Consider the following 56,217-nt stretch of genomic DNA (forward strand, 5'->3'; position numbering starts at 1 on the left):
CCCGCCGGATGGCCGGTGGTGGCGGCCTCCAGGGCGAGAGCCAGGTTGTTCCGGCCGGGGTCGACCTTGTCGCCCTCGGAGTTGGTCGCCTTGTCCCAGTGGCGCTCCTCGAAGAGGTAGTCGAAGTTGGTGAGCGCGACCTTGCCGTTGAAGCCGTTGTCGTCGGTGTCCCGTTCGAAGGGGGAGTTCTCCTTGGACACGAACTGCTGGTTGAAGAAGTCCGTCGCGGCGTCCGGACTGTTGGACAGCGCCTTGAGGTAGCCCGTGAGCGGGTCCTTGCCGTCGTCCGCCTCCAGGTGGTTGAGGGACGACGGCCCGAAGATGTCCGACCAGGCGTTCCTGGAGTCCTTGCCGTTCTGGCTGCGTTCCCGCTCGGTGGCCATCAGCGCCGTGCCGTAGTCCTTGAGGAAGCGGTCGTCGAAGTCGCCGGCCCGCATCAGGTTGCTCATGACCTGGAAGCCGAGGACGCCGTTGACGCGCTGATCGCCCAGGTCGATCATGCGGTTCTTCCACGCGGCCATGCCGGCCGAGTCGCTCTGCGTCGCCTCCGCCAGCGTCATGCTCAGGTTGCGCTGGAGTTCGCCGAGCTTGTCCTTGCGGGCGTCCAGGAGGGCTTCGCCCATGTGGCCGTCGTGGATGCCGGTCCAGAACTCGAGGGTCTTCCGCGGGCCGAGCGTGGTGGCGAACCGCTCGGCGAAGAGCGGGTCGTTCGCGTACTTCCGCAGTCCGGCGTTGAGGCGGTCGAACTCGGCGGGGGAGAGGTCGCCGGGCCGCTGCTCGGCGAGAGCCGCCAGATCCTCCGCCTGCCGGAGGGCCGCGGCAGGCGAGTCCCGGTCCTTGTGGCTCGCCTCGCCGAATCCGTACTTCGACTGGTCCGCCAGAGCCTTGAGGACCTCGCTCGCGGACTCGTCACGCGCGGTGGCGTCGGTGAGGATTCCCTGGATCTCGTCGCGCAGGGCCTTGACCTGGGACTCGTCGGGCACCTCGATCCCGGTGCCGGGGCCACCTGCCGGGACGTTCGCGACGACGACGAAGCCGTGATCACCGGACGGGCGAACCGTCAGGTTGTTGTCCAGTCCTCGGCCGACGGCTTCCCGCAGCTTCGCCCGGAAGCCCTTCAGCTCACCGGCCAGGTCGCTGAGCACTCCGTGGATCGACTTGGCCTGGGCGTGCGCGTCGGCGATCTCGCCGGCGGTCTTTCCGACGAACGCCTTGGTGACCTGCTTGTTCTCGCCCGCCCAGTTGGCCTTGGTCGCGGCTGCGTGCAGGCCCTTCTCGGCATCCCGGGACAGCTTCTCCAGGTTCCGGGCGATCAGTGACCAGTCCTCCACGGCATCGTCGAGCAGCTTGAAGTTGGCGCTCTGCAAGGCGTCGAAGTTCACGACCCGTCCCTCCCTGCCGTATTCACTTGTCCTTCTTCTCTTCACCGTGGAGCGGGTTCGGTTTCCCGGGCGGCCCGCTGCGCTCGTCGAAGTGCTGCTCGAGCGTCTGGATGCTGGTCAGCTCCCGCTGCACGTACGCCTCGTCACCGGCGTGGATCCTGCGGGTCACCTGCATGTGGTTGGCGATGTGTGCGCAGGCGTCCAGCACGCTGTCGAGCTGGGTGCGCCAGCGCTTCGCCACGTGCGCGAGCCCGGAGCCGACGGCGAAGCCCTGCGTGCTCAGGTCGCGGGCCGCCTTCTCGACGCTGGTGTTGTCCAGCCGGGCCTGGTCCCACAGGTGGTCGAAGACCGTCTGGGCGTGGTCGCCGATCCTGGCCAGGTCCTGCTGGTCGACGTTGAGGTCGCCCACGTGTCCCGGCCCGGATTCGGCCGGGTACTGGTTGACGCGCATCCGTCCGTCGCCGCTCGGGCGCCGAGCGGCTTCCGTCTTGAGCTGTTCCCATTCGTCCCATGCCATGCGTGTGCCTCCCCCGGGGGCGAAACGGGTCAGCAACCTATCAAGCAGGCAGGTTCCGCCCGACCGGTGGAGAGGAGGCTGTCTCACCGCACCCGCACAAAAGGGGCGGAGTGTCGCAGGACGACTCCGCCCCGTGGCCGGAAGTGTGCGGGCCGGTCAGCTCGCCAGGGTGTCGGCGGTGGGGGTGGCCACCGTGCGGCGGTAGACGCCGTCGCGGCGGTCGAGGTGGCCGAGGTCGACGAGGTAGCGGCGGAGGGTCACATGGTCGACGGGGGCGTCCTCGACGCACCAGGCGGCGAGGCGGTCGTCGACGGTCCGTTCCGGGTACTCGACGCCGGGCTCGAAGGTGCGCTCCGCGACGTGGCGCAGCACCTGCCGCTTGCGGTCCCAGCGGGCCGGGAGGCGGACCAGGCGGCCGTCGCGGACGAAGTTCTCCAGCAGGGCCTCGGTGGCCGGATTCCCGGTGCCGTGGTCCACGGAGGGCGCCGCGGGGCGGCGGGCGGCCTCACGGAGGCGGGCGTGGGCGACGGCCAGTCCCGCGTCGTCCTGCACCAGCGCTCCTCCGTCCACCAGGCGCTGCACGGCCTGCAGGGCGTCCTTCGGCCGCACCCCCGCCCGCTCGGCGGCGTCGGCCGCGGTGCGCGCGCCGAGGGTCACGGCGGCGAAGATCCGGGCGCGGGTGACGTCGGCGAGGAGACGGGTCAGGTCCGGGGCGTCGGTGGGTTCCGGGAGCATGTGGGGGCCTTCCTGGCGAGGGGCGGACGGGCCGTCGGGCGGTCCGGGCGGTCCGGGCGGCCCGGGCGGTCCAGGCTGCCCAGGGTGTTCGGGCGGTCCGGGGTGTCCGGGCGGTCCGGGTGGTCGACGGGTCCGATGATGGCCCGTCGGTGACTCCGGGCGCTTCCCAATTTCCGTGGGCACCCGCGCCGCGTGCGTCGCTCCGCGGCTCGGTCCCGCCCTCGCGGTTCCGGGCCTCCCGTCCGTGGCGCCAGGCCCGGCCCCCCGGTCCGTGGGCCCGGCCTCCCGCCCGTCGGCAGCCTCCGCGGTCCGCCCCCGCGCCCCCGGGGCCGAGCCACGGCTGCCGCGAGGCACTCCCGGTGACCGGGGCCCCCACCCCTCACCCCTCACCCCCCCACCCCTCACCCCCCCCACCTCCCCACCCGTTCCTCCGCCTCCACACTGGACGGACACACGCCACCCAGCGAGAGACAGAGGAACCGGTCGCGATGACCCCCGCCCGAGGGAAGCTCCGCATCTACCTCGGCGCCGCCCCCGGCGTCGGCAAGACCTGCGCGATGCTGGAGGAGGCCCACCGCCGGGTGGAACGCGGCACGGACTGCGTGGTCGCCGTCGTGGACCACCGCGACCGCCCCCGCACCGAGCGGCGGCTCGACGGGCTGGAGACGGTTCCCCGGCGGCCCGACGGGGAGGCCGACGTGCCCGCCGTGCTGCGGCGGAGGCCCGCGGTCGCCCTGGTGGACGACCTGGCGCACACCAACGCCCCCGGCGGACGCAACGCCAAGCGCTGGCAGGACGTCGTGGAACTCCTCGACGCCGGGATCGAGGTGATCACCACCGTCAACATCCAGCACCTGGAGTCCCTGGGCGACCTGGTGAAGTCGATCACCGGCGTGCGGGAGCCGGAGACCGTGCCGGACGAGATGGTCCGCCGCGCCGACCAGATCGAGCTGGTCGACATGTCGCCGCCCGCGCTGCGCCGCCGCCTCGCCCACGGCAACGTGTATCCCCCGGACCGGATCGACGCGCAGGTCTCCCACTACTTCCGCCTCGGCAACCTCACCGCGCTGCGGGAGCTGGCGCTGCTGTGGGTGGCCGACCGGGTCGACGAGTACCTGACCCGGTACCGCAGCGAGCACCGCGTCTCCGCCGTCTGGGGCTCCCGCGAACGCATCGTGGTGGGGCTGACCGGGGGACCGGAGGGCCGCACGCTGATACGGCGGGCCGCCCGGCTCGCGGAGAAGGGCGCCGGCGGCGAGGTCCTCGCCCTGCACGTCGCCCGCCGCGACGGCGGCCTGCCGCCCGCGCCGCCCCGGGAGCTGGCGCTCCAGCGCACCCTGGTCGAGGAACTCGGCGGCACCTTCCACCACGTCGTCGGCGAGGACGTGCCCACCGCCCTCCTGGAGTTCGCCCGCGGCGTGAACGCCACCCAGATCGTGCTCGGCGTCTCCCGGCGCAAGGCCTGGCACCACGTCCTCGGCCCCGGCGTCAGCGCCACCGTCGCACGGGACTCCGGGCCGGACATCGACGTCCACCTGGTCACCCACGCCGAGGCCGGCAAGGGCCGCGGCCTGCCGATCGCCCGCGGCAGCCGGCTCGGCCGGTCCCGGACGACGGCCGGCTGGGTGGCAGGCGTGGCCGGTCCCGCGCTGCTCACCCTCCTGCTGCTCGGCATGGGCGGCCGCATCGGCCTGGCCAACGAGATGCTGCTCTTCCTCGCGCTGACCGTCGCCGCCGCGCTGCTCGGCGGGCTGCTGCCCTCCCTCGCCTCCGCGGCCGTCGGCACCCTGCTGCTCAACTGGTACTTCACCCCGCCCGAGGGCACGCTCAGCATCTCCGAGCCCCGCAACGTGCTCGCCCTCGCGGTGTTCGTGTCGGTCGCCGTCTCGGTCGCCTCCGCCGTCGACCTGGCCGCCCGCCGCGCCCAGCAGGCGGTCCGGCTGCGGGCCGAGGCGGAGATCCTCTCCTACCTCGCCGGCAGCCTCCTGCGCGGCGGGTCCGGGCTGCAGGCGCTGCTGGAACGGGTCCGGGAGACCTTCTCCCTGGAATCGGCCGCCCTGCTGGAGCGCGAGGACACGGACGCCCGCTGGACCTGCGCCGGCAGCGTCGGCCCGGGGCCCGCCGCGGCCCGGCCCGAGGACGCCGACGTGGAGGTGCCCGTCGGCGACCGCATGGTGCTCGCGCTGTCCGGCCGGGTGCTGCCCGCCGAGGACCGCCGGGTCCTGGCGGCGTTCGGCGCGCAGGCCGCCGTGGCGCTGGAGCACCAGCGGCTGCGCCGCGAGGCGGAACGGGCCAGGGAGCTGGCCGAGGGCAACCGGATCCGCACCGCGCTGCTCGCCGCGGTCAGCCACGACCTGCGCACCCCGCTCGCCGGGATCAAGGCGTCGGTGTCCTCGCTGCGCTCGGAGGACGTGGAGTGGTCGCCGGAGGACCGGGCGGAGCTGCTGGCCGCCATCGAGGACGGCGCCGACCGGCTGGACCAGCTGGTCGGGAACCTGCTGGACATGTCCCGGCTGCACACCGGCACCGTCACCCCGCTGATCCGGGAGGTCGACCTGGACGAGGTGGTGCCCAGGGCGCTGGGCGGGGTGCCGCAGGACCAGGCGGGGCGGGTGGCGCTGGACGTGCCGGAGTCCCTGCCGATGGTGGCCGCGGACCCGGGCCTGCTGGAGCGGGTCCTCGCCAACGTGGTCGAGAACGCGGTGAAGTACAGCCCGGCGCCCGCCCCCGTGCGGGTGTCGGCCAGCGCGCTCGGGGACCGGGTGGAACTGCGGGTGGTGGACCGGGGGCCGGGCGTGCCCGAGGAGACCAAGGAGCGCATGTTCGAGCCCTTCCAGCGGCTCGGGGACGCCCCGCGCGGCGTCGGGGTCGGCCTGGGGCTCGCGGTGGCGCGCGGCTTCGCCGAGGCGATGCGCGGGGCGCTGACCGCCGAGGACACCCCCGGCGGCGGGCTCACCATGGTCCTCACCCTGCCGGCCACCCGCAGAGGGGTGGCCGGGGAAGCGGTCGCGGCACGGCGCGCGTAGTCTCCCGGAGGGCCGGTGGGTGGCACCGGCGACGCAGGAGCGACACGGAGAGAGGCGAACCCTCATGCCGCGCAGCACGGGGGAGGGGACCCACCGGGCGGGGCCCACCCGGGTTCTGGTGGTGGACGACGAACCGCAGATGGCGCGGGCCCTGGTCATCAACCTCAAGGCACGGCACTACGCGGTGGACGTGGCCGCCGACGGCGGGCAGGCGCTGCGGCTGGCCGTCGAGCGGCACCCGGACGTGGTCCTGCTCGACCTGGGCCTGCCCGACATGGACGGCGTCGAGGTGCTGCGCGGGCTGCGCGGCTGGACCCGGGTGCCGGTGATCGTGCTGTCGGCACGGCACAGCAGCGACGAGAAGGTGGCGGCCCTGGACGCCGGCGCCGACGACTACGTGACCAAGCCGTTCGGCATGGACGAGCTGATGGCGCGGGTCCGGGCGGCGGTCCGCCGCGCCGAACCGGTCGGAGCGCCCGACTCCGGCGGCGAGGGCGTCGTCGGGACCGGCGGCTTCACCGTCGACCTGATCGCCAAGAAGGTCAGCCGGGACGGCCACGACGTGCGTCTCACCCCGACGGAGTGGCACCTGCTCGAGATCCTGATCAGCAACCCGGGCCGCCTGGTGAGCCAGAAGCAGCTCCTCCAAGAGGTCTGGGGCCCCACGTACACCAAGGAGACCAACTACCTGCGGGTGTACATGGCGCAGCTCCGCCGGAAACTGGAGGACGACCCGTCCCACCCCCGGCACTTCATCACCGAGCCGGGGATGGGCTACCGGTTCGAGCTCTGAACGGCCGCGGTCGCGGCACGGGGGGTTGCGGGCCCGGCCCGGTATCCGATCTCGTGGGGGCCGGACCGTACGACGGGAGGTTCCATGCGGATCGGACTCTTCGCCACCTGTCTGGGCGACACCCTGTTCCCCGACGCGGTGCGGGCCACCGCCGTGCTGCTCACCCGACTGGGCCACGAGGTGGTCTTCCCGCCGGGGCAGACCTGCTGCGGCCAGATGCACGTCAACACCGGCTACCAGCGCGAGGCCGCGCCCCTGGTGCGGAACTTCGCCGAGCAGTTCGGCGACCCCTCGCTGGACGCCGTGGTCATGCCCTCCGGCTCCTGCGCCGGCTCGGTCCGCCACCAGCACGCGCTCGTCGCCGGACGCCACGGCGACGCGGCCCTGCGCGGCCGGGTCGCCGCCGTCGGGGCGAAGACCTACGAGCTGTCCGAACTGCTGGTCGACGTGCTGGGCGTCACCGACGTCGGCGCCCACTTCCCGCACCGCGTCACCTACCACCCCACCTGCCACTCGCTGCGGATGCTCCGGGTGGGGGACAGGCCGCTGCGGCTGCTGCGGGCGGTGGAGGGCATCGACCTCGTCGAACTGCCCGAGGCGGACGCCTGCTGCGGCTTCGGCGGCACCTTCGCGCTGAAGAACGCCGGGACCTCCGCGGCGATGCTGCGGGACAAGACCGACCACGTCCGCGCCACCGGCGCCGACGTCTGCACGGCGGGCGACTCCTCCTGCCTGATGCACATCGGCGGCGGCCTCTCCCGGGCCGGGGCCGGCACCCGCACCCTGCACCTGGCGCAGATCCTCGCCTCCACCCGCACCTCCCCCTGCCCGCTCCCGCGACCGGAGGCCGCCCGATGAGCAGCGGCCCCACCCGCCCGGACCGGCCCGCCGGCGCCTTCCTCGGCATGCCCGCCGTCCCGCCCCGCGGCACCGGCAACCTCCGCGGCGACCGCCCGTTCCCCGAGGCCGCGCACGACGGGCTCCGCGACGAGCAGTTGCGCCGCAACCTCGCCAGGGCCACCCGCACCATCCGCGGCAAGCGGCTGGCGGTGACCGGTGAACTCCCCGACTGGGAGGCGCTCCGCGACGCCGGGGCGGCGATCAAGGCCGACACCATGAACCGGCTCCCGGAGCTGTTGGAGGAGCTGGAACGCAAGGTCACCGAACGCGGCGGCACCGTGCACTGGGCGCGCGACGGCGTCGAGGCCAACGAGATCGTCACCCGGCTGGTCCGGGCGACCGGCAGCGACGAGGTCATCAAGGTCAAGTCGATGGCCACCCAGGAGATCGGCCTCAACGAGCACCTGGAGAGCCAGGGGGTCGCCGCCCACGAGACGGACCTGGCCGAACTGATCGTCCAGCTCGCCGGCGACCGGCCCTCGCACATCCTGGTACCGGCCATCCACCGCAACCGCGAGGAGATCCGGGACATCTTCCGCGCCCGTCTCCCCGGCGTCGACCCCGCACTGGACGCGGTGCCCGCGCACCTGGCGGCCGCCGCGCGCGCCTACCTGCGGGAGAAGTTCCTGACCGTGCCGGTGGCCGTCTCCGGCGCCAACTTCGGCATCGCCGAGACCGGCACCCTCTCCGTCGTCGAGTCCGAGGGCAACGGCCGGATGTGCCTGACCCTGCCCCGCACGCTGATCACCGTGATGGGCATCGAGAAGGTGCTGCCCCGCTACCGGGACCTGGAGGTCTTCCTCCAGCTGCTGCCCCGGTCGTCCACCGGGGAGCGGATGAACCCGTACACCTCGCTGTGGACGGGCGTGACCCCCGGCGACGGGCCCGAGGAGTTCCACCTGGTCCTCCTCGACAACGGCCGGACCGCCGCGCTGGCCGACCGGATCGGCCGCGAGGCGCTCCACTGCATCCGCTGCTCCGCCTGCCTCAACGTCTGCCCGGTGTACGAGCGCACCGGGGGCCACTCCTACGGCTCCACCTATCCGGGCCCGATCGGGGCGGTGCTCACCCCGCAGCTCGCCGGCATGGACGCCGCCCGGAAGGACCCCAACAGCTCGCTGCCGTACGCGTCGACCCTCTGCGGCGCCTGCTTCGACGCCTGCCCGGTGAAGATCGACATCCCCTCGCTCCTGGTCGAGCTGCGGCACCAGCACACCGAGCGGGCGGGCGCCACGGCGGAGAAGCTGGCGATGAAGGCCGCGGCCGCCGTCATGAGGCACCCGAGGCTCTTCACGGCCGCGCAGAAGGCGACCGCGCCGGCCCGGCTGGCCGCCGGGCGGGACGGGGTGATCTCCCGCCTGCCCCCGCCGTTCGACGGCTGGAGCGACAGCCGCGACCTGCCCGCCCCGCCCCGGCGGACCTTCCGCGACTGGATGGCCTCCGAGGAGGGCGCCGCGACCCTGCGCGCGGCCGCCGAGGAGGGCCGCCGCACCCGCGGCGGCGACCCCCACGAGGCCGCCGCCCCCGAGGGCGGACCCCGGTCCGACGCCCGCCCGGCCGACGCCCGCACGGCCCCCGCCCGCCCGGCCCACGACGACGCGGATCACGCCGATCGCGCCGCCGCCGACGACGAGGAGACACGGTGACAGCGACCGCGCGCGACACGGTGCTCGGCCGGATCCGGGACGCCCGCGCCCTGGCGGGTCCGCGCGAGGTGACGGTGGAGCGCGCCTACCGCACCGGCCGCACCCTCCCCGACGAGGAGCGGCTCGCCCTCCTCACCGACCGCCTCGTCGACTACAAGGCCCGGGTACGGGTCTGCACCGCCGAACACACCGCCCGAACGGTCGCGGAGGCGCTGCGGGAGCGCGGCGCCCGCCGGATCGGCGTGCCCGCCGGGCTCGACCCGTCCTGGCTCACCGCCCACGACGGGGAGGTCCTGCGGGACCGCGCCGACATCCCCGCGCCCCACCTCGGCGACCTCGACGGCGTGGTCACCGCCTCGGCCGTGACCTGTGCGGACACCGGCACCGTCTTCCTCGACGGCTCCCCGGACCAGGGCCGTCGCGCCCTGTCCCTCGTGCCCGACCTGCACGTGTGCGTGGTGGACCTGTCCTCGGTCGTCGTCGGCGTGCCCGAGGCGGTCGCCCGGCTGGTGCCGGAGCGGCCGACGACGCTGATCAGCGGGCCGTCGGCCACCTCCGACATCGAGCTGGAACGGGTCGAGGGCGTGCACGGCCCCCGCATCCTCGAGGTGATCGTCCGCACCGACGTCTGAGCGGACCGCCGCGGAGCATGTCGCCGGGCGACTCGCTAGGCGACCACGCGGAAGGTCTCCAGCTTCCCGTCGGCCGCGTCGGGCAGCAGCATCCCCGCCGCCACGCCGCTGCGGAGGTAGTCCACGACCTCCTGGGTGATCACCTCGCCGGGGACCACGGCCGGCACGCCCGGCGGGTACGGCGTGATCGTCTCCGCGGCCACCCGCCCGGCGGCCCGGTCGGCGGGGACGTGGTCGACGTTGCCGAAGAAGGCGTCACGCGGCCGGACGGCCTGCTCCAGTTCCAGCCCGCCCGCCGGGGGCAGCAGCACCCGCGGCGGCCGCTCGATGCTCTCGGCGTCCTTGACGAGCCGCCCCAGCGACTCCACCAGCAGGGCCTCGGTACGGTCGTCGTCGCCGTGGGTGATCTGCGGGCAGATCCGGAGCGTGTCGGCGGACCCGACGTCGACGTGGCAGGTGGCGCGCAGCCACTCCGCGGCCTGCATGCCGGTGATGCCGAGTCCGCGGACGTCGACGGTCAGCTTCAGCGGGTCGTGCTCGTGGGCCAGGCGCTCGTGGACGATCTCCTGGCCCATCACCGACAGCCCGGGCATGGCGTCGACCGCCTCCCGGATCCGCCGGGCCCGCGCCAGCGCGGTCCCCAGCAGGTCCCGGCCCTGCTCCACCATCTGCCGCCGCCAGCCGTCCAGCGTCGCGTAGACCAGCGAGGAGGAACTGGTGGTGCCCAGCAGGTCCTCGCGCTGCGCGAGCACCTCCGGGGAGATCCGGTCGCCCTTGAGGTGGAAGACCGAACTCTGCTCGATCGCGCCGCCCATCTTGTGCACGCTGGTGACCACCAGGTCGGCCCCGGCGTCCATGCCCCAGGTCGGCAGCTCGGGGTGGAAGGGCAGGTGCGCGCCCCACGCCTCGTCGACGATCAGCGGGACGCCGAACTCGTGGCAGACGTCGGCCACGCCCCGGACGTCCGCGCAGGACCCCCAGTCGGTGGGCGTGATCAGCAGCATGCCCTTGGCGTCCGGGTGCTCCTCCAGCCTGCGGCGCACGTCCTCAGGCTCCGGCGGATGGGCCAGGTGCCGCTCGGCGTCGAACTTGGGGTGCACCCAGATCGGGGTCACCCCGTTGATGATCACGGCGGCGATCACCGACTTGTGGGAGTTGCGGGAGATCAGCAGCTTCTCCCCGGGACCCGCCACCGCGAGCATCCCGGTCTTCACCGAGAGGGAGCTGCCGCAGGTGGAGAAGAACGTCCGGTCCGCGCCGACCGCGTCGGCCATCAGCTCCTGGGCGTCGGCGAGCACGCCCTGGGACAGGCGGCGGTCGTCGAGGCCGTTCATGTTGAGCACGTCGGAGGCGAAGACGCCCTCGCCGAGGATCTTTTTGACCCGGGGGTCGGCGCCGCGGCCCTGACGGTGGCCCGGCGGCCCGTAGACGACGTCCCCCCGCCGACGGAACTCCTCCAGCGCCTCGAGCACGGGTACGCGTGAATGATCCACGGGTCCTCCTCCTTCACGTCCGGCCTGCTACACGTCCGGCCTGCGTCATGTCCGGCCTGCGGGTCGGGCCACCGTGTACGGGTCGCCCCGCGCCCCGGCCGCAAACGCGGGCCGTCCACGTCCCGACGGGTGAGGACTGATCGCCGGAACCTCCGGGAACACGTGGGAAACCGCTCACCCGAGAGCTCACTAGAGAAAGGCCCCCGTGCGCACCGTCGGCGTCGAAGAAGAACTGCTCCTGGTCGATCCGGAGACGGGGGATCCCCGTGCCCTGTCCGCGGCCGTACTCGCCCGGGCGGAGCGCGACCCCGCGGACTCCGACGTGTTCGAGAAGGAGCTCCACGGCCAGATGCTGGAGTTCGCCACGCATCCCCAGTCCTCCCTCGCGGAGCTCGAGAAGGAGATCGTCCGCTGCCGGGCGGACGCCGCCCGGCACGCCGCCTCCACCGGCGCCGCGGTCGCCGCGCTGGCCACCTCCCCGCTCCCCGTGAGCCCTCAGGTCAGCACCAGCGAGCGCTACCAGTGGATGGTCGACCGCTACGGCCTGCCGACCCAGGAGCAGATGGTGTGCGGCTGCCACGTCCACGTCTCGGTGGAGTCCGACGAGGAGGGCGTCGCGGTCCTCGACCGGATCCGGAACTGGCTGCCCGTCCTCACCGCCCTCAGCGCGAACTCCCCGTTCTGGCAGGGCAAGGAGACCGGCTACCGCAGCTACCGCCGGCAGGTGTGGGAGCGCTGGCCCTCGGCCGGTTCGACCGAGCCGTTCGGGACGCCCGAGGAGTACCACCGCCGCACCGACGCGATGGTCGCCACCGGCGCCATCCTCGACCGGCACATGGCGTACTACGACGCCCGCCTCTCCGACCGGTACCCCACCGTGGAGATCCGCGTCTCCGACGTCTGCCTGGACGCCGACACGCCCGTGCTGATAGCCGCCCTGGCCCGCGGCCTGGTGGACACCGCGGCCGCGCAGTGGCGGGCCGGCGTGGAGCCCGCCGCCCCCGCGAGCGTCAGCCTGCTGAAGCTGGCGGCCTGGCAGGCGTCCAGCTCCGGCCTCGAGGGCGACCTGCTGCACCCGCTCACCTTCCGGCCCGCCCCCGCCCGCGAGGTGGTCACCGCCCTCCTCGAGCACATCGACGACTCGCTCCGCGCGAACGGCGACCGCGACCTCGCCCACCGCACGGTGGAGCGCCTCTTCGCCGAGGGCAACGGGGCGCGGGTCCAGCAGGAGGTGTGGGAGAAGACCGGCAGCCTGCGCGACGTCGTCCTGGAGGCCGTCCGCCGCACGGCCGCCGGCGCCCCCTGAACCGGCGGATCCCCCCCGCCGTCCGCGAAGCCCCCGGCCCGCCCCGTCCGGGGGCTTTCGCACGCCCGGGGGGCAGGGGGCAGGGGGCGGGGGAGCGGGGGAGGAAGGGCGCGGGGGAGGATGGGCGGCGCGGCGATAGGTCTTTTGACATAGCTATCCTTCGGTACCTATCCTGTTCGGCATGTCCGAATCCAGCGCGCGCTCCCGGCGCACCGACCACGTGGCCTCCGGCCTCGCGGCGTGCCTGCCCGCGCTGAACCGGACCCTCGAGCGGCGGGTGGCACGCGAGTACCACGTGCCCAAGCCCTCCGAGGCCCAGCTCGCCCTCCTGCGCCACGTCGAGCGCCACGACGGCGCCACGGTCCGCGAGGCCGCCGAGGCGCTGCAGATGAAGCCCAACAACGTCAGCGCGCTGGTGTCGCAGCTCACCGAGCAGGGCGAGCTCGAGCGGCGCCAGGACGGCGTCGACAAGCGCATCGCGCATCTGCACCTCACCGAGACCGCGCGCCGTCGCATCGCGGAGGTGCGGGAACTCGAGACCGGCGTGCTCGGCGAGGCGCTGCACGCGCTCACGGACGGCGAGCTCGACGCCCTCGGGTCCGCGCTGGGCGCCCTGGCCGCCCTGGAGCGCGCCGTCCGCGACGGCGGCTGACGCCCGACCAGTACCGGCCAGTACCGGCCGGCGCCGGCCAGTGCCCGTCAGCGCCGGTGAGGATTCTCACGCTCCCGGCGGCCCTCCCGAGGGCGTCGCCCCTCATGCGGCACCGCCGCACCCCCACCCCCGCACGCCCGACCGGCGGCGCCCGACGCCGCCGGTCCGGGCGGTGTTCGTGGTGCCCTCCCCCGTCCCCCCACCCCATCCCCCTCCCCCTCCCCCTCCCCCTCCCTCTTTCTCCGAAGGCAAAGGCTCGATTTCCATGGCATCCACTCCCGTGGACGCGTCCCCGGCGGCCACCGCGCCCGCCGGACGCCGGGGCAACCCCTGGCTCGCCCTGATCGCGGTGTCGTTCGGTCTGCTGATGGTGCAGCTCGACGGCTCCGTGGTCGCCATCGCCAACCCGGCCATCGGCCGTGACCTCGGCGCCAGCACCGCCGAACTGCAGTGGGTGACCAACTCCTACCTGCTGGCCCTCGCCGCCTCCATGATCCTCGGCGGCAAGCTGGGCGACCGCTTCGGGCGGCGGTTCTACTACCTGGCCGGCATCGGCGGCTTCGTCGTCACCTCGGTCGCCATCGGCCTGTCCGGCAGCATCGAGACGGTCATCCTGTTCCGGGCCCTGCAAGGACTGTGCGGCGGCATCCTGATGCCCAACACCCTCGGCATCCTGCGCGCCGTCTTCGAACCCCGGCGCTTCCCGGTCGCGGTCGGCATCTGGGGCATGGTCTCCGCCGTCTCCACCTCCCTCGGCCCCATCGTGGGCGGCCTGCTGGTCGAGAGCGTCGGCTGGCAGTGGGTGTTCCACCTGAACGCCCCGATCGGCCTCGTCGCCCTGCTGTTCTCGATGTGGGTCCTGGCGGAGTCCAAGAACTCCACGGGCCACCACCGGTTCGACGTCGCCGGCGTCGTCCTGCTGGCCGCGGGCCTGCTCGCGCTGGTCTTCGGCATCGTCAAGGGCGAGACCTGGGGCTGGGCCTCGGCCGGCACCCTGGGCTCCCTCGCCCTCGGCCTGGCGGTCCTGGTGCTGTTCGGCTGGTACGAGACCCGGCAGGAGCATCCGCTGCTGCCCATGCGCCTGTTCCGCAACCGCTCGCTGACCGTCGGCTCGGTGATGACCGTGCTCAACTTCTTCGTCATGCTCGGCGGCATCTTCTTCATCATGCTGTACCTGCAGAACGTCCGCGGGTACACGCCGGTCGAGGCCGGTGTCGCCACCCTGCCGATGTCGCTGGCCTCCCTGGTGGCGTCACCGCTGGGCGCCCAGCTCAGCCAGCGCCTCGGGGCGCGGGTCTCCGTCCCGATCGGCCTGCTGCTGTCGGCGGTGGCCATGTTCTCCATGCTGACCTGGACCGTCGACTCGTCCTACGCCACCATGTGGGTCCCCTACATCGCGTTGGGCCTCGGCGTGGGCATCGTGCTGCCCGCCACCGCGGACACCATCATCGGCAACGCGCCCGTGCGGGACGGCGGCGTGGCCTCCGGGCTGCAGTCCACCATGCTGCAGATCGGCGGCGCGCTGGGCACCTCGGTGCTCGTCTCGGTCATCGCCGGCAAGGTCGGTTCCTCCCTGTTCGGCGAACTCACCGCCGCCGGTGTCCCCGCCGCCATGGCACACGGCCTGGAGAAGGCCGAGGACGCGGTCACCATGGGCATCGCGCCCGTCTCGCCCGGGATGCCCGAGGGGATCAGGGCCGCGGTCGTCGAGGGCGCGGGACAGGCGTTCGTCAACGGCATGCACGCCGCGGTGATCGTCACCGGCGTGCTGTGCGTGCTCGGAGCGGTCGTCGCCGCCGTCGGCATCGAACGGCGCGTCCCGGCGGAGGAGCAGGCGGCCGCCGCCGAGGCCGCCGCCCGCTGACCGTCCGCGGCACGCCCGCCGCACCGCCGCCCACGGCACGCCCGCCGCACGGCCGTCCGCGGCACGCACGCCGCGACGCGCCCCCGAGGGTTCTCCCCGGGGGCGCGTCGCCGTCTCCGGACCCTCCGCGACGGCGCCGGACGGGGTGCCGGCGCGGGGGCCGGCGCGGGTGCCGAACCGGTACCGGCCGGGCCTCGGTCACGGGCCGGGTCGGCGCAGGCCACTCCGTGGAAAAATCGACGTGACGGCACCCCGCGCGTCGGTTCGGCCGAACGGGTGAGCGCGCGCCACAATGGGGCCTGACAGACGATCCGGACACGACGCGGGGGACCGACGGTGATGAGCAGGCGCAGGCACGACGTCACCGACGAACAATGGGAAGGCCTCGCCGAGGTCGTCCCGCTCCGGGGCCGGGACGCCTGGCCCTCCCAGGTCGGCCACCGCGCGCTGCCGGAGGAGGCGGTCGAACCCCGCCGCCGCTTCGTCGTCCTGCGGGTCAACGTCTTCGCCGACGCCCGCGAGGTCGCCGAGACGCTGATGGCCGGCGCCCCCGTGCTGCTCGACCTGTCCGGCGCCGAGGGCGACGTCGCCAAGCGCGTCCTCGACTTCTCCACCGGCGTGGTCTTCGGCCTCGCCGCCTCCATGCACCGCGTCGACCGGAACGTCTTCCTGCTCACCCCGGGCGGTGTCGAGGTGCAGGGCCTGATCGAAGGACTCGGCGGGAACTCCCCGTCCCAGCAGGGACGATGACCTCCGCCCGGGGGTGAAGGCGCCCGGCCCGCGCTGACCGCGTCCCCCGATCGTAGGAAGGCCGACCGGGCGGAACGGTTCACCGGGACCGCACCCGCCTACGGTCCGGTCATGACCCTGTCCGTGCCCTCCGGCGTCCAGCCCCCGTCGCCCTCCCCGTCCCCGTCCCCCTCCCCGTGCCCGAGCGAGGCCGAGGAGGCGCGGGTCCCCGTCCAGCGCGCCGCCGCCGACCGCGCCCGCGTCACCGAGCTGCGGCTGTCCGCGTTCGCCTCCCACCGCGGGCTCCGCGTCCCGCTGGACGCCCCCTTCACCCTGATCGCCGGCCCGAGCGGCAGCGGCAAGTCCGGTGTGCTGCGCGCCTACGAGGCGCTGGCGCGGCTGGCGGGCGGGGCCGAGGCGGGGGAGGCGTTCCCCGACCCCGGCTCCTGCGTCCCGGACCGCGCCCGGCCCGACGAGCAGGGGCGCCGCGGCTTCCGCATCGGCTGCACCGCCGACGGCCCGGAGGGCCCCGTCCGGCTCGACGTCGCCGTGCAGGTCGAGCCCGCGCTGCGCATCGTGGGCGAACGGCTGACCGCGGACGGGACGGTGCTGCTGGAGACCGCCCTGCGCGATCCCGCCCGCCGCTCCGTGCAGGCCGCCTGGCACACCGCGGGCAGCGCGCCGGTCACCCGCGCGCCCCTGCCCGACGACCGGCTCGGCACCGCGCTGCTGCCGCTGCGGGTGGCCGGGAAGACCGAGGGCCAGCGGCGGGTGCTGGCCGCGGCCGAGCAGATGGTGGTCGCCCTGCGGTCGGTGTTCGTCTGCGACCCGCGTCCCGCGCGGATGCGGCCCGCGGTCCCGCTGGGCACCGGGCGGCTGCTGCGCGGCTGCGACAACCTCGCCGACGTGCTGTTCCGCACCCGCTCCGAGTGCGGGCGGCGGCACGGGCTGCTGGTCGACGCCGTCCGCGCGGGCTGCGCCGGACCGGTCCACGACCTGCTCGCCGAGCGCACCACCGACGGCCGGGTGCGCGCCCTGCTCGACCGCGGCGACGGCTCCCGCACCGACCTCGCGCGCCTGGGGGACGGCGAACTGCGCTACACCGCCCTGGCGTTGGTGCTGCTCACCGGGCCGGGCGTGCTGGAGGTCGACACCGCGGAGGTGCCGGAGGCGTACCAGACGCTCACCGTGCTCGCCGACGGCTTCGGCCAGGGACTCGACGCGCGCCAGCGGCGTGAACTGCTGGGCCTGGCGGCCCGGATGTGCGAGCGGGGGCACATCCGTCTCGTCGGCGCGGTCAACGACCTCTCCTGGGTGGAGGGCGCCGAGGGGAGCGACGCGGCGCGGGTGGTAGACCTGGCACCGTGACAGACGACCGTGACCTGGACGCCCTGCGGCGGCGGCTGGTGGAGTTCGCCGCCGCGCGCCGCTGGGAGCCGTACCACACCCCGAAGAACCTGGCGGCCGCGCTCAGCGTGGAGGCGTCCGAACTGCTGGAGATCTTCCAGTGGTTGACGCCCGAGGAGTCGGCGCGGGTGATGGACGACCCCGAGCGGGCGCACCGGGTCGAGGACGAGGTGGCGGACGTGCTCGCCTACCTGCTGCAGTTCTGCGCGGTGCTGGGCGTCGACCCGCTGTCGGCGCTGGATGCGAAGATCGTGCGGAACGAGAAGAGGTTTCCCGCGCCCGGCGCGTGAAGCGGGCCGCCCGGTCGGCCGGATCGGGAGGCGTTCTCACTCTCCGGAGTTGTGGAGCGGGGCGTTCTCGCGAAGTTTTCCACAGATTTCCGGCATGGTCTGGCGTATCCGTGCCCGACCCTTCACTCTGGGTAGTGGAACCGGTACGGCGTGCGCGGGGGCACGCGGAGCGAACGGGGGCGGCGTGGATGGACGCGGCACGGCTCATCGAAGTGGCCAGACGGGCTCTGGCGGTCAGTGAGGAACCGCAGGCCGTTCTGGCCGAGGTGTGGCAGGCGCACGCCCTGGCCCAGGCGGTCGGCAGCCGACTGGCGGTGTCCGGGCCGCCGGAGCTGAGAGGAGAGGCGCTCGGGCTGACGGAACTCGCCGGACGCGGCTGCGGGGCGCTGGGGCCGGCGCCGTTCGGCACCGAGCACCTGCGTGCCGCGCGGCTGACCTCGGTCGGGGAGCCGTTCGCGGTGCTCGAGGCGCTGGGCGAGCTGCTCTCCGAGGCGGGCATCGCCATGATCGGCCTCGCCCCCGCCGCGGCGGACGACGACACCTACTGGCAGTGCATGGAGTCGATCGACGCGTCCGACGAGTCCCGCGACCGGGTGCTCCAGATGATCCGCCGCCTCACGCCATGACCGCCACCCGGTCCGGTCCTGGCGGCACGGCGCGGTGCGGCACGGTGCGGCGCGCCGCGGCGCGGTGCCGTGCGGTGCGGACACGGCTCGGGGCCGCCACGGCGTCCGTGGCGGCCCCGAGGGGAGGGCGCGGGGGCGCGGCCGGGTCAGGGGCGGGTGAGCAGCGGGGGTTCGGCGCCGGTCCGGCTCGCGAGCACGGAGCGGCGGCGGCCGTAGCCGAGGTACACGGCCAGCCCCACGGCCAGGAACGCGGCGAACTGCACCCACGTGCCCCAGCCGGTCTCGAACATGAGGTACAGGCAGAACAGCACGCCCAGCACCGGCAGCACCGGGCCGAACGGCACCCGGAACGGCCGGGCCAGGTCCGGTTCCCGTCGGCGCAGCGCGATCACGGCGACGTTCACGGCGGCCATCGCGGCCAGCGTGCCGATGGTCGACAGGTCGATCAGCCCGTCCAGCGGCACGAACGCCGCGACCAGCCCGAAGACCACGCCGATGACGATCGTCCCGGTGACCGGGGTCGAGGTCCTGGGGGAGACCTTCTCGAAGAACCGCGGCATCAGACCGTCACGCGACATCGACATCAGGATGCGGCTCTGCCCGTAGGTGACCGCCAGCGTCACCGAGGCGATGGCCACCACCGCGCCGAAGGCGACGACCGCCCCGCCGACGTCGGAACCGGTGACCGTGTCGACCACGTGGGACAGCGCGGCCGGCCGGCTGCCCGCCTCCTCGGAACCGATGGCGCCGATCGCCGCGAGCGCCACGGCGCAGTACAGGACGGTCACCGCGCCGATGCAGACCAGGATCGCGATCGGCACGTCGCGCCGGGGGTTGCGGGACTCCTCGCCCGCCGTGGTGATCGCGTCGAAGCCGATGTAGGAGAAGAATGCCGCCGAGGTGGCCGCGCCGATGCCGGCCACGCCCTCGGGGGCGAACGGGTTGAGGTGGCCGTCCTGGAACGCGCTGAACCCGACCGCGCAGAACACCAGCAGGATGCCGATCTTGACCACGGCCATGACCGCGGTGGCGCGGGCGCTCTCGCGGACGCCGCGGACCAGCAGCACCGTGGCCAGGCCGATCAGCACCACGGCCGGGAGGTTCACCACGCCGCCCTCGGTGGGCCCGTGCGAGAGCGCGGCGGGCAGCTCGTGGCCGAGGAGGCTGTCGAGCAGCTCGTTGACGTACTCGCTCCAGCCCACGGCGACGGCGGAGATGGAGATGCCGTACTCGAGGAGCAGGCACCAGCCCACCAGGAAGGCCCAGGTCTCGCCGAGACCGGCGTAGGCGAAGGAGTACGAGGAACCGGCGACCGGGATGGCGCCACCGAGCTCGGCGAAGGAGAAGGCGGTGAAGACGCAGGTGATCGCGGCGAGGACGTAGGAGACGACGACCGCGGGGCCCGCCTCGGCGATCGAGCCGGACAGGCCGACGAAGATGCCGGTGCCGACCACGGCGCCCATGCCGAAGCAGATCAGGTGGAAGAGGCCCATGGTCCGCTTCAGACCGTGACCCTCGAGGTCGTGGCCCGATTCGGAGATCAGGAGCCGGGAGGATTTGACGCGTGGTGCGGGCATGACGGGTGGTGCTCGTTTCTGGGTGGTGCGGGTCGCGACGGGGTGGGTCGCGGTCGGACGGCACGGAAAGGGATGGTTCCACGCCGACCGTCGGTCGCCCCCGCGGCGCGACGGCCGCGGGGGAGTGTCACAGGGGCTCCGGAGCCGCCGAGGTCAGCGGCCGAGCGCGGCGACCATGACGGCCTTGATGGTGTGGAGGCGGTTCTCCGCCTCGTCGAAGACGACGGAGTGCGCCGACTCGAAGACCTCGTCGGTGACCTCCAGCGACTCCAGGCCGTACTCGGCGTGGATCTGCCGGCCGACCTCGGTGCCCAGGTCGTGGAAGGCCGGAAGGCAGTGCAGGAACTTCACGTCCGGGTCGCCCGTCGCGCGCAGGACGTCCATCGTCACCGCGTAGGGGGACAGGGCGGCGATCCGCTCGCCCCAGACCTCCTTGGGCTCGCCCATGGAGACCCAGACGTCGGTGGCGACGAAACCGGCGCCCCGCACGCCCTCGGCGACGTCCTCGGTGAGGGTGACGCGGGCGCCGCTGATCTCCGCCAGCTTGCGCGCCCGGGCGACGACCTCCTCGTCGGGCCAGTACGAGCGCGGCGCGACGATCCGCACGTCCATGCCGAGCAGGGCGCCGGTGACCAGGTAGGAGTTGCCCATGTTGAAGCGGGCGTCGCCCAGGTAGGCGAAGGCGATCTCCTCCAGCGGCGCGGCGCTGTGCTCGGTCATGGTGAGCACGTCGGCGAGCATCTGGGTGGGGTGCCAGTCGTCGGTGAGGCCGTTGAACACGGGCACGCCCGCGTGCGCGGCGAGCTCCTCCACCTTGGCCTGGCTGTCGCCCCGGTACTCGATGCCGTCGTACATCCGGCCCAGCACCCGCGCGGTGTCCTTCACCGACTCCTTGTGCCCGATCTGCGAGGCGGACGGGTCCAGGAAGGTCGTCGAGGCGCCCTGGTCGGCCGCGGCGACCTCGAAGGCGCAGCGTGTGCGCGTCGACGTCTTCTCGAAGATCAGCGCGATGTTGCGGCCCCGCAGGTACTGGGTCTCGGTCCCGGCCTTCTTGGCCGCCTTGAGCTCGGCGGCCAGCTCGACCAGGCCGCGGAACTCCTCACGGCTGAAGTCCAGCTCCTTGAGGAAGCTGCGGCCGGCGAGGGCGGAAGGGAGGTGGGGCATCACGAGCTCCAGTGGCTGCTGCGGGGGACGGTGGAATTCTATACGCAAAAAAGAATGATTATGCACCGTGCTGGACGCGCGAGACCCTACACCGGATCCCGCTCCACCGGACAGCTCATGCAGCGCGGCCCGCCCCGTCCCCGGCCGAGCTCGTTGCCGCGGATCTCGATCACCTCCACGCCCTGCTTGCGCAGGTGCGTGTTGGTGGTGGTGTTCCGCTCGTAGGCGACCACCACCCCCGGCTCCACCGCCAGCACGTTGCACCCGTCGTCCCACTGCTCCCGCTCGGCGGCGTGGACGTCCTGGGTGGCGGTGAGGACCCGGATCTCGCTCAGGTCCAGCGCCGACGCGATGGCGCGGTGCATGTGCTCCGGCGGATGGTCCACGACCTGGATCCGCTGCCCGGCGCCGCCCGGGGTGATCGTGTACGACCGCAGCATGCCCAGTCCCGCGTACTGGGTGAAGGTGTCCCGGTCGACCATGGTCATCACGGTGTCCAGGTGCATCGTCGCCCGCTTCTTCGGCATGTCCAGCGCCACCACGGCACGCGCCGAGCCGGTGGCGAACAGCTTGTGGGCGATCATCTCCACGGCCTGCGGCGTGGTCCGCTCGCTCATGCCGATCAGCACCGCGCCGTTGCCGATCACCAGGACGTCGCCGCCCTCGATGGTCGACGGGTAGTCGGCGTGTCCCTGCGACCAGATGTGGAACTCCTCGCGGCGGAAGAGCGGGTGGTGCCGGTAGATCGCCTCGAAGTGCACCGTCTCGCGGCGGCGGGCCCGCCAGCGCATCGCGTTGATGGACACCCCGTCGTAGATCCAGGCGGAGGTGTCGCGGGTGAAGAGGTGGTTGGGCAGCGGGTCGAGCAGGAAGTCGTCCAGCTCCATCACGTGGAAGCGGACCGAGACCGGCTCCGGGTGCTCGTCCAGGTACTCCCGCTTGGTCATGCCCCCGATCAGGGCCTCGGCCAGCCGGTCGGCGGGCAGCGCCTCGAAGACGGATCTGAGCCGGGAGGTGGCGAGCGGGCCGAACTCACGGGTGTCGAACACCTCGTCCAGGACCAGGGAACGCGCCTCGTCGACCGCGAGGGTCTCGGCCAGCAGGTCCTCGAAGAGGTGCACGGCCACGCCGCGCCCGCGCAGCACCGAGGCGAAGGCGTCGTGCTCCGCCTGGGCGCGACGCACCCAGAGCACGTCGTCGAAGAGCAGGTCGTCCTTGTTGGACGGGGTGAGGCGCTTCAGCTCGAGGCCGGGGCGGTGCAGGACGACGCGGCGCAGCCGGCCGGTCTCGGAGTCGACGTGGAATCCCATGCCACTCATCCTGACCCCCCGGACCCGGTTTCATCCCTGTTCAGGAGGCCCTTCCGCCCGCTCGCAGGAGCCGGCCGCCCGGTGCGGCGCTTTACGCCAGCCATGATCCGTGCGAGGTTGCGGCATTGCGACATGGCAGCGGCGTGCCGGAAACGGCATGTCGACGACGGCATGAACCCGCCGCCCCATGGCGGGACACGGACGAGTGGGGGCCCACGATGATCCAGGACGTGCTGGGACTGACGGAGAACGAGTCGAACGCCTACCGGGAGCTGCTGCGCCGGCCCTCCTGCTCCGCCGCGGAACTGGCCGAAGTGCTGAGCGTGCCCGAGGGCGAGGCGGCCGGCGTCATGGGACGCCTGGAGGTGCTGGGCCTGGCCGCCCGCAACGGACAGGCGCCCGGCCGGCTCAGCGCCTCCCCGCCCCGGCTGGCCCTCGGCTCCATGCTGGTCCACCGGCAGAACGCGCTCCGGCTGGCCGAACTCGAACTCGGCTCCCTGGAGGAGCTCTACCGGGCGACCATGGCGGAACGATCCTCCTCCGACGTCCTGGACGTCGTCCGCGGCGTCGAGGCGACCCGGCAGCGGCTGGAACAGCTCCAGACCGGCGCGCGCAGCGAGATCCTCTGCCTGGTGCAGGCCCCGGCCCGCTTCGTCTCCACCACCGAGAACACCGCCACCGAGGCCGCCGCCGCGGCCCGCGGGGTCGCCTACCGGGTGGTGCTGGAGCGGCGCATGCTGGAGGAGGACGACGGCATCGTCGAGGAGCTGGAGCGCGCGGTGCAGGCAGGCGAGGAGGTCCGGGTCACCGACTCGGTCCCGGTGAAGCTGATGATCGCCGACCGGGAGCTGGCGATGGTCCCGATGGGAGGCCGCGGCCACGCGGCGGACGGAGCGCTGCTGGTCCGGCCCGGCGGCCTGCTCGACGCCCTCACCGGGCTCTTCGAAATGGTCTGGCAGCGCAGCTCCCGCCTCACGGTGCCCCGCGTCGGCGAGGTCGCGGAGTCCACGCCCAGCGCCCTCGACGAGACGGACGCCCGCATCATGAGCCTCCTCGTCGCCGGGCTCACCGACCAGGCGGTCGCGGTCCGTCTCGGCCTGTCCTTGCGCACCGTGCAGCGCCGGGTCGGTCAGCTGATGAAGCTCACCGGCGCCCAGACCCGCCTCCAACTGGGCCTTCAGGCAGCCCGGTTGGGATGGGCGTGAGGTCCCGGGCGGCACCGCGGCGGCGGGCCGCACCGGCCCCGGTGACACTCCGTCAGGTACGCGACCTAAAATGATCAACGTGTCCGACCAGCGCGCTCCCCGTTCCCTCATCGTCACGCTCTACGGCGCGTACGGCCGTCACCTGCCCGGACCGTTGCCCGTCTCGGAGCTGATCCGGCTGCTCGCGGCGGTCGGCGTCGACGCCCCGTCGGTGCGGTCGGCGGTCTCCCGGCTCAAGCGGCGCGGCATGCTGGTCCCCGCCCGGACCGACACGGGGGCGGCGGGCTACGCGCTCTCGCCGGACGCGCGGCAGACACTGGACGACGCCGGACGCCGGCTGCTCGCCGGGCCGCCCGAGGGGGAGGAGTGGCTGCTGGCCGTCTTCTCCGTGCCGGAGACGCTCCGGCAGCGCCGGCACGTGCTGCGCACCCGGCTCGCCCGCCTCGGGTTCGGGGCGGCCGCGCCCGGCGTGTGGATAGCGCCCGCCCGCGTCCACGAGGAGGCCCGGCACACGCTGAGCCGGCTGGGCCTCGACCGGTACGTGGACTTCTTCCGGGGCGAGCACCTCGGGTTCACGCCCACCGAGGAGGCGCTCGGACGGTGGTGGGACCTCGACGCGATCGCCGCCCGGTACGAGGAGTTCCTCGTGCGGCACACGGGGCTGCTCCGGTCCTGGGAGGACCGCGACGACAGCCCGGCCGAGGAGGCCTACCGGGACTACATGCTCGCCCTCGACGCCTGGCGCGAACTGCCGTACGCGGACCCCGGGCTGCCGCCGCGGCTGCTGCCCGCGGACTGGCCGGGGCCGCGGGCCGGCGCCCTCTTCCACGCACTGCGGGACCGGTTGCGCGACGCGGCGGAGCGCTACGTCACCGCCGGGTGACGCCGCGCCTCCGCCGCGCCTCCGCCGCGGCGACCCGCCGCGGGACCGCGCACGGGACCCCGGACGGGACCGCGCAAGGGACCCCGCACCGGACCCCGGACGGGACCGGCACGGAGCCCGGCGCGGAGCCCGGCGCGGGGCCCGGCGCGGGGATCCCGCACGGGTCCCCGCACGAGGCCCGGCGCCGGGCCCCCTCGCCGGGTCACAGGCGCGGGTCCACCGGTTCGGACTCGAGGGCCAGGACCGCGAACACCGCCTCGTGGACGCGCCACAGCGGTTCGCCCTCCGCGAGCCGGTCCAGCGCCTCCAGCCCCAGCGCGTACTCCCGCAGCGCCAGCGACCGCTTGTGCCCGAGGTGCCGCTGCCGCAGCCGCTCCAGGTTCTCCGGCCGGGTGTACTCGGGACCGTAGACGATCCGCAGGTACTCCCGCCCCCGGCACTTGACGCCGGGCTGCACCAGCCGCCCCTCCGCGTCCCGCACCAGCGCGCCGAGCGGCTTGACGACCATGCCCTCGCCGCCCCGCCCGGTCAGCTCCAGCCACCAGTCGACGCCCGCGGCCACCGAGGCCGCGTCGCCGGTGTCGACGACCAGCCGCCCGGTGCTCCGCAGCAGCCCGCTGCCGTCCGCCGCGACCAGCCGGTCGAGCCACGCCAGCTGCTCGTCGTGCGGCACGCCCGCCAGACTGCGCCCCCGCCCGGCGAGGAGCTGGAACGGCGCGAACCGCACGCCCTCCAGGCCCTCCGTCGTCCAGCAGTAACGCCGGTACGCGTCGGTGAACGCGGCCGCGTCCTCCGCCCGTCCACGCTGCCGGTCCAGCAGCCCCGCGACGTCCACGCCGCGCGCCCCGGCCGCCTCCAGCGCGGCCAGCGCACCCGGGAACACCGCCCCGGAGGCCGCCCCGACGGCCGCGTACTGGTGGCGCAGCAGCCCGCCCGCCTTCAGCGACCACGGCAGCAGCTCCCCGTCCAGCAGCAGCCAGTCGGTGTCCAGCTCCGCCCACAGCCCGGCCGCGCCGATCGCCGCGCGGAGCCGGCCGAGGACCTCCTCGGTGACCTGCTCGTCGTCGAAGAACGGCCGCCCGGTGCGGGTGTAGAGCGAACCGGTGGGCCCGTCCACGCCGAACCGCTCCCGGGCCGCGTCCGCGTCCCGGCAGACCAGCGCGACCGCGCGCGAGCCCATGTGCTTCTCCTCGCACACCACCCGCTCCACACCGGCCGCCGCGTACTGCGCGAACGCCTCCTCCGGGTGCTCCAGGCAGAGTTCATCGGCGGCTCCGCCGCGGGCCCGCTCCCCGGAGGTGGCCGTCGGCGCCATCGTCGGCGGCAGGTACGGCAGCAGCCGCGGGTCCACCGCGAAACGGCTGACGACCTCCAGCGCGGCGGCGGCGTTCTCCTCCCGCACCGAGATCCGTCCGGCGTGCCGGGTCTCCACGATCCGCTTGCCGTGCACGTCGCCCAGGTCCAGCGGCCGCCCCTGGTGGCCGCCCGGCGCCTCGCCGCCCAGCGGCTTCACCGGCTCGTACCAGACCCGCTCGGCCGGGACCTCCACCAGCTCCCGCTCCGGGTAGCGCAGCGCGGTCAGCCTGCCGCCGAAGACGACACCGGTGTCCAGGCAGAGGGTGTTGTTGAGCCAGGTCGCCGTCGGCACCGGGGTGTGGCCGTAGACCACCGCGGCGCGGCCCCGGTAGTCCTCCGCCCACGGATAGCGCACCGGCAGCCCGAACTCGTCCGTCTCGCCGGTGGTGTCGCCGTACAGGGCGTGCGAACGCACCCGGCCCGAGGTGCGGCCGTGGTACTTCTCCGGCAGACCGGCGTGGCAGACCACCAGCCGGCCCTCGTCGAGCACGTAGTGGCTGACCAGCCCGTCGAGGAAGGTGCGGACGCGCTGCCTGAACTCCTCGCTCTCGCCCTCCATCTGGGCGATCGTCTCGGCCAGGCCGTGGGTGTGCTGGACCTGGCGCCCCCGCAGCCAGCGGCCGAACTTGTTCTCGTGGTTGCCCGGCACGCACAGCGCGTTCCCCGACTCCACCATCGCCATCACCCGCCGCAGCACGCCCGGCGAGTCGGGCCCGCGGTCCACCAGGTCGCCGACGAACACGGCGGTCCGGCCCTCCGGGTGCACACCGTCGGCGTAGCCCAACTTCTCCAGCAGCGCCTCGAGTTCGGAGGAGCAGCCGTGGATGTCGCCGACGATGTCGAACGGACCGGTCAGGTGCCGCAGGTCGTTGAACCGCTTCTCGGTCACGACGGTGGCGTTCTCCACCTCCTCCACGCCGCGCAGCACGTGCACCTTGCGGAAGCCCTCGCGCTCCAGGTGCCGCATCGAGCGCTTGAGTTCGCGGATGTGCCGCTGGACGACCCGGCGCGGCATGTCCGCCCGGTCGGCCCGCGCCGCGTTGCGTTCGGCGCACACCGACTCCGGCACGTCCAGCACGATCGCGATGGGCAGCACGTCGTGCTCCCGCGCGAGCCGTATCAGGTGGCTCCGCGCCTCCTGCTGCACGTTGGTGGCGTCCACCACGGTCCGCCGGCCGGCCGCGAGGCGCTTGCCGGCGATGTGGTGGAGCACGTCGAAGGCGTCCTTGGTGGCGCTCTGGTCGTTCTCGTCGTCGGACACCAGGCCGCGGCAGAAGTCCGAGGAGAGCACCTCGGTCGGCCTGAACAGGCGTCGTGCGAAGGTGGACTTGCCGGAACCGGAGGCGCCGATCAGCACCACCAGGGACAGGTCGGTGACGGGCAGGACGCGCCCGGCGGGCCGGGTCTCCTGCACAAGGGCGTCGGTCATGCCACGGCCTCCTTACGGCCTTCGTCGTCGGTGCGGTCGGTGCGGTCGGTGCGGTCGGCGTGCCGTTCGCCGCCGGTCTCCGCGCAGAGGGTGAACAGGGCCAGCTGGGTCGGCGGCCCCACCTCGGGGTCGTCCGGGCCCACCGGCCGGTACTCGACGTCGTAGCCGTACCGCGCCGCCACCGAGTCGGCCCAGGCGCGGAACTCCTCCCGCGTCCACTCGAAGCGGTGGTCGTGGTGGCGCGCGTGACCGGCGGGCAGCGACTCCCAGCGGACGTTGTACTCGACGTTCGGGGTGGTCACGACGACCGTGCGGGGCCGCGCCGAGCCGAACACCGAATACTCCAGCGCGGGCAGCCGCGGCAGGTCCAGGTGCTCGACGACCTCGCTCAGCACCGCCGCGTCGTACCCCTTGAGGCGGCTGTCGGTGTAGACCAGCGACCCCTGGAGCAGCCGGACCCGCGACGCCTGCCGCTCGCCCATCCGCTCCAGCCGCAGCCGGCGCGAGGCCAGCGCCAGCGCCCGCATCGACACGTCCACGCCCACGACCTCGGTGTACCGGGTGTCCTTCAGCAGCGCCTGCAGCAACTGCCCCTGGCCGCAGCCGAGGTCCAGCACGCGGGCGGCGCGCCGGTCGCGCAGCGCCGTCAGGACCGCCTCACGGCGCCGCACCGCCAGCGGCACCGGCCGCTCCTCGGTGTCGGTGTCCGGGTCCACCGCGTTGTCGAACTCCTCGACCTCGGTGTCGTCGGCCTCCGCCAGCCGCAGCAGTTCCTGCCGTTCGGTCTCCAGCCGGTCCATGACCCGCTGCGTCAGCGACCACCTGCGCGCCAGGTACCGGCTGGTGATGAGCTTGTGCTCCGGGTGGCCCGCCAGCCAGCGCTCGCCCACCCGCAGCAGCTTGTCGACCTCGTCCGCGGAGACGTAGTAGTGCTTGGCGTCGTCCAGCACCGGCAGCAGCACGTACAGGTGCCGGAGGGCCTCCTCCACGGTCAGGCGCTCCGACTCCAGGACGAGCGAGACGTACCGGGAGTCCCCCCACTGCGGGAACTCCGTGTCCAGCGGCACCGGCCGTGCGTCCACGCGCCAGCCCAGCGGCTCGAACAGCCGGGCCACCAGCCCAGGGCCGCCGCGCGCCGGCAGCGAGGGGATCTCCACCCGCAGCGGAAGCGGCCGCCCGGGCAGCTCCGGCCGCGCCTCGCACCGGCCCTTCATCGCCGTGGAGAACACCGCGCCCAACGCCACGGCGAGCAGCGAGGAGGCCGCGTACGGCCGGTCGTTGACGTACTGCGCGAGCGCCGCGTCCGGCGCGCCGCCCCGCCCCTTGCCCCGGCCGCGGCGCACCAGGGCCACCGGGTCGACCTCCAGCAGCAGCGCCGCCGTGCAGCGCTCGTCGGAGGCCTCAGGGTAGAAGACGTGCGCCGTGCCGTAGGAGGTGGAGAAGGGCTGCGCCCTGCCGGGATGCTTGTGCAGCAGGAATCCGAGGTCGGTGGCCGGGCTCTGCGGCGTACCGGTCGTGGTGATGGTCAGGAACATCCGGTCCGGCCCCTCTCCGTCGTGTGTGGTCGGTCGCGTCCGGGCCGCACCGCGGCGGGACGTGCGAAACCCCCGGGACACGCTGTCCCGGGGGCTCGCAGGACGACGCCGCTCACGATCGCACAACCGGTCCGAGCTGCGCCTTCCTTTATCCGGCGGCCGGACGCGGCGGCCGGACGTGAGGGCCGGACGCGGGGCCGGTCAGCCGAGGCGGCTCTGCACCTGCGAGGAGATCAGCTCCAGGTGGTCCAGGTCCTCCAGGTCGAGCACCTGGAGGTAGATACGCTGCGACCCGGCCTCGATGTAGCGGCCGATCTTCTCGACCACCTCGGCGGGCGAGCCGGCCAGGCCGTTGAGCTTCAGCTCGTCCACCTCACGGCCGATCCGCTCGGCCCGGCGGGCCACCTCGGCGTCGTCGCGGCCGACGCACACCACCAGGGCGTTGGAGTACGTCAGCTCGTCGGCGGACCGCCCGGCCTCCTCGGCGGCCGCGCGCACCCGCTCGAAGAGCACCTTGGTGTCCTCCACGGACACGAACGGCGCGTTGAACTCGTCGGCGTACCGGGCCGCCAGGCGGGGCGTGCGCTTGGCGCCGCTGCCGCCGATCAGCACCGGCACCTTCGCCTGTGCCGGCTTCGGCAGCGCGGGGGAGTCGGTCAGGTCGTAGTGCGTGCCGTGGTGGCTGTACGTCTTGCCGACCTCGGTCGCCCACAGGCCGGTGACGATCTCCAGCTGCTCCTCCAGGCGCGCGAACTTCTCCTTGGGGAAGGGGATGCCGTACGCCTTGTGCTCCTCCTCGTACCAGCCCGCGCCCAGGCCCAGTTCGACACGGCCGCCGGACATCTGGTCGACCTGCGCGACCTGGATGGCGAGCACGCCGGGGAGGCGGAAGGTGCCCGCGGTCATCAGCGTGCCGAGACGGATCCGCCTGGTCTCCCGGGCGAGACCCGCCAGGGTGATCCAGGCGTCGGTCGGGCCGGGCAGTCCGGAGACGCCGCCCATGTGCAGGTAGTGGTCGGAACGGAAGAAGGCGTCGAAGCCCAGGTCCTCGGTGGCCTTCGCGACGGTGAGCAGGGTGTCGTACGTCGCACCCTGCTGGGGTTCGGTGAAGATTCGCAGGTCCATGCCCCCATCCTGCACCGGCCGGGAGGGCGGCGGGCGCATTGGGGTGCCGGACGCCGGTCCGGGCGGTGACCGCGCGCGGCTCCGGTCGGCCCCACGTTCACCGTGATCACCGCGCGGGTGAACTTCCGTCAACCGCGCTCCCTTCCGGCAGTCCGTTCAGTGACCGGCCCCGGCCGTGATCGTTGCTCGGGACGGAGCCGAAGAACGTCCGGCGCCCGCGCCGGAGGTTCGCCGCCGGAGCGTCCGTAGTGTTCGCCCTTCGGGGCCAGGGCCTGGGAGCCTTCGATGTCGGAAGAGACCGTTCCGCAGTCCGCGCCGCAGTCGGCGCCGGGCGGGCCGGGTGCGCAGGGCGTGCCGCTGCAGCCGTCGGGGCTGCTGCAGCAGATGGAGGAGCTGATGGCGGCTCTCAACGCGGACCTCTCCGACCTGGGCGCCGCCCTCGGGGCCGACCCCGACCGCCGTGACCCGGTCTGACGCCGCCGCGCCGCGGGCCGCCCTCACAGGGCCTGGCCGCCCTCGGTGAGGCGGCGGTACCACCACATGTCGGCCTCCCACGGCCTGCGGTCGGCAAAGGGGTCGGGCAGCGTGCGCGCACGGAACCGGGCGTCGAAGCGCGCCACCTGGCGCCTCAGTTCCGCCCGCGGCCGGTGGGGCAGCATGCGCAGCACCTCCTCCAGCACGACGCGGGCGTGCCGCACGTCGGCCAGGGAGCAGCCCCGGCAGGTGCAGAAGGTGTCCTGCGGGTACAGGGGCCCCCGCCCCGGCGTCCGCAGGAACTCCCGGCAGCGCCGCAGCGCGACCTCCGTGGCGCCGGGGAAGACGTCGTAGTCGTCGGAGAGGCGCTCCGCCCGGTGGATCGCCAGGCTGGTGCGTCCGGAGAGCCCGCGGATCCGGTTCGGCGGCGGGTCCTCCTGGACGCGCGGACCGTGTCGAGGGGCGCGCAGGGCGCCGGGCCGTCTACGCGGCATCGGCCTTTCGGTGCGAGATCACGCCCGCCATCATGCCGCCCCCGCCTCCACACGTCACCCCCCGTGCCCCGCCCGTACTCCGCGGTGGGGAGCCGGGCGGGGGATCCCGTCGACGCCCTGTGCGACTTCCGTGATGCCGTGCCGCACGCCGACTTGGCCTCCCGGACACGGGGGAACGAGGGCGAGGACGCTGCGCGGAAGGAGAGAACGTGACGCATCCGTACTCCACGCCGGGGCCCTCGGGCCGGACGACCACGCCGGACACCCGTCCGCTGCACAGGCGGAAGCGCGTGTGGGCGACGGGTCTGCTGCTCCTCCTCGTCGGCAGTTGCGTGGGCGCCGCCGGCGGGGACGACCCGTCCCGGCCCGCACCCGCCCCGACGGCGACCGTGACCGTCACCGCCACGCCGGAGCCCGCGCCGACGGTCACGGCGACCGAGACGGTGACCGCACGGCCGGAGCCGGACCCGGAGCCAGAGGAGACCGCCGAAGGGGACGGGACCGGTGGCGGGGGCGGCGCCGTGCACTACGCGAACTGCGACGAGGCGCGGGCCGCCGGTGCGGCCCCCGTCCACCGGGGCGAACCCGGTTACGGCCGTCATCTCGACCGGGACGGCGACGGAGTCGGCTGCGACACCTGAGACCGGGCCGTCGCGGGGTGCGGTCGCGGTCGTGGGGTCAGTCGACGGTGAGGGTGAAGCGACGTTTCTCCCGGGCGGGTGCGCCGAGGCGGTCGTAGAAGCGGATCGCCCGCGCGTTCCAGGCGGGCGTCTGCCACTGCACCTGGCGGAGCCCCAGTTCGCGGGCGTGCCCGACCACCGCGTCCATCAGCGACCGCCCGGCCCCCAGGCCCCGGCGGCCGTCGCGCAGGAACAGGCAGTCCAGGTGCAGGTACTCCTCGCCGTCCCAGGTCGACACCTCCGGTGCGCACGAGGCGTACCCGACGATCTCCTCGCCCGGGAGGACGGCGACGAAGCAGCGCAGCCGCGGGGTGGCCGTGCCGAAGAGCAGCGCCTCCAGCCGGGCGGCCAGGTCGGCGGGCGGCGGCGCGGCCTGCTCGTACGCCGCGTGCTCGATCACCAGGCCGACCACCTGCGGCAGGTCCTCCGGTGCGGCCTGCCGCACCCGCACCGCCTCTCCGTCCGCTCCCATCCATCCCCCTCTACGCCCGACCGGGCCAGACCACCGCCTGGGCGACGACGACCCGCTCGCCGTCGAAGGTGAGGGCGGGGCCTTCGTACAACTCGTAGCCGAGGGCGAGCGCTTCACTCACGCGCCGGCAGAAGGCGGCGTCGTCCGGACCGGTCAGGACGCGGTAGGCGGGCAGTCCGTCGGGTGGTGTGGTCATGGCGGCAGGATCCCAGACGCCCCGTGCGGTGTGCGACCTCCGGGCAGGCCGGGATCAGCCGCAGTGGTTCTGCGGTGGCTGGGCGGAAGCCAGCTGCGTCAGCCGGCGGACCTCGGCCTCCGCCGCCTCCGGATGCCCGAGGTCGAGGGCCATCGCGGCCCGCCCGGCGAGGTAGAACGCGTCCTGGCGGACACGGTGGTCCAGCCCCGGCCTGCGGCACAGGCCCAGGAACGTCACCTCGAGGCCGAGTTCGATGCGCCCCATCTCGTCCCGCACGGCCGTCGGCAGCGCGGAGCGCCAGAGGTCCTTGGCGTAGTCACGCGTCTGCCGGTCGGCCTCCTCCGGCCGCGCCTCGGCGGGACGGTACGGGTGGTCCGCCCACTCCGCGTCCGCCCACCGGACGAGCGTGTCCAGTTCGTCGCGGGCGCCCTCCAGGTCCGGGGGCGAGGCGGAGAGGGCCGCGTCGGCCTCGGCGATCAGCCGGACGAGACGGTGCCGCGCCTCCTCGTTCCCCGTCACGCACATCGCGACGAACCCCGACAGCACGTCCAGCTTCCGCCACACCTCCGCCTGCTGCCAGATCTCGTACAGGTCCCCCATGCGCCGTTCCCTCCCCGCGGACGCCGCGACCGCGCGCGCCCGCACCCTACGCCGCGCCCCCGCCGGCCGGTCCACCCGTTTTCCCGCCTTCTCCCGCGGGGACCCCGGCGTCAGTGCGCCGCCCCGGTCTCGATCAGGAGGACGCCGGCGGGATCAGGACGATGCCGAAGGTCATCACGCGGGTGAGGGATTCGCCGAAGAGGACGCGGGAGGCGACGGCGGTGAGGGCGACTCCGCAGGCGGTCCAGATGGCTTAGGCGAGGCCGAGGGGCATGCCGCGGTCGAGGGCGGCGCCGAGCAGCGCGAACGCGCAGACGTAGCCCGAGGCGACGAGGACGTACCAGCGGCGGGAGGCGGCGGGCCGGGAGGCCATGCGGAGGGAGAGCGTGGCGCCGACCTCGGTGAGGATGGCGGCGGTGAGGAACAGCCAGGTCACGAGGCGGGGCCTCCCGGCCGGGCGGCACCTGGGCGGAACTGGTCGCCCTGCCCGGTCACCTGCTCGCCCCCGCACCGGCCGCCGTGCCGTTGACGGACGCGGCGGCGCTACCACTGGCCGGGACGACCGCGCTGCAGGCCCTGCGCGCCACGGAGCCGACCGCGGGGGGAGCGCCTGCTGGTCGTCGGCACCGCCGGGGCGTCGGCGGTCCGGCCGTCCAACTCGCCCGCCTGACCGGCGTCCACGTCGACGCCCTGGTCTCCCGGCCCGGCCACGAGCGGGCGGCGAAGGAACTCGGCGCGGAGGAGGCGTGGCACCGCCCGCAGGACCTGCCCCGCGGCCGGTACGACGCCGTGCTCGACACCGCCGGCGTGGACGTGTCCGCGGCCCTCGTCCCCGGCGGGCGTTTCGTCTCCGTCGCCGACCACCCCCTGCCCGACGTGCCGGGCGCCCGCAAGAGCTACGTCCAGGAGAACGCCACCGACCTGGCCCGCCTCGCCCGGCTGGTGGACGCCGGTGAGCTGCGGCTGCGGATCGCCGGCCGCTTCCCGCCCGACGACATCCGCGCCGCCCACGAGCGCTTCGAAGCCGGCGGCCTCCCCGGCAAGGTCCTCGTCACCTTCTGAGGTGCCGGCGGGTCCTTGTAGGGTCGGCTCCCGTGACCGCGGACCGTGAGCAGATCGCCCGAGTCGTCGCCTCCGTCGAGCCCTTCGACGCCCTGGAGGCCGAGCACCGAGGGGCCGTGCTGGAGTGGATCGGTTCCGGGGCCGAGCTGTACCGGCTCGTGCCGCCGGACCGGCCGCCCATGCACCTGGTGTCGTACTTCGTGCCGTTCGACGAGGCCACGGGCTCGCTGCTGCTGACCGACCACCGCAAGTCCGGACTGGTCCTGCCCCCGGGCGGCCACTGCGAGGCCGGTGAGCTGCCGTGGCAGACGGTGCGGCGGGAGTGCGTCGAGGAACTGGGCGTCCGGGCGGCCCCGTTGCCGTGGCTCGGCACCGGTCCGCTCTTCGTCACGGTCACGGCGACCCAGGGCACGGCGGTGCGGCGGCACACGGACGTGAGCCTCTGGCACGTGATCGACGTGGCGCGCACCGACGCCCGACTGCGGCTCGATCCGGGAGAGTTCGACGGCGGACACTGGCTGTCCTTCGACGAGCTGCTCGCCCTGCCGCTCGATCGCCTCGACCCGCACATGCACCGGTTCGCCCGCAAACTGCGCGCACGGCACGGCGCCGTCGCGCCGCGGTGACCGGAGCCCGGGCCGCGACCGGAGCCCGGGCAGCGACCGGCGCGCGGGAGGTGACCGCGTCGGGCCAAAGGCGTTGCGTCCCTTCTCCCGCGTCAACCATGATCAAGGGAACCACCCCCCTGAGGAAGAGAGCACCGTGCTGGAAGTGGATCGGCTGACACGCCGCTTCGGCGACCGTGTCGCAGTGGACGCGGCGTCGTTCCGTGTGGAACGGGGAAAGGTCACCGGCTTCGTCGGGGGCAACGGGGCGGGGAAGACCACCACCATGCGGATGATCATGGGTGTGCTGGCCCCCACCGGCGGTGAGATCCGCTGGAACGATTCCGCGCCCACCGCCGCCGACCGGCGGACCTTCGGCTACATGCCGGAGGAGCGGGGGCTGTACCCGAAGCAGCCGGTGCTGTCCCAGCTGGTCTACCTCGGACGGCTGCGCGGGCTGAGCGCCGCCGCGGCCCGCTCGTCCGCCACCGGCCTGCTGGACCGCTTCGGACTGGGCGACCGGGTCAACTCCCGTCTGGAATCCCTGTCGTTGGGCAACCAGCAGCGGGTGCAGATCGCCGCCGCGCTGCTCGGCGAGCCCCAACTGCTCGTGCTGGACGAACCGTTCTCCGGGCTGGACCCCGGCGCCGTGGACAGCATGACCGAGGTGCTGCGCGAGTTCGCCGGACGCGGGGTGCCCGTGCTGTTCTCCTCGCACCAGCTCGAGCTGGTGGAGGCACTGTCCGACCGGCTGGTGATCCTGTCCGGCGGCAAGGTCGTGGCCCACGGCACCTCCGACGAACTGCGCCGCCGTGGCCCCCGGCGGCACGTGCTGGTCACCGGCGGGGAGACCGGCTGGCTGCGCGACGTCTCCGGCGTCACGGTGATCGAGGAGGGCGAGGGCCGGGCCGTGCTGGAACTCGCCGACGGGCAGGCCACGGCCGACACGCTGCTCACGGAGGCGCTCCGCCGCGGATCCGTGCGGGAGTTCGCCGAACTGGTGCCGAGTGTCGCCGACGTCTACCGGGAGATGACCGCATGACCGCCCTGCGTGACCGTACCTGGTGGATCGTCGCCACCCGCGAGATGTCGGTGAAGATGCGCGACCGGGGCTTCCTGGTCTCGACCGGCATCACGCTGCTGCTGATCCTCGGCGTGCTCGGCTTCCAGGTCTTCATGGGGACCTCGGGGCGCGAGGTGACCGTCGCGGCGGTCGGCGACGGGTCCCGGCAGGTGCTGCGGGTGTCCACGGCGCTGGCCGAGGCGTCCGGCGAGGACGTCCGGTTCGAGGAGCGGCCCGCCGCATCGGCCGCCGCTGCCCGGGCCCAGGTGCTCGACGACGAGGCCGACGTGGCCCTGCTGGCGTCCGGCGACGGCGGCTGGCAGCTGGTGGGCGCCGCCGAACGGAACTCCGACGCGGAGATCTGGATCGGCGCGGCGGTCCGCCAGGCGGTGATGGAGGAGAACGCCGCGCGGGCCGGCACCAGCCTGGGCGAGCTGGCGGCGGGCGCGGACGTGTCCTACGAGCTGCTGGAGCCCGGCAAGCCGTCCGGGACGACCATGTACTTCACGACGTTCGTCTTCACCTTCCTCTTCTACTTCTCGTCGGTGCTGCTGGGCAGCGGCCTCGCGGTGAGCGTGGTGGAGGAGAAGCAGAACCGGATCGTGGAGATCGTCGCCTCCTCCATCCGGGTGCGGGACCTGCTGATCGGCAAGACGCTCGGCGCGACGCTGATGGCCCTGGCCCAGATCGCGCTGCTGGCGGGCGTGGCGGTGGTCGCGCTGCTGGTGACCGGACGGGACCGGCTGCTCGAGCAGATCAGCGGCGGGCTGGGCTGGTACCTGGTCTTCTACACGGTGGGCGTGGCCGTGCTCGCGTGCGTCTTCGCCGCCGCCGGGGCGGTGTCGACGCGGCACGAGGACATCGCGTCGACCACGACGCCGGTCTCCACCGTGCTGATGGTCATGATGTTCGCGAGCCTGCTGGCGTCCGGATCGGTGAAGACGGTGCTGTCGTTCCTGCCGCTGGGGTCCGTGATGGTCATGCCGTCCCGGCTGGTGTCGGGGGACGCCGCGTGGTGGGAGGCGGCCGTCGCCCTGCTGATCTCGCTGGTCGCCGCGGCCGTGGTGATCCGGCTCGCCGAGCGGATCTACCGGCGGGCGCTGATGCAGACCTCGGGGAAGCTCACCTTCCGCCAGGCGCTGCGGCTCACCGACTAGAACCCGCTCTCCGGGCGCGGCGTGCGCGCTCGAACTCCGCGACGTCCGCCATCCACGGACCGTGGGGTTCGAGCGCGGCGCAGCCGCCGCGGACGAAGGCGTGCACCAGGCGCCGGTAGTCGTCGAGCCCGTCGACCAGGCCGTACTCGACCCGGTACTCCGGGTCCCTGCCGTCGGCGCCTTCCCGCACCGTCGTGACGCGGGCGACGGAGTCCGCGTAGAAGTGGAGCTGGATCCCCTCGCCCACCTCCTCGTCCTCGATGGTGAACACCTCGTTGTCGGCGGCGGAGCGTTCGCCGACGAACTCCCAGAACGCGGCGGAGGCACCGCGCCGGCCGTCCCGCCGCCACTTCACCTCGACGCCCTTGTCGTCGCTGAACGACAGGGCCGTCCTGCTCGCACCCCCGACGGCGCCGGTGCGGCCGTCCTCGGCCTCCGCGTCCTCTTCTCCGGACGTTTCACCGGCGGTGTCCCCGGCGGTGTTTTTGGAGCGGTCCGCGGTCTCCGAGCACATGAGGAAGCCCACCGTGCGCACCGCGTCGTCGGCGAGTCCGGGGTGGGCCCGGCGGACGGCCTGGTCGACCGCCGTCGCCACCCGGTCCCAGGCGCGCTTGTCCGTGGTGCGGTTCCCCCGGCGCGGATCGAGACCGATCCGCATCCCGGCGCACGCCCGCTCCGCGGTGGCGATCACCCGCAACACCTCCGGCAGCAGCGCGGCGTCGACGGCGTCGGGGATCCGCCGGGGAATCGTCGCGCCGTGCGCGTACTGGCCGGTGTACCGCAGGAGCGCGGCGTCGAGCGGGCCGAGGAGTACGCCGCGCTCGGCGCGACGGCGGTCCGCGTGGTGGTCGCGCACCCGCTGCTCGTCCGGGGTCACCGTCGCCGCGCGCATCGCCGCGCAGACCTGACCGCGCTCGAGCAGGTCGACGTCGGCCCCGTGGGCGACCAGCCGGCCCCTGTCCCACGGAACGCGCCGGAAGAGGGCGTCGACGTCCGCGGGGGACGCCAGGAGAACCGGGTCCAGCAGCGCGGCGGCGGCGGTCCCGTCGAGGGCGCCGCGGGTTCCCGCGGCGTCGCACAGCGGCAGGACGGCACTCCACAGCAGCAGGTGTCGGGACAGGTCCTCCCGGATCACCGCCAGATGGGCCTCCGTGACCGGGAACGTGAACGTGCGGGGCTCGTGGTCGGCATCGGCCCCGGCGCCGAGCATCAGCCTCAGCTCACCGTTCTCACGGATCACGCAGGGGATCCAGCCGCTGCCCCGCGTGAACACGACGTCTCTCATGGGCCCAGACCCTCTCCGCACCGCTCCGACGGCGAAGCCGAACGGTCAGTTGGCGACCCGGTGAGCCTACTGGCTGCCGAACCCGCGCAGCGCCCGCCCCCCGCACCGCCGCCGAAGGCCGGATGCCGGGCGGCCGACCACCCCGTCGCCGGGGGGAGGGGCCGTGGGGCGGGCGTTCGTGGGCGCCCGCCCCACGGGGCTCAGGCGGTCAGGAGGGTGAGGCCGTACCGGGTGAGGATCTCGTTGACCGGCTGGTGCCAGGTCTGGCCGCCGGTGGAGCAGTTGCCCCAGCCGCCGGAGGTGACGCCCTGCGCCTGGTCACCGCTGATGAACGCGCCGCCGGAGTCCCCGCCTTCGGCGCACACGCTGGTCTTGGTCATCTGGTACACGGCCCCCTGGCTGTAGTTGACCGTCTCGTTCTTGGCCAGGACGGTCCCGCAGTGCCAGCGGGTGGTGGAGCCGGAGCGGCAGACCGACGCGCCGACCGGTGCCTCGGCGGAGCCGCGCACCAGCTGGTCGGAGACGGTGCCCCAGCCGAGGACCACGGGAACGGTCCACCAGCCGCTGCCGACGTTCACCCACGCGTAGTCGTTGCCGGGGAACGACGAACCCTGGAAGGTGCCGATGTGGGTGCGGTCCCAGCCGCTCACCGCCTGCCCGACGCCTCCGCAGTGCCCGGCGGTGACGAAGCCGCCGACCACCGAGAAGCCGATGGAGCAGCGGACGTTGCCCGTGTAGTACGGGTCGCCGCCGACCGTGCCGGCCGCCAGGGTGCGCGGGGCGCCGGGGACGACGTCGACGGTGACGGGCCCGGCGGCTCGGGCCCGGTCGAGGAACCGCTGGACGGCGTCGTCGGACCGGCTCCCGCCCGCCACGTTCACCACGACCGTGTTGGCGGCCGGGTCCACGTGCCAGCTGGTGACCCCGGCGGGGGCGTCGAGCCGGTCGACGCGCTGCTTGACGGCGTCGAGCTCGCGGGCGCTGTGCTCGACGGCGCGGACCGTGGCGCCGGTGGCCTCGACGGCCCGGCGGGTGCGGTCCCCGGCGTCCTCGGTGAGGGCGACGGTGAGCCGCCCGGAGGAGGCGTCGAACCAGGAGCCGCCGTACGCGGCGCCGGCGGCCCGGCGGGCCTTCGGCTCGGCGGTGGTGGCGCGTTCCTCCGCGGCGAGTCGGGCCTCGGCCTCGGAGGCGGTCAGGCCCAGGTCCGCCCGCAGGGCGGAGAGCAGGGCGGGGGAGGCGGGCGCCTCGGACGCCTCACGGGCGCTGGAGGCCCGCTCGTCCGCGGCGGCCGAGGGGGCGCCGGCACCGGCCCAGGCGCCGACCAGGAAGAGGGCGGCCAGAGCGGTGCGGGTGAGGGCGTTGCGTCTCATGGGAGTGCCTTTCGGTCGTTCCGGCGAGGTGGGGTGGAACGGTTCTGAGAGCGCTCTCCGTGCGAACCGCGCGGAGTCCGCGCGGCCGGTGCCCGCCGTTCGTACGGGGCGGACGGGGTGACCCTCCGCGGGGGCGGGCCGGGCGGCTCGCTCCTCGCGGAGGGACGTTCAAGGGGGGAGGGGAAGGCCGGGCCTCAGGTGCCCGGCCTCAGGTGCCGGGGCCGAGCTCCAGCGTCCAGGAGGCCGGGGCGCCGTCCTGGAGGTGGCCGTCGACCGGAGTCGACCCGGTGGGGCCGACGTCGTCGTACGGGAAGGCGTAGCCGACGGTGGCGTGTTCGTGCACCAGCCGGGCGTAGTGGTTGGTGACCGGATGGGTGTAGTACCGCTCCGGCGGCACGCCGTTCGGCTGGTCGTGGCCGCCCTCCACCAGCAGGGAGCTGCGGTTGAGGGCCGCGGCCAGCCGGGCCGCCACCGCGCCCCGGGCGTCGCCGCCCGAGTTGTACAGCGGCCCGCTCGCACAGCCGAAGATGTCGACGGCGCTCGGCCGGGTGAACGGCACGCCGTTGTCGTCGAGCCCGGCGAGAACGAGCGCCCCGCCGGTGACCCGGCCGGTGAACCTGCCGATGCCGCCCTGTCCGTCGACCGTGAGCGGCGTCGTCCCGAAGTGCCGCCAGACCGCGTCCAGGTACGGCTCCCAGTAGTCGCCGAAGCCGCTCGCCTCGTGCACGGGGGCCATGGCCCGCACCACTTTGCCGGCGTCGTCGGTGACCACGAGCCGGTCCCAGGGCGCGCCGTCGGCGGCGTGCTGCGCACGCAGGCCGTCGGCGATCCGGCCGAGGGCGCCGGCGGGCAGCGGAGGCACCGACTGCGGACCCGCGCTGCCGGTGGTCGACATGGCCACGGGCAGGGACACCATGTCGACGTAGCTGATGTTCGCGTACAGGTTGGCGCTGTTGTAGGTGAACTCGCAGAAGGTCCAGTTGGTGCGCCAGTTGGGGTCGGCGGGGGTGAGCGCCGGCTGGACCATGCCCGGAACCCCGCCGCCGACGGGCGGGTTGACGAAGAACTCCAGCTTCCTGCCGACCGAGAACCACACCCGGCCGCTGATCACGTACTGGTTCAGCGTGACGCGCACGCCGGGCGAGCCGGACGGGCCCAGCGGGATGGAGTGGTCGGGCACCGGGGTCAGGACCGCCGAGGGGGCGGCCAGCCGGTGGAAGCCGCCGTCGGCGCCCACGAAGCCGGGCCACCCGGACTCGTCGGAACCGCTGATGTAGGCGTGGACGGTGTCGCTGCCCGAGGTGTTGCGCAGGGTGATCGGCAGCGACGCCGCCGCGTGAGCCCTGCCGGCGTTCTGCGCGTTCTCCACGCGCTCACCGGCCGCGGCCCGCGGGGCGTGGGAGAGGGCCCAGGCCGGCGCGCCCAGCGCGGCAGCGGCACCCGCCAGGACGAAGGATCGCCTCGAAACCACGTTGCTCCTCCTGAGGACGTCCCGGGGCGCGCGTCGACCGCACGCGTCAGGGAGTGTGGGGGGTGTTCAGGTGGGGTGGGGCGAGGTGGGGCGGGGCGCACCGGCAGGAAGGGGAGGCGGAACGAACGGCCGGAGCGCCCGCCCCGGTGTGGCGTGTTCGGAACTGATGAAATCCTGTGCTTGTTGTCGCGTCAAGAGCCTTGAGAGCGCTCTCAGTTGAGCAATGTTGTTGCATTAACCCGCGTTCGCCGCCACCGGCGCTCCGAAGCGTGCGAGGTGGTGCCACACCTTCTTGATCGCCTGGGGGTCGTGGCGGCCGGTGCGCGCCGCGTCGCCGACGATCCGTGGATCGAGCACGCCGTCGACGGCGATCCGTGCGCCCACGTCGACGCATTCCTGTCCGCGGAAGCCGGGACGGCGGAGCAGTTCCGCGACACCGAGGCGGAAGCCGGGGTGCCACTCCACCGGGCACCCGACGCGCAGTGCCGCCGCCGCCACGGCCGTCCCGCGGTAGCAGGGGTCCAGGACCAGGGCCTCCGCGTCGCGGTCCGGGAGCACCGGGCCGTGGACCTGCGCCTCGACGTAGTCGTCGAGGGGGTCCCGCCCCCCGGCGAGGGCGAGGCCGACGAGCCGTCCCATGCGGGCCGCGACGCCGAAGTCCGCCGGGGAGTCACAGCTGTCCGGATAGCAGAACGTGGTCCGCGCCGATGTCGCGGGGGCGAGCCGGAAGTGGGCGGACCCGAAGCGCGGCGCCGCGCCGGCCGGGTCGCGGCGGAGGTTCAGCGCCCCGTAGACGGGCCGCTCCTCGGCGGGCGCCTCGTCGTACGCCGCGCCGAAGATCCGGCTCTCCCAGTGCCACCGGTCGCCGCCGGGCCGGGCGGTGAGCCCGCCGTTGCCGGTGCCGGTGACGAACTGCGAGCGGTAGACGCCGTCCTCGGCCAGGGCGTCCAGGAGCGGCCTGCCGCGGAAGAGGCGGTCGGGGTGGAAGTTGAGGGTGACGCGCAGCGTCGGGTCCAACGGGGGTCCCTGCGGCGCCAGTTCTGCGACGTGACGGAGGGCCCGTTCCCGCGCCGACGGCAAGGCTCCGGAGCTCATCCGGCCAGTCTTCCCCGGCCCGGTGGGCCGCCGCACGGGATTTCCCGGCCGCGGGGCGGCCCCTCCCGGGTGCCGGCCCGTGACCACCGGAGCAGGGCTGCCCGGTCGCCGTGGCTATCCTGATGGCCTCTGCCGCAGCGGCCATCGGGACGGCGTCGGTGAACAGGCTCCCCGTGCACAACGGTGGCGACGACTTCGTCTGCCTCTTCGTCGAGCCGTACTGCGAGATCTTCTGGTTGAAGCCCGGTGACGAGTTCACCGTTGTGCCGGGTGACGGCGTGCCGGACCCCCGGTTCACGGTGGTCACGGTCAAGCACCGTCTGGTCGTCTGGATCTACGAAGGCGGCGACCCCGCGAAGGTGATCACCGACTACACGGTCGTCGACCGCGACGGCACGGAACTGCCGGACGGCCATCAGTGGCCCGCCGGCCGGAGCCCGTACTGACGCCCGCCCCGCAGCTCCACCGCACAGGGAGCCGTCGCCGGCCCTCCGGGGTGAAGGTGAAGGTCCGCCGGAAGGGCCCTGCTCCGAAGCGGCACCCGCTCCGCCGCGGATCAGCAGCCTGACCGATCCGTCCGGCCCGCACCAGGCCCGTCGTCTCCGCCGGCATGCCGCCGCAGCCACGCCGCCTCCGTGGGCGTCAGATTCGGGTCGGCCAGTTTCGCCCGGACCGCCTCCCGCATCCGTCCCGCCGGGTCTGTCCGGCAGCCGCTGCGCATACCGCGCAGCAACAGCCCCCGCCCGAGGCGGGAGGCGAGTCCCGGCACGTCCGCACTGCCCACGGTCACGATGGTCATCGCCACATCGGCAGCCGGATCACCAGCGCCCGCATTGCGCCAGTCGATCACCACCGGGCCCCGCCGGGTCAGAACGACGTTGCCCGGGTGCAGGTCCAGATGCAGCACCCGGTCACCCTCTGCCGTGCTGAACCGCCTGGGCAGCCACTCCGGTGCCGGCAGCGCGTGCAGCCGGTCGTGGAGGCGGCCCAGCTCCCGGCCGAGAGAACCCGCCCGCCACGGGCGCCGGGCCAGCACGTCCAGCATCGTCGGCCCGGCCAGTCGCTCGAGAACCATGTCGGTGTCGGTGGTCTCGTACACCCGCGGCACCGGATACCCGCACGCCGCAAGGTGCGTCATCAAGCGTGACTCCAGACCGGTCGGCCCCCCGTGCCGGTATCGCCGCAGCACCCTGGCCTCGTCCAGGGCATACACATCAGCATCCCGGCCCTGCGCGATCAACTCCATGCCGTGCAGTCTGCGTTGCCGGCCCAGCCACCGCCAACAGGGCGAACGTTGCTTGAACCGGCACCAGCGGTTGCCCAGGGGGCCCAGGAGGAGGGAGCCCGCTACTGCTCTGCACGAAGCTGAGCTCGGTAGCCCGTGACCGTGATGGTTCGTAGTGGCCTTCCGGAATGCATGGGGTGCTCCACGTTCGCGGCCTCGACTTCCGCTGATCCTTCAAGCGACAAGGAACAAAGCACGCAGTGGAACGACTCCATGGACACCGTGGTGCCCTTCTCCCTTTCTGTCGGCTGAAGTGCGACAGTCGCCTCGCCTCCGCATGCCGGGCAGAGTGTCGTGGCCAGGAGGCGGTAGGTAGTGCCATCGACAGGCGACCCGAAGCGGTCGATGCCGGTCGGCGTCGCGTTGGGTGACGGATTGTTGAGAGCTCGCTCCTTGACGTCCCGCGGCAGTCCGGAGAAACGGTCCTCGAAGAGATGGCGAGCCTGTCTGATGCGGATCTGTACGTCTCGCTCCACCTCGGTCCGCTGCTTGTCGACGGCGAAGTTGACCATGCTTGACCATCGGCCCCAGAAACCCGCCACAGGCACCGCGATCTCCATGAGGAGAAGCGCCGTGCTTTCGGCGAACGCGGGGAGCAGCGTCTTCGCTCCGTCGCCGCCGCCCGCGTGAGCTGTGCCGTTCCGTAGGTCGATAAGTTTGTCGAGTCTTGGCCCAGGGGGCAGGGTGCCCAGCTTGCGGAGCCGCTTGATCGCGTCGGCAGCTCCCACCGTACGGACCTTCTCGACGTCCATCTCCAGATGGCCGCCGAAGTACAGCAGCAAGTCCGGGTTCCCCTTGTTCAGGTCCAGCAGGTAGACCGGGTTCTTCGAGACCAGCACCGCCTTGGCGAGTTGCTCGACGGCCACCCCGGCGTGCAAAGCGAATTCGTCGTACTCACCCCGCCCATGATCTTCCATGGCCCGATGAGCTGCCTTCTGCGCACGCGTGAGGAAGCTCTTGTACGAGAGGGAGTCGTCCATGCCGGGACGGTAGCGGCCCTCGCCTCGTCAGGGCGACCGAGTTGGTCGCTCAGCCCGCACGGGAAGCGGAACGCCGAGGGTGGCGGGGAGATCAGGTGTTCATCCCCCGCGCCGACGGGAGGAGACGGGGCGGGTGTCGACCGGGGGTGAGCGCTCCCGGCTCCGAGGGCTTCTGCTGTCGAGCCGGCTTGGTGCGCTCTATACGCGTAGACGCCGCGTGCTCCATCATGGTCGCGCTCCGTCCCGCACCACTGTGCCGGTCGTGCCCGCGGCCGGTTCCCCTGGCATGCCCCGGCCCCTCCGGGGCGCCCGACTTCCGCTGGAGGATGTGTTGTCCGTCAGACAGCAGATGCGCACCGCCCTGTGCGGCGTGGCCCTCACCGGCATCGTGCTCACCACCGCCCAGGGCCTCGCCGTGGCGGCGCCCGCGCCGGGCGGTGGGGCGAAGGCGTCGCCCGGCGCGGGCGCCGTCGCCGCCGCCGAGGACGACGCCGCCCGCTCGCTGGCCCGCTCCCTCGCCGACACGGCATGGCGGGCCGAGGTGGACCGGGCCGCCGCGGGCGGCGGGGAGCTCGGGCTGAAGGCCCTGGCCGCCCGCTCCGGCGCCCGTGCCGCGGGCCCGCTCGCCGCCGACGTCGCCGCCGCGGACCGCGCGGTCCTCGCCGCGAAGGGCCTCGACGCCGGCACCGGTGGACTGCTGACCGTGGCCCTCGCCGGGGACGCCGACCCGCGGCGTGCCCCGCTGGTCGCCGTGGCTCCCTCCGACGACGGGGCCACCGCCGTCACCGCCTACGACACCGCGGGCCGCCGGCACACCCTGGACGCGGCGAAGGCGCCCGACGTCCCGGTGTACGTGGTCGGGGTCGACGGGGAGAAGGCCGTCGAGGCCGGCATGGAGGTCCTGGAACGGGAGCTCGCCGCCGCCGGGGTGTCCACCGCAGAGGTGCCCGCCGCCGGCACCGCGGGCCGGCCGGCCGCCACCGCCACGGCCACGACCACCGGGTACTGGACCTCCCGCATCACCTCCGTGCGCCTGGAGGACGACAAGGAGACCTGGATCAAGGGCGACGCCGAGATCTTCAGCATCGTCAGCGGCTTCGGCCTCGACGGCAAGGTCCGGGTCGACACGGTGACCCACCCGTACCTGGACGACGCGGGGACGACGTACCACCCGAACCAGATCCTGGTGAACTGGTCGCAGTACAAGTACAACCTGGCCGACGTCGTGATGATGGAGGACGACGGCGGCACCGACTACTCGGCGCTCGCCAAGGCGATGGCGGCCGCCCTGCTGACCATCGCCGACCTCGGCGCGTACATCCCGCTGGTCGACCCGGTCGTGGACGCCCTGCCGTCCTCCTTCTGGACCGACGACGCCGACTTCGTCGACGCCTGGTACACCCTCGCCCGGGAGACCACCGGCGCCCGCGACGGCGCCGGCGGCAACGGCCGCTTCACCCTCGACCGGTACTGGGTCCAGGCACTCTGACCGGACCTCCCGCCTCCGCCCCGCCGGCGGCCCGACTCCGTCGGCGGGGCGGTGAGTTGTCCTGATAAGGCACCCTTGACGCGGTTGGGGCCGATAGAGGAACCTGGGCGGTGTGCCAGGGGGGCCAGGGGAGGCTCCCCACGCGGCACGTCGCCGGGGGGCGCATGACCATAGGGGTGGTCGGCGGGGCGGGTGCGGGATCGGGGTTCCGGCTGGAGCGGCTGGAAGACGCGATGCGCAGACGTCTGGGCCGTGAATGTCTGTACGTGCCGTCGTGCCGTCTCGGGCTGTACCTGGCACTGCGGCGCTGGTGCCGGCCGGGGGGCCGGGTGCTGATGTCGCCGGTCAACGACGACGTCATCTTCTTCGTCGTGCTCGCGGCCGGACTGCGGCCCGTGCAGGCCCCGTTGCACCCGTACGACGGGACGATGGACGTCGCCGCCGTCGCCCCGGAGGTGTGGCGGGGGCTCGCCGGGGTGCTCACCGCCAACCTGTACGGCAACCCGGATCCGGCGCCCCGGCTGCGCGCGGAGTGCGACCGGTGGGGGATCCCGCTGATCGAGGACGCCGCGCACGCCATCGGCAGCGAGGTGGACGGGCGGCCGGTGGGATCCTTCGGGACGGCGGCCGCGTTCAGCCTCTCCAAGCACGTGGGCGCCAAGGCCGGGGGAGTGCTGGCCTTCGACGACGAACCCGGCCTCCGCGAGGAACTGGTGCGGGCCCGTGACGCCCTGCTGGAACCCGCCCGGGCCTGGAACGAACTCGCCTACGGCGTCCGCCCGTTCGCCGAGGCGGCGGTGCGCCGGCTGGGGCTGCGGCGGGCCGCCTGGGCCACCCTGCGGATGCTGGGGATGAGCGAACGCGACGGCATCCGCATGCCGTTGCGGGCGTCGGAGCTGGCCGAGGCGACGGCGTCGGAGCCCGGCCTCGCCGCCCACCACTCCTGGGTGCGGGTCGACATGCACGACTACCGCCTCGCCCCCGGACGGCTCCGGACCCGCCGGATCACGCGAAGATTCGGGCGGCTCGACGCCGTGCTCGCCGCCCACCGCGCCGGGACCGCGCTCCTGCTCGACACCGCGTGGGCCGCGCCCCGGACCGCCGCCGAACCGCTCCAGCCGCTGTTCCGGGTGCCGCTGCTGGTCGACGACCGCGACGCCGCCGTCGCCGCGCTGGCCCGGCACGGCATCGTCACCGGATACCTCTACGACCCCCCGCTCGACGACTACGCCGGCCCCGAGTTCACCGACCTCTCGGCACGGCCCGCGCCCGCCCGCCACTTCGCCCGGCACGCCCTCCCGGTGGACCCGCTGCGCGCCGCCGAGGCGATCGCCGCGCTGCGCCGGGCGGGCATCGGACCCGCCGCGGCGCTGCCCGCCGGGCACCCGGACACCGTCCCGAAGGGCGGAGGCGGTGGCTGACATCCAGGAGGTGGCGGACGTCACGGACACCGGCCCGCGGACCTCCGGCGCACGGCGGCCGCCGCAACGCGCGGACGGCGGCGACTCGCTGTTCAGGAACGCGTACTTCCTCATGCTCAGCACCGGCGTGTCCGCCGTGCTCGGCCTGGCCTTCTGGCTGGTCGCCGCCCGCCACTACTCCCAGGAGGCGGTGGGCCAGGGATCGGCCGCCGTCGCCGCGATGCGGCTCCTCGCCAGCATCACCGCCACCACGATGATCGGCGCCGTGGTCCGCTTCGTGCCGCGCGCCGGCCGCGCCACCGGCTCGCTGGTGCTGCGCGCCTACGCCGTCAGCTCGCTGGTGGTGACCGTCGCCGGCGTCCTCTTCCTGCTCACCCTCGACCTGTGGGGGCCGTCGTACGCGCCGCTGGGCACCCCGCTCGCCGGGACGCTCTTCGTGGCCTCCTGCGTGGCCTGGGCCATCCTCACCCTGCAGGACGGCGTGCTCACCGGCCTGCGCGAGGCCGTCTGGGTGCCCATCGGCAACGCGGTGTTCTCCCTGGGCAAGCTGGTGCTGCTGATCGTCCTCGCCGGAGCCCTGCCGGTGCTCGGCGTGTTCGTCTCCTGGGGCGCCGCGATCGCCCTGTCCACCGTGCCGCTCGCCTGGCTGGTGTTCCGCCGGCTGATCCCCCGGCAGGCGGCCGCCGACCGCCACCGCCGGCCGCCCACCCTCAGGACCATCGGCCGCTTCATCGCCGGCGACTCGGTCGGCGCCCTGTTCAGCCTCCTGATGATCAACCTGCTGCCGGTGATGGTGGCGGTCCGCCTCAGCGCCGAGGAGAACGGCTACTTCTACGTCGCCTACACCGTCGGCGGCACCATGGAGTTCCTCGCCATCAACATGGCCTCCTCGCTGACCGCGCACGCCTCCCGCGACCCGCGCGCCCTCGCCGAAGGGGTCCGCGGAGCGCTCCGCCGGATGACCGTGCTCCTGGTGCCGGTGGTCGCCGTGCTGGCCGCGTTCGCGCCGCTGGTGCTCGCCCCGTTCGGCCGGGACTACGCGGACCAGGGCGCCACGGTGCTGCGGCTGCTGGCCGCCGCCGCGCTCCCGCGGGTGGCCGTGGAGCTCTACATCGGGGTGCTGCGGGTGGCGGGCCGCACCGCCATGCTCGCCCTGGTGCAGGGCGTGATGTGCGTGCTGGTGCTCGGCTCCGCCGCGCTGCTGCTCACCCCGGCCGGCATCGACGGAGCCGGCTGGGGCGTCCTGCTCAGCATGACCGCCGTCGCCCTGCTGTGCGTGCCCGGGCTGCGGGCCGCGCTGCGCGGCGAGGTCAAGGTCGGCGCCGACCTGGCGAACACCCCCGCCTACGGCACCCGTTGGGCACAGCTCAGGGCCGTCGACGGCGACGGCGAGGTGGTGCGCGCGGCCTCCGTGACCGGGCGGAAGCCCGCCGCCCGGTCCGCGTGGGACAGGGCGGTCGCCCTCGCGAGGGCGCCGCTCGGGCCGCCGGGGGAGCGGCGGCTGCGGGTGGCCCTGTGGTGGCTGCTGGGCTCGGCCGTGGTCTTCTACGCGGCCGCCCTGCGCCACCTGCCGTGGTCGGCCGCCGACCGGACCGGCCGCGCGGGCGACGGCGACTCCGGCCGCACCGCCGAGGAGGTCCTCGCCGCCCTGCCGGGCATCGCGCTGGCCGCCGCGCTGGTCATGCTGCTGGTGTACGTCGCCGCGCTGACCCTCTGCGCCCCCCTCGACCCCCGGCTGGCCGCGGCCGCCCTGACCGCACTGGTCCTCGCCCTCCACACCGCGCCCGCCGCGCTGGGCACCCGGCCCCTCGCGGAACACGCCACCTGGTGGTCCGCCACCGTGGACGGACCGCTCGGCGAGGCGCTGCGGTGGGCGCCCACCGCGTTCCTCGCGCTCGGCCCGCTGCCGCTGTGGCTGGTGCTCCGGTGGGCGCTTCGGCTGCCCGCGGAGACCTGCTGGTGGCTGCTGTGGCCCGCCGCGGTCCTCGCCTGGGCGCTGCGCGACACCCTGGCTCCCGCCGCCCCGGGCCTCCTCGGAGCCCTGCTGCTGTTCGCCGCCGTCGGCGCCCTCACCCACCGCGGCCCGCGCGGCAGGCGTCCCGCCCCGGCCCCGCCGCCCCCGCGCATCCCCCGCCGGGGGAGACACGACCACTGACCGACCTGCCGCTCGCCCCGGGCCGAACGCCCCGGGGCGACGGCGCACCAGCGCGGGCGCGACCGCCGCCCGCCACCGACCACCGCCGCGGGGGGAACGTGCGACCGACAGCGACACCGGGCCACACCGGGACACCGGAGCGGACCACGACCGGGGAGGGGAGAGCCGGACCGGAGGCCGCCGGGCCCGACGGCGCGCCCGCCCCCGCCCCGCAGACCGGCGCCGGAGGCCCCGTCGGCGGCACCGGACCGCACGGTCCCGCGCGCCGCCGGTGGAGCGGCCTGTGGCCCGCCGGCCCGCTGCTGGCCGCGCTCGCCCTCTGGACGTACGCCGTCCGGGCCACCGAGATCACCACCCTGGACGACTTCGGTCTCGTCACCGCCGTGCACCCCACGTACTGGGCCGGACTCGTCGTGCTCACCGTCGGGTTCTGGTTCACCGTCCGCCGCCCGGACCGCTCCGAGGGCTGGTCGCTGGCGTACGTCCTCGGCCTGCTGGTCATCGAGCGCGCCACCCAGGCCCTCGTCTACCCCACCCCGCTGTACGCCTGGGCGTGGAAGCACGACGCGGTCGTCGGCCACCTGCTGACCGCCGGCGGCCTCCAGACCGGGGCGGAACTCGGCGACATGGCCGTCTACGACCAGTGGCCCGGATTCTTCGCCCTGCAGGCCGCCGCGGTCCGGCTCGCCGGCGTGGAGGACACCCTCACCCTGATGAGCTGGTGGCCGCTGCTCTCCGGCGTCCTGGTGCTGGCGCCGCTGGTGCTGATCCACCGCACCTTCACCCAGGACCGTCGGCTGATCTGGACCGGCGTGTGGCTGTTCTGCGTCGGCAACTGGGTCGGCCAGGACTACTTCTCGCCGCAGTCCCTCGCGCTGGTGCTGCACCTGACGGTGATCGCCCTGGTGCTGCGCCGGTTCACCGCCGCCGAGCGCCGCGCCCCCGGGCAGGCCGTGTGGACCACCGTGCTGATCCTGGTGATGGTCCCGGTCGTGCTCTCCCACCAGCTCACCCCGGTGATGACGATCATGTCGCTGGGCGTGCTGGCGCTCACCCGCCGCCACCGCGACTGGGTGCCCTTCCTGGCCGCCGTCGCCCTCTTCGCCGCCTGGAACCTCACCGCGTCGCTGCCCTTCCTGTCCGCGGCACTGCCCGAGATGATCGCCTCCATCGGCGACATCGGCTCCAACGTCGAGACCGGTTACGGCACCACGCCCACCGGCACCGGCGCCGTGGCCACCTCCTGGGCGGCCCGCGCGCTGTCCGGCGTGGTGGTGCTGCTGGCCGCGCTCGGCGTCCTGCGCCAGCGCGAACTGCGCGCGCACGCCCGCCCGTTGCTGCTGCTCACCGTGGTGCCGCTGCTGCTGATCGCCGCCAACGACTACGGCAGCGAGATGATCTTCCGGGTGCTGATGTTCATGCTGCCCGGCGCCGCCTTCTTCGCCGCCGCCGCGCTGCTGCCGCGGACCGGGGCCGCCGTCGAGGCGCCGCCACGCCCCGCTCCCGCCCGTCACGTCTGGCTGCCGCTGCCGGTACTGCTCATCGCCTCCCTGGCCTTCGTGCCCGCCTACGCGGGCAAGGACCGGCTGAGCTACTTCCCGCCCGACGAGGTCGCCCTGGTCAGAGACCTCGTCGACCGCGCGCCCGACCGGTCGCTGATCGTCGCGCCCAACCGCAACTACCCGCTGGCGTACGACGACTACTGGCGGGTGGACCACTACTGGTTCCTCGAGGAGGACCGCGCGGTGGTCGACGGCATCCTGCGGCGGCCCGCCTTCATGCTGGCCCTCGACATGAAGGACCTCCCCGAACCAGGACGCTCCTACCTCCTGTTCACCGAGGGCCAGCGGGCCAATGCCGAGATGAACGGGCAGCTCACGGAGGACGAATGGCGCCGCATCGAGGCATCGGTGGCCGCCTCGCCGTTCTTCGACCGGGTGGCCGGCAACGCGGCCGGCTCGGTCTACGAACTCGACGTCGAGGCGATCGAGGAGGCCGCCCGGTGACCGCCCAGGAACTCGTCATGAGGATGCTGCCGCCCTTCACCGGGTGGCTCGCGCTCGGCGCGCTCGCCCTGCCCGACGGCTCCCCGGCGCGCGTCGCCGCCGTGGTGCTGTTCCTGGCGGCCGGACCGGGCACGGCGCTGGTGCGGATCTGGTGGCCCGCGCTGCGCGTCCGGCCCGCCGGGGCGCCCGCCGGGAACTGGGACCCCCGGTTCGCCCGCCGGACCGGCCTGCTGGAAGGGCTGCTCCTGGTGCCGCTGATCAGCGTCGCCGCCGTGACGGTCACCGCGACCGCCCTGCTGGCCGCGCACGCCTTCAGCGGACGGCGCGTCCTGCTGGTGCTCACCCTGCTGACCATGCTCGCCGCCTACTGCCCGAGGACGCGTCCGTCCTGACCCGAGGAAGGCCGGTTCCGTGAGGTTGCCCCGTCGTTCCCGAAACCCTGACGACCCGAACGCCGGCGGCCCGAAGCGCGGCGGCCCGAGCGCCGGCGGACCTGCCTCCCGTGCGGCGGCCGGGGCCGGACCGCGTCACGCGCGGCGCCGGTGGACCGGTTCCCGCGGGCGGCGCCGGTGGCCGCTGCTCGTCGTCGCCGCGGTCTGCGCCTCACTGGTCACCACGCTGGCCGTCCGGGCCGGCGCCGGCGGGCCGGAGGCCGGCCCGGAGTGCCGCGATCCCGTCTCCGACCTGCTGGAGCCGGCCTGCGGCGCATGGTTCGGCGCGTTCGTGCCGCACGCCAAGGCAGACCTCGCGGAGAAGGTCGAGGCCTACGAGCGGCGCGTCGGCCGCCGCCTCGACATCGTCTACACGTACCACGACATGTCCGAGGTCACCGCCACCCGCTGGGAGGGGCAGCTGCTGACCGCCCCGGAACAACGGGTCGGCCGCGACCGGATGCTGCTCCTGTCCTGGGAGAGCAAGGTGTGGGGCGGCACCGAGGCCCAGCAGCCCCGGTGGGAGGACATCGCCGCCGGAACGTACGACGCCGAGGTGATCGACGTCCAGGCGCGCCGGATCAAGGAGTACGGCGAACGCAACGACGGGCGGAAGGTGTTCCTCTCCTTCGACCTGGAGATGGACACCCGGGTCCCGGAGCACGGCACCCCCGAGGAGTTCGTGGCCGCCTGGCGCCACATCCACGACCGCTTCCGGGAACTCGGCGTGGACAACGTGATCTGGACCTGGATCACCACGGGGTACCCCGGTCACCGCGAGGTGATCCGCCGGCTCTACCCGGGCGACGACTACGTCGACTGGATCGGCTACAACCAGTACAACTACCACCGCTGCCACCGGACGCGGTGGAGGTCCTTCGAGGAGACCCAGACGGCGGTGCACCGCTGGATCCGCACCCACCTGTCGGACGACAAGCCGCTGATGCTCTCGGAGTTCGGCTCCGCCCACGACACGGCGCGGCCCTCCCGGCAGGCCGAGTGGTACCGGGACGTGCCGGACGTCCTCGAGAAGCTGGACGGGGTGAAGGCCGCCCTGCAGTGGAACTCCCGCGACCCCGGCCCGCACTGCGACCTGTCCCTCGCCAACGAGGAGTCCTGGGAGGCGATGCGGCGGCTGGCGGCGGACCCCCGCCTCAACCAGCCGCCGCCGTGAGGGCGCCGGGTCCCTCAGCCCGCGAACTCGGGCCCGCGCGCCACCGCGCGGGCCCTGCGGTACCAGCGCCAGCCGACCGTGAGGACGCCGTCCCGGTAGGGCGCCACCCGCGCGCCCTCCCCCCGCATCCACGCCTCCACGTCGGCCACCGTGTGGCCGCGCCGCACGATCAGCCGCGCGATCCGGTACCGCTCGTCCCGCTGCGAGCTCAGCGCGTGGCGGACGGCCGCCGCCGTCTCGTAACCGGTGCGCGCCGCCGCCCGCCGCACCGCGCCGCTGTTGTACCCGTGCGGGTACGCCAGGTGCCGGACCGGATGCCCCAGCGCGTCCTCCAACACCCGCTTGGAGTCCCGCAGTTCGTGAGCCAGGGCGCTCGGCCCCAGGGTGTCCAGCTGGGCGTGGGTCACCGTGTGACCGCCCACCTCGAGGCCCGCCTGCTCCAGCAGCGGCGCCTGGTCCAGCCGCATCATCGGCGCCGGCGGCAGCAGGCAGCGGCCGGACGGCGCGATCGCCCCCGTGGTCAGGTAGGCGGTTCCTGGGAGGCCCCGCGCGGCCATCGCGGCGGCCGTCGGGCCGGGCAGGTCCGCGAAACCGTCGTCGAAGGTGAGCACCACCGGCCGGGCCGGAAGCGGGGCGCGGCCGGCCAGGTGGTCGGCCAGGGCGCTCACCGTCACCGGCGTCCGGCCGCTCGCCACCACGGCGTCCAACTGGGCCTCGAACTGCCGCGGCGTCACCGTGAACTCGGCGATCCAGTTCGGGGGATCGTCCGTCACGGCGTGGTAGAGCAGCACCGGGACGGCGTCCGGCCGCGGCGCCCCCGGCGCGCTCACCGGGCCGTCACCGCCCGCCGCAGCGCCCGGCGGGCACGGACGTAGCCCAGCGGGCCGTAGAGCATGCCCCGGCGCTGGAGCCGGGAGAGCCGCCTCGGCCAGGGATGGTCACGCCCGTCGTGGCCCCCCGGGGCCGTGCCGGGCCCGTCGCCGTCGCGGACGGCGGTGAGCCGCCGGGCATGGGCGAGACCGCCCGGCAGGCGGCGCAGCAGCGCGGGCAGCAGGGCGGGGCGGCGCACCAGGACCGCCGTCAGGTAGGCGGTGAGCCCCGCGCCGTAGCCGAAGGCCTGGTTCTCCAGGTCCCGCCAGGTCTCCCGGTGGTGGTGCCAGACCAGGGCGCGCGGCACGTACCGCAGCCGGTGGCCCTCGGCGAGGACGCGGACGAAGGCGTACAGGTCGTCGCCGCCCTTCGCCGGGGTGCCCGTCCCGGTCGCCGCGTCGAAACCGCCGACGGCGCGGAGCACCTCCGTGCGGAACGCCATCGCCGCGCCCGAGCCGAACCGGCCGGCCGTGAACGGGAACAGCGGGTCGTCGGCGGGCGGATCGGCCGGGTCGAAGACCCGGGACGCGAACCCCTTGGCGAAGCCGCCGTTGCTCTCCAGCAGCACCTGGGCGGGCGTGCCCAGCCGGGCGGGCAGGATCAGCCCCGTCGTACAGCCCAGGTGGGGGTCGGAGGCGAACGGGGCGGTCAGCTCCGACAGCCAGCGGGGATCGGCGACCACGTCGTCGTCGGTGAACGCCACCACCTCGCCCGAGGCCGCCGCCAGCCCCGCGTTGTGGGCCCGCGCCAGCCCGGGCACGGGCTCCCTCACGTACCGCACGCGCCCGCCGTACCCGCCCTCGACCAGCTCGCGGGTGGCCGGGGTGACCGGCGCGTTGTCCACCACCACGACGTCGAAGTCCGGGTGGTCCTGCGCCAGCAGCGAGTCCACCGCCCGCGCGAGCCGGTCCGCCCGCTCCCGGGTGGCGACCACCACCGTGGTGCGCGGCGGCGGCCCCGGCCGCGGCCCGTCGTCGTCGGGGACCGGCAGCCGCCGTGCCGCCGCGGCCACCTCCTCCCGCGGGTCCCGGCCCTCCGGCACGGTCACCAGCAGCGTGCCCACCGGCACCCCGGCCCGCCGGACCAGGGCGAACACCTCCCCGTGGGTGACCGGCGGGCTCCCGGGGCCCGGCCGGAGCTCCGGCGGAGCGTCCTGCGGGGCCGGGCTCGCCCCCGGTCCAGCTTCCGGTGCAGGTCCCGGCAGCTCCAGCTCGGCGACCTGGACGGGCCGGACGGCCAGGAACCTGTCGATCTCCCGCCGTGTCGTACCACCGCTCATGCGAACTCCCCCCTCTGCTGCGGTGCTTGCCGCCGCGGTCCGGCCCGGTGCGTGGTGCACGGTGCGTGTGCCGGCGCCCGCGAGCCGTGCCCGGTGCGTGGTGCGCGTGTCCGCGAGCTGTGCCCGGTGCGCGTGTCCGTCAGCCGTGCCCGGTCCGCGCGGTGCGTCGGGTCCGCCTCAACCACGCAGGCGCCCCACGGTCTTCAGCCCCCGCGCCGCGAGCGAGGCCAGCCGGGGCCGGTCGCGCACGAACCCGTGGGCGCGGCGCGCCGGTTCGTGGCCCAGCCAGTGCAGGGCGGCGCCCACGCCCGGACGGATCACCGTCCCCTCGTGGACCCGCAGTTCACCGGTCCTGAGCGCGTCCTTGTACTCGGCCGCCCCGCGCCCCATGTCCAGCAGCCCGATGCCTGCCGCGGCGGCGGCCTCCGCCATCCGCAGGTGCAGCACCAGCCCCGGCGAGTACTTCGCCAACTCCGGTTCGTACGCCGGGAACCAGCAGGCCAGGACGGTGGACGAACGCAGCCCGAAGTGCGCGGCCACCGGCCGGTCGGCGGCGTAGAGCACCGACAGCACGCCCGAGCACTCCTGCGCCCGGGTGGCGGCCAGCAGGTGCACCAGCCGGCTGATCCACTCCCGGGCGAACCGGTCCCGGCGGCCGGTCCGGCGGTACTGCGCCGACTTCCACGCCATCAGGGTGCGCAACGCCCCCGGATCCCGCTCGTCGAAGACGAAGCGGACCTCGCCGACCTGGCGGCCGAGCCGCCGCTCCTTGGCCAGCGTGGTCTTCAGGAACTTCGGCGACTGCCGCCGGAGCACCTCGAGATAGGCCGGATAGCCCTCCCCGACGTCGATCACGTACGACGGGCAGGCGTCGGCCGCGTGACCGGCGAAGAGCGCCTGGCCGTCCTCGAGGTTGTCGAAGGTGAAGCTGTTCAGCGAGCAGGCGCGCAGCAACTCCTGTGCGGTGATGCCCAGTTGCGGGCGCAGTACGGCACCCTGCAGGTCGGATACGCCGAGTCCCAGCGCCCTGCCGCTGCCCCACGTGCCCCTCTCGAAGGGCAGGAAGCCGACGATCTCCCGGTCGTCGCCGGTGAGGCCGCCGCCGGCCTCCTCGATCACCGCCACCCGCGCCCGGGGCCTGACCCGGCCCAGGGCGACGGCGAACTCCGGCTCCATGAAGGGATTCCTGATCGCCCCCGACTTCGCCCTCAACTCCCGCCAGCTCTCGGTCTCCTCCGCCCCGAGCTGCGCGGGCCTCAGCACACGGACACGTCGTCCACCGCTCACGATGACCCCCCGGTCGAAGCGCCCACGGCCTCCGGACCCCCCGGCCCGTGGACACCGCGAGGATCGTATAGCGGCGGGGAGTTCTCCGGTAGATACCGCCGCAGGACGTGACCAAGTGAGGAGAAAGCGACAACCGGAGCATGGGATCCACCGGGCCGGCGCCGGGCGGTCCGCGGCCGTCCCGGGGACGCTGGCCGCGGTCCGGGGCGCGCTATAGCGTGGGGCATCCGGTCA

General features: G+C 74.1%; 51 protein-coding genes (1 of these 51 cut by a window edge). 27 read left to right on the top strand and 24 right to left on the bottom strand.

Annotation, left to right across the window (positions count from 1 at the left end):
* From ABZ836_RS12075 to ABZ836_RS12085, 3 genes are all read right to left on the bottom strand, one after another.
* Nucleotides 1-1,382: the 5' portion of a DUF6571 family protein gene (locus ABZ836_RS12075; RefSeq protein WP_361141532.1), read on the bottom strand. Its footprint begins 913 nt before the window's first position; only the first 1,382 of its 2,295 coding nucleotides appear in the window; it begins with the start codon at nt 1,380-1,382; its stop codon lies off the left edge, out of view.
* A gap of 22 nt (nt 1,383-1,404) precedes the next feature.
* A complete protein-coding gene (locus tag ABZ836_RS12080; protein WP_356129582.1) occupies nt 1,405-1,899 on the bottom strand; it encodes a hypothetical protein in 495 nt (164 codons plus the stop codon).
* Between the two features lie 156 nt (nt 1,900-2,055).
* Nucleotides 2,056-2,634, bottom strand: coding sequence for a DUF2087 domain-containing protein (locus tag ABZ836_RS12085; protein ID WP_361141534.1), 579 nt, complete (start codon nt 2,632-2,634; stop codon nt 2,056-2,058).
* A 488-nt stretch (nt 2,635-3,122) separates the two neighbouring features.
* Here ABZ836_RS12085 and ABZ836_RS12090 point away from each other — a divergent pair, with 488 nt between their 5' ends.
* The 5 genes from ABZ836_RS12090 to ABZ836_RS12110 all read left to right on the top strand — a co-directional run bounded on the left by ABZ836_RS12090 (nt 3,123) and on the right by ABZ836_RS12110 (nt 9,631).
* The gene (locus tag ABZ836_RS12090) at nt 3,123-5,660 is read left to right on the top strand and encodes an ATP-binding protein (protein WP_361141536.1); all 2,538 of its coding nucleotides are present in this window, start codon (nt 3,123-3,125) and stop codon (nt 5,658-5,660) included.
* Nucleotides 5,661-5,724: 64 nt separating this feature from the next.
* On the top strand, nt 5,725-6,453 hold the full coding sequence (locus tag ABZ836_RS12095; protein WP_356129576.1) for a response regulator: 729 nt from the start codon (nt 5,725-5,727) through the stop codon (nt 6,451-6,453).
* Between the two features lie 84 nt (nt 6,454-6,537).
* The gene (locus tag ABZ836_RS12100) at nt 6,538-7,311 is read left to right on the top strand and encodes a (Fe-S)-binding protein (protein WP_356129574.1); all 774 of its coding nucleotides are present in this window, start codon (nt 6,538-6,540) and stop codon (nt 7,309-7,311) included.
* On the top strand, nt 7,308-8,999 hold the full coding sequence (locus ABZ836_RS12105) for a lactate utilization protein B (protein WP_361141539.1): 1,692 nt from the start codon (nt 7,308-7,310) through the stop codon (nt 8,997-8,999). Before ABZ836_RS12100 ends, ABZ836_RS12105 begins: the two co-directional genes overlap by 4 nt.
* Nucleotides 8,996-9,631, top strand: coding sequence for an LUD domain-containing protein (locus ABZ836_RS12110; protein WP_356129571.1), 636 nt, complete (start codon nt 8,996-8,998; stop codon nt 9,629-9,631). The genes ABZ836_RS12105 and ABZ836_RS12110 overlap by 4 nt, the downstream gene beginning before the upstream one ends.
* Before the next feature lie 35 nt (nt 9,632-9,666).
* Here the strand turns inward: ABZ836_RS12110 and ABZ836_RS12115 are convergent, their stop codons facing one another.
* A complete protein-coding gene (locus tag ABZ836_RS12115; RefSeq protein ID WP_361141540.1) occupies nt 9,667-11,124 on the bottom strand; it encodes an ornithine decarboxylase in 1,458 nt (485 codons plus the stop codon).
* A 205-nt stretch (nt 11,125-11,329) separates the two neighbouring features.
* Between ABZ836_RS12115 and ABZ836_RS12120 the strand changes: the two genes are divergently transcribed.
* The 7 genes from ABZ836_RS12120 to ABZ836_RS12150 all read left to right on the top strand — a co-directional run bounded on the left by ABZ836_RS12120 (nt 11,330) and on the right by ABZ836_RS12150 (nt 17,998).
* Nucleotides 11,330-12,430 carry a glutamate--cysteine ligase gene (locus ABZ836_RS12120; RefSeq protein ID WP_361141542.1) on the top strand — a complete coding sequence of 367 codons (1,101 nt, stop codon included), beginning with the start codon at nt 11,330-11,332 and terminating at the stop codon, nt 12,428-12,430.
* A 181-nt stretch (nt 12,431-12,611) separates the two neighbouring features.
* Nucleotides 12,612-13,082, top strand: coding sequence for a MarR family transcriptional regulator (locus tag ABZ836_RS12125; RefSeq protein WP_356129565.1), 471 nt, complete (start codon nt 12,612-12,614; stop codon nt 13,080-13,082).
* A gap of 265 nt (nt 13,083-13,347) precedes the next feature.
* Nucleotides 13,348-14,946, top strand: a complete 1,599-nt coding sequence (locus ABZ836_RS12130; RefSeq protein ID WP_361141544.1) for an MFS transporter — start codon at nt 13,348-13,350, stop codon at nt 14,944-14,946.
* Between the two features lie 339 nt (nt 14,947-15,285).
* Nucleotides 15,286-15,696 carry a cell division protein SepF gene (locus tag ABZ836_RS12135; RefSeq protein ID WP_356129561.1) on the top strand — a complete coding sequence of 137 codons (411 nt, stop codon included), beginning with the start codon at nt 15,286-15,288 and terminating at the stop codon, nt 15,694-15,696.
* Between the two features lie 111 nt (nt 15,697-15,807).
* A complete protein-coding gene (locus ABZ836_RS12140) occupies nt 15,808-17,043 on the top strand; it encodes an ATP-binding protein (protein WP_361141546.1) in 1,236 nt (411 codons plus the stop codon).
* Nucleotides 17,040-17,372 (top strand): nucleotide pyrophosphohydrolase, encoded by a 333-nt coding sequence (locus tag ABZ836_RS12145; protein WP_356129558.1) that lies wholly within the window; start codon nt 17,040-17,042, stop codon nt 17,370-17,372. Before ABZ836_RS12140 ends, ABZ836_RS12145 begins: the two co-directional genes overlap by 4 nt.
* A 188-nt stretch (nt 17,373-17,560) precedes the next feature.
* Nucleotides 17,561-17,998, top strand: a complete 438-nt coding sequence (locus tag ABZ836_RS12150; protein ID WP_356129556.1) for a DUF6099 family protein — start codon at nt 17,561-17,563, stop codon at nt 17,996-17,998.
* Nucleotides 17,999-18,144: 146 nt separating this feature from the next.
* Here ABZ836_RS12150 and ABZ836_RS12155 read toward each other — a convergent pair whose 3' ends face one another.
* The 3 genes from ABZ836_RS12155 to ABZ836_RS12165 all read right to left on the bottom strand — a co-directional run bounded on the left by ABZ836_RS12155 (nt 18,145) and on the right by ABZ836_RS12165 (nt 22,049).
* Nucleotides 18,145-19,575 carry an amino acid permease gene (locus ABZ836_RS12155; protein WP_361141549.1) on the bottom strand — a complete coding sequence of 477 codons (1,431 nt, stop codon included), beginning with the start codon at nt 19,573-19,575 and terminating at the stop codon, nt 18,145-18,147.
* Nucleotides 19,576-19,728: 153 nt separating this feature from the next.
* Complete coding sequence (gene argF / locus ABZ836_RS12160; RefSeq protein WP_356129552.1) at nt 19,729-20,739, bottom strand: ornithine carbamoyltransferase; 1,011 nt, start codon at nt 20,737-20,739, stop codon at nt 19,729-19,731.
* Between the two features lie 86 nt (nt 20,740-20,825).
* Nucleotides 20,826-22,049 carry an arginine deiminase gene (locus ABZ836_RS12165; protein ID WP_356129550.1) on the bottom strand — a complete coding sequence of 408 codons (1,224 nt, stop codon included), beginning with the start codon at nt 22,047-22,049 and terminating at the stop codon, nt 20,826-20,828.
* 230 nt (nt 22,050-22,279) lie between these two features.
* Between ABZ836_RS12165 and ABZ836_RS12170 the strand changes: the two genes are divergently transcribed.
* Together ABZ836_RS12170 and ABZ836_RS12175 are read left to right on the top strand one after the other, a co-directional pair.
* The gene (locus tag ABZ836_RS12170) at nt 22,280-23,254 is read left to right on the top strand and encodes a helix-turn-helix domain-containing protein (RefSeq protein WP_361141552.1); all 975 of its coding nucleotides are present in this window, start codon (nt 22,280-22,282) and stop codon (nt 23,252-23,254) included.
* Between the two features lie 70 nt (nt 23,255-23,324).
* A complete protein-coding gene (locus tag ABZ836_RS12175; protein WP_356129546.1) occupies nt 23,325-24,137 on the top strand; it encodes a PaaX family transcriptional regulator C-terminal domain-containing protein in 813 nt (270 codons plus the stop codon).
* A gap of 202 nt (nt 24,138-24,339) precedes the next feature.
* Here the strand turns inward: ABZ836_RS12175 and ABZ836_RS12180 are convergent, their stop codons facing one another.
* The 3 genes from ABZ836_RS12180 to ABZ836_RS12190 all read right to left on the bottom strand — a co-directional run bounded on the left by ABZ836_RS12180 (nt 24,340) and on the right by ABZ836_RS12190 (nt 29,582).
* Nucleotides 24,340-26,922: a polynucleotide kinase-phosphatase gene (locus tag ABZ836_RS12180; protein WP_361141554.1), complete on the bottom strand. Its 2,583-nt coding sequence runs from the start codon at nt 26,920-26,922 to the stop codon at nt 24,340-24,342.
* Nucleotides 26,919-28,457, bottom strand: a complete 1,539-nt coding sequence (locus ABZ836_RS12185) for a 3' terminal RNA ribose 2'-O-methyltransferase Hen1 (protein ID WP_361141556.1) — start codon at nt 28,455-28,457, stop codon at nt 26,919-26,921. Before ABZ836_RS12185 ends, ABZ836_RS12180 begins: the two co-directional genes overlap by 4 nt.
* 201 nt (nt 28,458-28,658) lie before the next feature.
* Nucleotides 28,659-29,582: an LLM class F420-dependent oxidoreductase gene (locus ABZ836_RS12190; protein WP_361141558.1), complete on the bottom strand. Its 924-nt coding sequence runs from the start codon at nt 29,580-29,582 to the stop codon at nt 28,659-28,661.
* A 285-nt stretch (nt 29,583-29,867) separates the two neighbouring features.
* Here ABZ836_RS12190 and ABZ836_RS12195 point away from each other — a divergent pair, with 285 nt between their 5' ends.
* A complete protein-coding gene (locus tag ABZ836_RS12195) occupies nt 29,868-30,056 on the top strand; it encodes a hypothetical protein (RefSeq protein WP_356129538.1) in 189 nt (62 codons plus the stop codon).
* Between the two features lie 23 nt (nt 30,057-30,079).
* Here the strand turns inward: ABZ836_RS12195 and ABZ836_RS12200 are convergent, their stop codons facing one another.
* Nucleotides 30,080-30,550 carry a hypothetical protein gene (locus tag ABZ836_RS12200; protein WP_356129536.1) on the bottom strand — a complete coding sequence of 157 codons (471 nt, stop codon included), beginning with the start codon at nt 30,548-30,550 and terminating at the stop codon, nt 30,080-30,082.
* Nucleotides 30,551-30,759: 209 nt separating this feature from the next.
* Between ABZ836_RS12200 and ABZ836_RS12205 the strand changes: the two genes are divergently transcribed.
* Nucleotides 30,760-31,191: an excalibur calcium-binding domain-containing protein gene (locus ABZ836_RS12205; RefSeq protein WP_361141561.1), complete on the top strand. Its 432-nt coding sequence runs from the start codon at nt 30,760-30,762 to the stop codon at nt 31,189-31,191.
* Nucleotides 31,192-31,228: 37 nt separating this feature from the next.
* Here ABZ836_RS12205 and ABZ836_RS12210 read toward each other — a convergent pair whose 3' ends face one another.
* From ABZ836_RS12210 to ABZ836_RS12225, 4 genes are all read right to left on the bottom strand, one after another.
* Entirely contained in the window at nt 31,229-31,702 is a 474-nt protein-coding gene (locus ABZ836_RS12210; RefSeq protein WP_361141563.1) for a GNAT family N-acetyltransferase, read from the bottom strand.
* A 10-nt stretch (nt 31,703-31,712) separates the two neighbouring features.
* On the bottom strand, nt 31,713-31,898 hold the full coding sequence (locus tag ABZ836_RS12215; RefSeq protein ID WP_356129531.1) for a DUF1737 domain-containing protein: 186 nt from the start codon (nt 31,896-31,898) through the stop codon (nt 31,713-31,715).
* A 54-nt stretch (nt 31,899-31,952) separates the two neighbouring features.
* Nucleotides 31,953-32,498 (bottom strand): hypothetical protein, encoded by a 546-nt coding sequence (locus ABZ836_RS12220; protein ID WP_356129529.1) that lies wholly within the window; start codon nt 32,496-32,498, stop codon nt 31,953-31,955.
* 253 nt (nt 32,499-32,751) lie between these two features.
* Nucleotides 32,752-32,934 carry an SMR family transporter gene (locus ABZ836_RS12225; RefSeq protein WP_361141565.1) on the bottom strand — a complete coding sequence of 61 codons (183 nt, stop codon included), beginning with the start codon at nt 32,932-32,934 and terminating at the stop codon, nt 32,752-32,754.
* Between the two features lie 83 nt (nt 32,935-33,017).
* Here ABZ836_RS12225 and ABZ836_RS12230 point away from each other — a divergent pair, with 83 nt between their 5' ends.
* The 4 genes from ABZ836_RS12230 (at nt 33,018) to ABZ836_RS12245 (ending at nt 36,385) form a co-directional block, all read left to right on the top strand.
* Nucleotides 33,018-33,560 (top strand): zinc-binding dehydrogenase, encoded by a 543-nt coding sequence (locus ABZ836_RS12230; protein WP_361141567.1) that lies wholly within the window; start codon nt 33,018-33,020, stop codon nt 33,558-33,560.
* A gap of 32 nt (nt 33,561-33,592) precedes the next feature.
* The gene (locus ABZ836_RS12235) at nt 33,593-34,186 is read left to right on the top strand and encodes an NUDIX hydrolase (protein ID WP_361141569.1); all 594 of its coding nucleotides are present in this window, start codon (nt 33,593-33,595) and stop codon (nt 34,184-34,186) included.
* 136 nt (nt 34,187-34,322) lie between these two features.
* The gene (locus tag ABZ836_RS12240) at nt 34,323-35,207 is read left to right on the top strand and encodes an ATP-binding cassette domain-containing protein (protein ID WP_356129522.1); all 885 of its coding nucleotides are present in this window, start codon (nt 34,323-34,325) and stop codon (nt 35,205-35,207) included.
* A complete protein-coding gene (locus tag ABZ836_RS12245) occupies nt 35,204-36,385 on the top strand; it encodes an ABC transporter permease (protein WP_361141571.1) in 1,182 nt (393 codons plus the stop codon). The genes ABZ836_RS12240 and ABZ836_RS12245 overlap by 4 nt, the downstream gene beginning before the upstream one ends.
* On the opposite strand, the gene ABZ836_RS12250 is transcribed toward ABZ836_RS12245, so the two are convergent.
* From ABZ836_RS12250 to ABZ836_RS12265, 4 genes are all read right to left on the bottom strand, one after another.
* Entirely contained in the window at nt 36,375-37,670 is a 1,296-nt protein-coding gene (locus tag ABZ836_RS12250) for a DUF6357 family protein (RefSeq protein ID WP_361141573.1), read from the bottom strand. The genes ABZ836_RS12245 and ABZ836_RS12250 overlap by 11 nt on opposite strands.
* A 200-nt stretch (nt 37,671-37,870) precedes the next feature.
* Entirely contained in the window at nt 37,871-39,040 is a 1,170-nt protein-coding gene (locus ABZ836_RS12255; protein ID WP_361141575.1) for a S1 family peptidase, read from the bottom strand.
* A gap of 208 nt (nt 39,041-39,248) precedes the next feature.
* Nucleotides 39,249-40,511, bottom strand: coding sequence for a beta-1,3-glucanase family protein (locus ABZ836_RS12260; RefSeq protein ID WP_361141577.1), 1,263 nt, complete (start codon nt 40,509-40,511; stop codon nt 39,249-39,251).
* Between the two features lie 234 nt (nt 40,512-40,745).
* Nucleotides 40,746-41,606, bottom strand: a complete 861-nt coding sequence (locus ABZ836_RS12265) for a DUF3626 domain-containing protein (RefSeq protein WP_361141579.1) — start codon at nt 41,604-41,606, stop codon at nt 40,746-40,748.
* 158 nt (nt 41,607-41,764) lie between these two features.
* Between ABZ836_RS12265 and ABZ836_RS12270 the strand changes: the two genes are divergently transcribed.
* Entirely contained in the window at nt 41,765-42,052 is a 288-nt protein-coding gene (locus ABZ836_RS12270; RefSeq protein ID WP_361141580.1) for a hypothetical protein, read from the top strand.
* Between the two features lie 110 nt (nt 42,053-42,162).
* Here ABZ836_RS12270 and ABZ836_RS12275 read toward each other — a convergent pair whose 3' ends face one another.
* Both ABZ836_RS12275 and ABZ836_RS12280 read right to left on the bottom strand, forming a co-directional pair.
* Nucleotides 42,163-42,852 carry a phosphotransferase gene (locus ABZ836_RS12275; RefSeq protein WP_361141582.1) on the bottom strand — a complete coding sequence of 230 codons (690 nt, stop codon included), beginning with the start codon at nt 42,850-42,852 and terminating at the stop codon, nt 42,163-42,165.
* A gap of 101 nt (nt 42,853-42,953) precedes the next feature.
* The gene (locus ABZ836_RS12280; RefSeq protein ID WP_361141583.1) at nt 42,954-43,871 is read right to left on the bottom strand and encodes a hypothetical protein; all 918 of its coding nucleotides are present in this window, start codon (nt 43,869-43,871) and stop codon (nt 42,954-42,956) included.
* A gap of 331 nt (nt 43,872-44,202) precedes the next feature.
* On the opposite strand from ABZ836_RS12280, the gene ABZ836_RS12285 reads away from it, so the two are divergent.
* The 6 genes from ABZ836_RS12285 (at nt 44,203) to ABZ836_RS12310 (ending at nt 52,547) form a co-directional block, all read left to right on the top strand.
* Nucleotides 44,203-45,360, top strand: a complete 1,158-nt coding sequence (locus ABZ836_RS12285) for a DUF3103 family protein (protein WP_361141585.1) — start codon at nt 44,203-44,205, stop codon at nt 45,358-45,360.
* Nucleotides 45,361-45,524: 164 nt separating this feature from the next.
* A complete protein-coding gene (locus tag ABZ836_RS12290) occupies nt 45,525-46,781 on the top strand; it encodes a DegT/DnrJ/EryC1/StrS family aminotransferase (RefSeq protein ID WP_361141587.1) in 1,257 nt (418 codons plus the stop codon).
* Complete coding sequence (locus ABZ836_RS12295; RefSeq protein ID WP_361141589.1) at nt 46,774-48,936, top strand: lipopolysaccharide biosynthesis protein; 2,163 nt, start codon at nt 46,774-46,776, stop codon at nt 48,934-48,936. The genes ABZ836_RS12290 and ABZ836_RS12295 overlap by 8 nt, the downstream gene beginning before the upstream one ends.
* 98 nt (nt 48,937-49,034) lie before the next feature.
* A complete protein-coding gene (locus ABZ836_RS12300) occupies nt 49,035-50,942 on the top strand; it encodes a glycosyltransferase (RefSeq protein ID WP_361141591.1) in 1,908 nt (635 codons plus the stop codon).
* Nucleotides 50,939-51,334 (top strand): hypothetical protein, encoded by a 396-nt coding sequence (locus ABZ836_RS12305; protein ID WP_361141593.1) that lies wholly within the window; start codon nt 50,939-50,941, stop codon nt 51,332-51,334. Before ABZ836_RS12300 ends, ABZ836_RS12305 begins: the two co-directional genes overlap by 4 nt.
* Before the next feature lie 19 nt (nt 51,335-51,353).
* Complete coding sequence (locus tag ABZ836_RS12310; protein WP_361141595.1) at nt 51,354-52,547, top strand: glycosyl hydrolase; 1,194 nt, start codon at nt 51,354-51,356, stop codon at nt 52,545-52,547.
* Between the two features lie 14 nt (nt 52,548-52,561).
* On the opposite strand, the gene ABZ836_RS12315 is transcribed toward ABZ836_RS12310, so the two are convergent.
* From ABZ836_RS12315 to ABZ836_RS12325, 3 genes are all read right to left on the bottom strand, one after another.
* The gene (locus ABZ836_RS12315; RefSeq protein ID WP_361141748.1) at nt 52,562-53,338 is read right to left on the bottom strand and encodes a polysaccharide deacetylase family protein; all 777 of its coding nucleotides are present in this window, start codon (nt 53,336-53,338) and stop codon (nt 52,562-52,564) included.
* 35 nt (nt 53,339-53,373) lie between these two features.
* Nucleotides 53,374-54,696: a glycosyltransferase gene (locus tag ABZ836_RS12320; protein WP_361141597.1), complete on the bottom strand. Its 1,323-nt coding sequence runs from the start codon at nt 54,694-54,696 to the stop codon at nt 53,374-53,376.
* A 177-nt stretch (nt 54,697-54,873) separates the two neighbouring features.
* The gene (locus ABZ836_RS12325; RefSeq protein ID WP_356129494.1) at nt 54,874-55,959 is read right to left on the bottom strand and encodes a GNAT family N-acetyltransferase; all 1,086 of its coding nucleotides are present in this window, start codon (nt 55,957-55,959) and stop codon (nt 54,874-54,876) included.
* Nucleotides 55,960-56,217: the final 258 nt, after the last annotated feature.

This window comes from Streptomyces sp. NPDC047130, assembly GCF_040643475.1.
Lineage (GTDB): Bacteria > Actinomycetota > Actinomycetes > Streptomycetales > Streptomycetaceae > Streptomyces.

Coding starts and splice junctions, on each gene's coding strand:
- ABZ836_RS12175 (WP_356129546.1), top strand. CDS start 23,325: ATGATCAACGTGTCCGACCAGCGCGCTCCCCGTTCCCTCATCGTCACG.
- ABZ836_RS12140 (WP_361141546.1), top strand. CDS start 15,808: ATGACCCTGTCCGTGCCCTCCGGCGTCCAGCCCCCGTCGCCCTCCCCG.
- ABZ836_RS12275 (WP_361141582.1), bottom strand. CDS start 42,852: ATGGAGTTGATCGCGCAGGGCCGGGATGCTGATGTGTATGCCCTGGAC.
- ABZ836_RS12190 (WP_361141558.1), bottom strand. CDS start 29,582: ATGGACCTGCGAATCTTCACCGAACCCCAGCAGGGTGCGACGTACGAC.
- ABZ836_RS12265 (WP_361141579.1), bottom strand. CDS start 41,606: ATGAGCTCCGGAGCCTTGCCGTCGGCGCGGGAACGGGCCCTCCGTCAC.
- ABZ836_RS12195 (WP_356129538.1), top strand. CDS start 29,868: ATGTCGGAAGAGACCGTTCCGCAGTCCGCGCCGCAGTCGGCGCCGGGC.
- ABZ836_RS12085 (WP_361141534.1), bottom strand. CDS start 2,634: ATGCTCCCGGAACCCACCGACGCCCCGGACCTGACCCGTCTCCTCGCC.
- ABZ836_RS12105 (WP_361141539.1), top strand. CDS start 7,308: ATGAGCAGCGGCCCCACCCGCCCGGACCGGCCCGCCGGCGCCTTCCTC.
- ABZ836_RS12100 (WP_356129574.1), top strand. CDS start 6,538: ATGCGGATCGGACTCTTCGCCACCTGTCTGGGCGACACCCTGTTCCCC.
- ABZ836_RS12135 (WP_356129561.1), top strand. CDS start 15,286: ATGAGCAGGCGCAGGCACGACGTCACCGACGAACAATGGGAAGGCCTC.
- ABZ836_RS12320 (WP_361141597.1), bottom strand. CDS start 54,696: ATGAGCGGTGGTACGACACGGCGGGAGATCGACAGGTTCCTGGCCGTC.
- ABZ836_RS12220 (WP_356129529.1), bottom strand. CDS start 32,498: ATGGGGGACCTGTACGAGATCTGGCAGCAGGCGGAGGTGTGGCGGAAG.
- ABZ836_RS12125 (WP_356129565.1), top strand. CDS start 12,612: ATGTCCGAATCCAGCGCGCGCTCCCGGCGCACCGACCACGTGGCCTCC.
- ABZ836_RS12165 (WP_356129550.1), bottom strand. CDS start 22,049: ATGGGATTCCACGTCGACTCCGAGACCGGCCGGCTGCGCCGCGTCGTC.
- ABZ836_RS12090 (WP_361141536.1), top strand. CDS start 3,123: ATGACCCCCGCCCGAGGGAAGCTCCGCATCTACCTCGGCGCCGCCCCC.
- ABZ836_RS12130 (WP_361141544.1), top strand. CDS start 13,348: ATGGCATCCACTCCCGTGGACGCGTCCCCGGCGGCCACCGCGCCCGCC.
- ABZ836_RS12255 (WP_361141575.1), bottom strand. CDS start 39,040: ATGAGACGCAACGCCCTCACCCGCACCGCTCTGGCCGCCCTCTTCCTG.
- ABZ836_RS12200 (WP_356129536.1), bottom strand. CDS start 30,550: ATGCCGCGTAGACGGCCCGGCGCCCTGCGCGCCCCTCGACACGGTCCG.
- argF (WP_356129552.1), bottom strand. CDS start 20,739: ATGCCCCACCTCCCTTCCGCCCTCGCCGGCCGCAGCTTCCTCAAGGAG.
- ABZ836_RS12250 (WP_361141573.1), bottom strand. CDS start 37,670: ATGAGAGACGTCGTGTTCACGCGGGGCAGCGGCTGGATCCCCTGCGTG.
- ABZ836_RS12080 (WP_356129582.1), bottom strand. CDS start 1,899: ATGGCATGGGACGAATGGGAACAGCTCAAGACGGAAGCCGCTCGGCGC.
- ABZ836_RS12280 (WP_361141583.1), bottom strand. CDS start 43,871: ATGGACGACTCCCTCTCGTACAAGAGCTTCCTCACGCGTGCGCAGAAG.
- ABZ836_RS12180 (WP_361141554.1), bottom strand. CDS start 26,922: ATGACCGACGCCCTTGTGCAGGAGACCCGGCCCGCCGGGCGCGTCCTG.
- ABZ836_RS12150 (WP_356129556.1), top strand. CDS start 17,561: ATGGACGCGGCACGGCTCATCGAAGTGGCCAGACGGGCTCTGGCGGTC.
- ABZ836_RS12210 (WP_361141563.1), bottom strand. CDS start 31,702: ATGGGAGCGGACGGAGAGGCGGTGCGGGTGCGGCAGGCCGCACCGGAG.
- ABZ836_RS12245 (WP_361141571.1), top strand. CDS start 35,204: ATGACCGCCCTGCGTGACCGTACCTGGTGGATCGTCGCCACCCGCGAG.
- ABZ836_RS12155 (WP_361141549.1), bottom strand. CDS start 19,575: ATGCCCGCACCACGCGTCAAATCCTCCCGGCTCCTGATCTCCGAATCG.
- ABZ836_RS12185 (WP_361141556.1), bottom strand. CDS start 28,457: ATGTTCCTGACCATCACCACGACCGGTACGCCGCAGAGCCCGGCCACC.
- ABZ836_RS12095 (WP_356129576.1), top strand. CDS start 5,725: ATGCCGCGCAGCACGGGGGAGGGGACCCACCGGGCGGGGCCCACCCGG.
- ABZ836_RS12290 (WP_361141587.1), top strand. CDS start 45,525: ATGACCATAGGGGTGGTCGGCGGGGCGGGTGCGGGATCGGGGTTCCGG.
- ABZ836_RS12215 (WP_356129531.1), bottom strand. CDS start 31,898: ATGACCACACCACCCGACGGACTGCCCGCCTACCGCGTCCTGACCGGT.